The organism is Azospirillum sp. TSO5 (assembly GCF_003116065.1).
In the GTDB taxonomy this organism is placed as follows: Bacteria; Pseudomonadota; Alphaproteobacteria; order Azospirillales; family Azospirillaceae; genus Azospirillum.
Genome location: NZ_LGQY01000031.1, coordinates 1 through 55,949, shown reverse-complemented (window position 1 = coordinate 55,949; position 55,949 = coordinate 1). Strand labels below are relative to the sequence as shown.

53 protein-coding genes and 2 tRNA genes are annotated in these 55,949 nt (G+C 69.3%); 26 read left to right on the top strand and 29 right to left on the bottom strand.

Translation table 11 applies throughout. The annotated features are described in order from the left end of the window. Positions 1–39 precede the first annotated feature (39 nt). Entirely contained in the window at positions 40–642 is a 603-nt protein-coding gene (locus tag TSO5_RS09360) for a hypothetical protein (protein ID WP_109151325.1), read from the bottom strand. 159 nt (positions 643–801) lie between these two features. On the opposite strand from TSO5_RS09360, the gene TSO5_RS09355 reads away from it, so the two are divergent. Next, positions 802–1,545, top strand: a complete 744-nt coding sequence (locus tag TSO5_RS09355; RefSeq protein WP_247870668.1) for a YggS family pyridoxal phosphate-dependent enzyme — start codon at positions 802–804, stop codon at positions 1,543–1,545. Between the two features lie 26 nt (positions 1,546–1,571). On the opposite strand, the gene TSO5_RS09350 is transcribed toward TSO5_RS09355, so the two are convergent. The 3 genes from TSO5_RS09350 to ribA form a co-directional block, all read right to left on the bottom strand. Further along, positions 1,572–2,120, bottom strand: coding sequence for a L,D-transpeptidase family protein (locus TSO5_RS09350; protein WP_109151323.1), 549 nt, complete (start codon positions 2,118–2,120; stop codon positions 1,572–1,574). Next, entirely contained in the window at positions 2,117–3,082 is a 966-nt protein-coding gene (locus TSO5_RS09345; protein ID WP_109151322.1) for a hypothetical protein, read from the bottom strand. Before TSO5_RS09345 ends, TSO5_RS09350 begins: the two co-directional genes overlap by 4 nt. Before the next feature lie 234 nt (positions 3,083–3,316). Next, positions 3,317–4,567 (bottom strand): GTP cyclohydrolase II, encoded by a 1,251-nt coding sequence (gene ribA, locus TSO5_RS09340; RefSeq protein WP_109151321.1) that lies wholly within the window; start codon positions 4,565–4,567, stop codon positions 3,317–3,319. Positions 4,568–4,848: 281 nt separating this feature from the next. Between ribA and TSO5_RS09335 the strand changes: the two genes are divergently transcribed. Beyond that, complete coding sequence (locus TSO5_RS09335) at positions 4,849–5,367, top strand: glycosyl transferase (RefSeq protein ID WP_247870667.1); 519 nt, start codon at positions 4,849–4,851, stop codon at positions 5,365–5,367. A gap of 131 nt (positions 5,368–5,498) precedes the next feature. Further along, complete coding sequence (locus TSO5_RS09330; RefSeq protein ID WP_109151320.1) at positions 5,499–6,203, top strand: response regulator transcription factor; 705 nt, start codon at positions 5,499–5,501, stop codon at positions 6,201–6,203. 37 nt (positions 6,204–6,240) lie between these two features. Here TSO5_RS09330 and TSO5_RS09325 read toward each other — a convergent pair whose 3' ends face one another. Continuing rightward, positions 6,241–7,017 carry a hypothetical protein gene (locus TSO5_RS09325; RefSeq protein WP_109151319.1) on the bottom strand — a complete coding sequence of 259 codons (777 nt, stop codon included), beginning with the start codon at positions 7,015–7,017 and terminating at the stop codon, positions 6,241–6,243. Positions 7,018–7,267: 250 nt separating this feature from the next. Here TSO5_RS09325 and TSO5_RS09320 point away from each other — a divergent pair, with 250 nt between their 5' ends. The 3 genes from TSO5_RS09320 (at position 7,268) to TSO5_RS09310 (ending at position 9,827) form a co-directional block, all read left to right on the top strand. Beyond that, entirely contained in the window at positions 7,268–8,167 is a 900-nt protein-coding gene (locus tag TSO5_RS09320) for an MBL fold metallo-hydrolase (RefSeq protein WP_109151350.1), read from the top strand. 204 nt (positions 8,168–8,371) lie between these two features. Beyond that, positions 8,372–9,205 carry a DUF882 domain-containing protein gene (locus TSO5_RS09315; RefSeq protein ID WP_247870666.1) on the top strand — a complete coding sequence of 278 codons (834 nt, stop codon included), beginning with the start codon at positions 8,372–8,374 and terminating at the stop codon, positions 9,203–9,205. Positions 9,206–9,245: 40 nt separating this feature from the next. After that, positions 9,246–9,827, top strand: a complete 582-nt coding sequence (locus TSO5_RS09310) for a histidine phosphatase family protein (RefSeq protein ID WP_109151317.1) — start codon at positions 9,246–9,248, stop codon at positions 9,825–9,827. 55 nt (positions 9,828–9,882) lie between these two features. On the opposite strand, the gene xth is transcribed toward TSO5_RS09310, so the two are convergent. Beyond that, positions 9,883–10,677 carry an exodeoxyribonuclease III gene (gene xth / locus TSO5_RS09305; protein ID WP_109151316.1) on the bottom strand — a complete coding sequence of 265 codons (795 nt, stop codon included), beginning with the start codon at positions 10,675–10,677 and terminating at the stop codon, positions 9,883–9,885. A 10-nt stretch (positions 10,678–10,687) separates the two neighbouring features. Then, complete coding sequence (locus TSO5_RS09300) at positions 10,688–11,371, bottom strand: fumarylacetoacetate hydrolase family protein (protein WP_109151315.1); 684 nt, start codon at positions 11,369–11,371, stop codon at positions 10,688–10,690. A 401-nt stretch (positions 11,372–11,772) separates the two neighbouring features. Here TSO5_RS09300 and TSO5_RS09295 point away from each other — a divergent pair, with 401 nt between their 5' ends. Continuing rightward, a complete protein-coding gene (locus tag TSO5_RS09295; protein ID WP_244560711.1) occupies positions 11,773–12,267 on the top strand; it encodes a MarR family transcriptional regulator in 495 nt (164 codons plus the stop codon). A 169-nt stretch (positions 12,268–12,436) separates the two neighbouring features. Here TSO5_RS09295 and TSO5_RS09290 read toward each other — a convergent pair whose 3' ends face one another. The 7 genes from TSO5_RS09290 to TSO5_RS09260 form a co-directional block, all read right to left on the bottom strand. After that, a complete protein-coding gene (locus TSO5_RS09290) occupies positions 12,437–12,778 on the bottom strand; it encodes a hypothetical protein (RefSeq protein ID WP_247870665.1) in 342 nt (113 codons plus the stop codon). Positions 12,779–12,882: 104 nt separating this feature from the next. Continuing rightward, positions 12,883–13,437 (bottom strand): hypothetical protein, encoded by a 555-nt coding sequence (locus tag TSO5_RS09285; RefSeq protein ID WP_109151314.1) that lies wholly within the window; start codon positions 13,435–13,437, stop codon positions 12,883–12,885. Between the two features lie 13 nt (positions 13,438–13,450). Next, on the bottom strand, positions 13,451–13,918 hold the full coding sequence (locus TSO5_RS09280; RefSeq protein ID WP_109151313.1) for a hypothetical protein: 468 nt from the start codon (positions 13,916–13,918) through the stop codon (positions 13,451–13,453). A gap of 25 nt (positions 13,919–13,943) precedes the next feature. Then, positions 13,944–14,441: a hypothetical protein gene (locus tag TSO5_RS09275; protein ID WP_199230838.1), complete on the bottom strand. Its 498-nt coding sequence runs from the start codon at positions 14,439–14,441 to the stop codon at positions 13,944–13,946. Continuing rightward, complete coding sequence (locus TSO5_RS09270; protein ID WP_146203718.1) at positions 14,438–14,974, bottom strand: hypothetical protein; 537 nt, start codon at positions 14,972–14,974, stop codon at positions 14,438–14,440. Before TSO5_RS09270 ends, TSO5_RS09275 begins: the two co-directional genes overlap by 4 nt. Before the next feature lie 342 nt (positions 14,975–15,316). Beyond that, positions 15,317–15,407: transfer RNA gene (locus TSO5_RS09265), tRNA-Ser, on the bottom strand. A gap of 96 nt (positions 15,408–15,503) precedes the next feature. Next, entirely contained in the window at positions 15,504–16,298 is a 795-nt protein-coding gene (locus tag TSO5_RS09260; protein WP_109151311.1) for an alpha/beta hydrolase, read from the bottom strand. 116 nt (positions 16,299–16,414) lie between these two features. Between TSO5_RS09260 and TSO5_RS09255 the strand changes: the two genes are divergently transcribed. Together TSO5_RS09255 and TSO5_RS09250 are read left to right on the top strand one after the other, a co-directional pair. Beyond that, complete coding sequence (locus TSO5_RS09255; RefSeq protein ID WP_109151310.1) at positions 16,415–17,653, top strand: glycosyltransferase family 4 protein; 1,239 nt, start codon at positions 16,415–16,417, stop codon at positions 17,651–17,653. A gap of 86 nt (positions 17,654–17,739) precedes the next feature. Continuing rightward, the gene (locus TSO5_RS09250) at positions 17,740–18,618 is read left to right on the top strand and encodes a TIGR01459 family HAD-type hydrolase (RefSeq protein ID WP_109151309.1); all 879 of its coding nucleotides are present in this window, start codon (positions 17,740–17,742) and stop codon (positions 18,616–18,618) included. Positions 18,619–18,663: 45 nt separating this feature from the next. On the opposite strand, the gene TSO5_RS09245 is transcribed toward TSO5_RS09250, so the two are convergent. Continuing rightward, positions 18,664–18,987 carry a ribbon-helix-helix domain-containing protein gene (locus tag TSO5_RS09245; RefSeq protein ID WP_109076016.1) on the bottom strand — a complete coding sequence of 108 codons (324 nt, stop codon included), beginning with the start codon at positions 18,985–18,987 and terminating at the stop codon, positions 18,664–18,666. 257 nt (positions 18,988–19,244) lie between these two features. On the opposite strand from TSO5_RS09245, the gene TSO5_RS09240 reads away from it, so the two are divergent. From TSO5_RS09240 to tagF, 8 genes are all read left to right on the top strand, one after another. After that, positions 19,245–20,432, top strand: coding sequence for a hypothetical protein (locus TSO5_RS09240; RefSeq protein ID WP_109151308.1), 1,188 nt, complete (start codon positions 19,245–19,247; stop codon positions 20,430–20,432). Between the two features lie 11 nt (positions 20,433–20,443). Continuing rightward, complete coding sequence (locus TSO5_RS09235) at positions 20,444–21,499, top strand: SH3 domain-containing protein (RefSeq protein ID WP_109151307.1); 1,056 nt, start codon at positions 20,444–20,446, stop codon at positions 21,497–21,499. Positions 21,500–21,739: 240 nt separating this feature from the next. After that, complete coding sequence (locus TSO5_RS09230; protein WP_085087355.1) at positions 21,740–22,009, top strand: hypothetical protein; 270 nt, start codon at positions 21,740–21,742, stop codon at positions 22,007–22,009. A 109-nt stretch (positions 22,010–22,118) separates the two neighbouring features. Continuing rightward, positions 22,119–23,342, top strand: coding sequence for a TIGR03862 family flavoprotein (locus TSO5_RS09225; RefSeq protein ID WP_282183504.1), 1,224 nt, complete (start codon positions 22,119–22,121; stop codon positions 23,340–23,342). Between the two features lie 177 nt (positions 23,343–23,519). Beyond that, complete coding sequence (locus tag TSO5_RS09220) at positions 23,520–25,925, top strand: penicillin-binding protein 1A (protein ID WP_109151305.1); 2,406 nt, start codon at positions 23,520–23,522, stop codon at positions 25,923–25,925. Positions 25,926–26,145: 220 nt separating this feature from the next. Continuing rightward, a complete protein-coding gene (gene icmH, locus TSO5_RS09215; protein ID WP_109151304.1) occupies positions 26,146–27,390 on the top strand; it encodes a type IVB secretion system protein IcmH/DotU in 1,245 nt (414 codons plus the stop codon). A gap of 10 nt (positions 27,391–27,400) precedes the next feature. Continuing rightward, positions 27,401–29,485 (top strand): type VI secretion system membrane subunit TssM, encoded by a 2,085-nt coding sequence (gene tssM, locus TSO5_RS09210; RefSeq protein ID WP_109151303.1) that lies wholly within the window; start codon positions 27,401–27,403, stop codon positions 29,483–29,485. After that, positions 29,482–30,171, top strand: a complete 690-nt coding sequence (tagF, locus tag TSO5_RS09205; RefSeq protein ID WP_247870663.1) for a type VI secretion system-associated protein TagF — start codon at positions 29,482–29,484, stop codon at positions 30,169–30,171. The genes tssM and tagF overlap by 4 nt, the downstream gene beginning before the upstream one ends. A 7-nt stretch (positions 30,172–30,178) precedes the next feature. On the opposite strand, the gene TSO5_RS09200 is transcribed toward tagF, so the two are convergent. After that, the gene (locus TSO5_RS09200; RefSeq protein WP_146203717.1) at positions 30,179–31,756 is read right to left on the bottom strand and encodes an adenosine deaminase; all 1,578 of its coding nucleotides are present in this window, start codon (positions 31,754–31,756) and stop codon (positions 30,179–30,181) included. A 178-nt stretch (positions 31,757–31,934) separates the two neighbouring features. Between TSO5_RS09200 and TSO5_RS09195 the strand changes: the two genes are divergently transcribed. From TSO5_RS09195 to TSO5_RS09180, 4 genes are all read left to right on the top strand, one after another. After that, a complete protein-coding gene (locus TSO5_RS09195) occupies positions 31,935–33,593 on the top strand; it encodes a tetratricopeptide repeat protein (protein WP_109151301.1) in 1,659 nt (552 codons plus the stop codon). 6 nt (positions 33,594–33,599) lie between these two features. Then, positions 33,600–34,883: an MFS transporter gene (locus tag TSO5_RS09190; protein ID WP_109151300.1), complete on the top strand. Its 1,284-nt coding sequence runs from the start codon at positions 33,600–33,602 to the stop codon at positions 34,881–34,883. 105 nt (positions 34,884–34,988) lie between these two features. Next, a complete protein-coding gene (locus TSO5_RS09185) occupies positions 34,989–35,240 on the top strand; it encodes a hypothetical protein (RefSeq protein WP_109151299.1) in 252 nt (83 codons plus the stop codon). A 279-nt stretch (positions 35,241–35,519) separates the two neighbouring features. After that, positions 35,520–36,191: a hypothetical protein gene (locus TSO5_RS09180; protein WP_109151298.1), complete on the top strand. Its 672-nt coding sequence runs from the start codon at positions 35,520–35,522 to the stop codon at positions 36,189–36,191. Between the two features lie 56 nt (positions 36,192–36,247). Here the strand turns inward: TSO5_RS09180 and TSO5_RS09175 are convergent, their stop codons facing one another. Then, entirely contained in the window at positions 36,248–37,339 is a 1,092-nt protein-coding gene (locus TSO5_RS09175; protein WP_109151297.1) for a PA0069 family radical SAM protein, read from the bottom strand. A 241-nt stretch (positions 37,340–37,580) separates the two neighbouring features. On the opposite strand from TSO5_RS09175, the gene ahcY reads away from it, so the two are divergent. Beyond that, positions 37,581–38,879, top strand: a complete 1,299-nt coding sequence (gene ahcY, locus TSO5_RS09170; RefSeq protein WP_109151296.1) for an adenosylhomocysteinase — start codon at positions 37,581–37,583, stop codon at positions 38,877–38,879. A gap of 70 nt (positions 38,880–38,949) precedes the next feature. On the opposite strand, the gene TSO5_RS09165 is transcribed toward ahcY, so the two are convergent. Further along, positions 38,950–40,410, bottom strand: coding sequence for an ATP-binding protein (locus tag TSO5_RS09165; RefSeq protein WP_247870662.1), 1,461 nt, complete (start codon positions 40,408–40,410; stop codon positions 38,950–38,952). Then, on the bottom strand, positions 40,407–41,150 hold the full coding sequence (locus TSO5_RS09160) for a response regulator (RefSeq protein WP_109151295.1): 744 nt from the start codon (positions 41,148–41,150) through the stop codon (positions 40,407–40,409). The genes TSO5_RS09165 and TSO5_RS09160 overlap by 4 nt, the downstream gene beginning before the upstream one ends. Positions 41,151–41,405: 255 nt before the next feature. On the opposite strand from TSO5_RS09160, the gene TSO5_RS09155 reads away from it, so the two are divergent. The 4 genes from TSO5_RS09155 (at position 41,406) to TSO5_RS09140 (ending at position 46,410) form a co-directional block, all read left to right on the top strand. Beyond that, positions 41,406–42,044: a Spy/CpxP family protein refolding chaperone gene (locus TSO5_RS09155; protein ID WP_109151294.1), complete on the top strand. Its 639-nt coding sequence runs from the start codon at positions 41,406–41,408 to the stop codon at positions 42,042–42,044. Positions 42,045–42,233: 189 nt separating this feature from the next. After that, complete coding sequence (locus TSO5_RS09150; protein ID WP_247870661.1) at positions 42,234–44,774, top strand: helicase-related protein; 2,541 nt, start codon at positions 42,234–42,236, stop codon at positions 44,772–44,774. Positions 44,775–44,826: 52 nt separating this feature from the next. Further along, positions 44,827–45,222: an RNA-binding S4 domain-containing protein gene (locus TSO5_RS09145; RefSeq protein ID WP_109151292.1), complete on the top strand. Its 396-nt coding sequence runs from the start codon at positions 44,827–44,829 to the stop codon at positions 45,220–45,222. Between the two features lie 114 nt (positions 45,223–45,336). Then, on the top strand, positions 45,337–46,410 hold the full coding sequence (locus TSO5_RS09140; protein WP_109151291.1) for a TIM44-like domain-containing protein: 1,074 nt from the start codon (positions 45,337–45,339) through the stop codon (positions 46,408–46,410). A 72-nt stretch (positions 46,411–46,482) separates the two neighbouring features. Here TSO5_RS09140 and TSO5_RS09135 read toward each other — a convergent pair whose 3' ends face one another. The 10 genes from TSO5_RS09135 to TSO5_RS09090 form a co-directional block, all read right to left on the bottom strand. After that, entirely contained in the window at positions 46,483–47,535 is a 1,053-nt protein-coding gene (locus TSO5_RS09135; RefSeq protein ID WP_109151290.1) for an ABC transporter ATP-binding protein, read from the bottom strand. A 19-nt stretch (positions 47,536–47,554) separates the two neighbouring features. Beyond that, positions 47,555–48,754 (bottom strand): extracellular solute-binding protein, encoded by a 1,200-nt coding sequence (locus TSO5_RS09130; RefSeq protein ID WP_199230837.1) that lies wholly within the window; start codon positions 48,752–48,754, stop codon positions 47,555–47,557. Between the two features lie 151 nt (positions 48,755–48,905). After that, positions 48,906–49,832: a diguanylate cyclase gene (locus TSO5_RS09125; RefSeq protein WP_146203716.1), complete on the bottom strand. Its 927-nt coding sequence runs from the start codon at positions 49,830–49,832 to the stop codon at positions 48,906–48,908. 152 nt (positions 49,833–49,984) lie between these two features. Further along, a complete protein-coding gene (gene dnaA / locus TSO5_RS09120) occupies positions 49,985–51,520 on the bottom strand; it encodes a chromosomal replication initiator protein DnaA (RefSeq protein ID WP_109151288.1) in 1,536 nt (511 codons plus the stop codon). Between the two features lie 579 nt (positions 51,521–52,099). Next, positions 52,100–52,360 carry a 30S ribosomal protein S20 gene (rpsT, locus tag TSO5_RS09115; RefSeq protein ID WP_109076035.1) on the bottom strand — a complete coding sequence of 87 codons (261 nt, stop codon included), beginning with the start codon at positions 52,358–52,360 and terminating at the stop codon, positions 52,100–52,102. A 206-nt stretch (positions 52,361–52,566) separates the two neighbouring features. Continuing rightward, positions 52,567–53,343 carry an enoyl-CoA hydratase gene (locus tag TSO5_RS09110; protein ID WP_109151287.1) on the bottom strand — a complete coding sequence of 259 codons (777 nt, stop codon included), beginning with the start codon at positions 53,341–53,343 and terminating at the stop codon, positions 52,567–52,569. A 105-nt stretch (positions 53,344–53,448) separates the two neighbouring features. After that, a complete protein-coding gene (locus TSO5_RS33295) occupies positions 53,449–53,721 on the bottom strand; it encodes a hypothetical protein (protein ID WP_247870660.1) in 273 nt (90 codons plus the stop codon). 183 nt (positions 53,722–53,904) lie between these two features. Continuing rightward, the gene (mutM, locus tag TSO5_RS09100; protein WP_109151285.1) at positions 53,905–54,747 is read right to left on the bottom strand and encodes a bifunctional DNA-formamidopyrimidine glycosylase/DNA-(apurinic or apyrimidinic site) lyase; all 843 of its coding nucleotides are present in this window, start codon (positions 54,745–54,747) and stop codon (positions 53,905–53,907) included. A gap of 39 nt (positions 54,748–54,786) precedes the next feature. Then, on the bottom strand, positions 54,787–55,737 hold the full coding sequence (gene pip / locus TSO5_RS09095; RefSeq protein WP_085090567.1) for a prolyl aminopeptidase: 951 nt from the start codon (positions 55,735–55,737) through the stop codon (positions 54,787–54,789). Between the two features lie 133 nt (positions 55,738–55,870). Then, positions 55,871–55,947: transfer RNA gene (locus TSO5_RS09090), tRNA-Arg, on the bottom strand. Between the last annotated feature and the right edge of the window lie 2 nt (positions 55,948–55,949).

Below are 55,949 nucleotides of genomic sequence, written 5' to 3'. Positions count from 1 at the left end.
CGGAGACATCCGCCGCCTTTTCCGTCATTCCGGACCGCCCTATTTCTTCGGAGCGGATTTCGGCTGGTCGGCCTTGGCATCCTTGGCCGCGGTGTCGCACATCATGAACAGCACCGACGACTCCAACGGCGTCCAGACCAGCAGGTAGCGCTCCTTGTTGTGGTCGGCGAGGAAGGCGATGGTTTCCGGATCGGTCACGGACTTGGGATGGATTTCCCCCAGCAGAAAGCCGAGACGGCCGTAATTCGCCATCGTCCCCTGGAAGATGAAGTCCAGCCGTTCCTGATCATCCTTCGCGATTTCCCAGCCGAACTGCTCCTGCCGCACGCAGCGACGGCCGTATTCGTCCAGAATCTTGTCCATGAAGCTGCGATAGGTGCCGTCGTCCGTCAGCGGAAAGGCGGGCTCGCTGAAGCGCACCTTGGTCATCGGCGAGCCGAGCATCAGCTTGGCCTTGTCGTTCTTGGCGCCGGGCTTCGCCTTGGTCTCAGCCTTGGGCGTTGCGGTTTTGGGAGCCGGCTTCGCATGGTCTTCGGCGTGGGCGGGAGTGGCGACGGACCAGATGGCGACCGCGGCAGCAAGGAGGCCGGCAGGGGCCACCGACGTCAGGACGGAGAGCAGGGAACGATACGGACTCCGCATGCGGAGGTCTCCTCGATGTGCAAAAACGATGACGATCCCCCGCACCGGCGATCCGGACGCAAAGGGCATGGTCGCTTGGGGCGCTTGCGTTTCCGCGGACCGTCCGCTAACACGCCGCGGAAGCGCTGTACACCCGCAGCGACCGGATTGGGGGCGGCCATGACGACGACGCAGGGCACTGGCAGAGATACGCAAACCGGCGCCGAAGCAGGCGGTTCCGCCCACGCGGACAGCGTGGCGGGACGGCTCGACTCGGTGCGCCGCGCCATTGCGGAAACGGCATCGGCCTGCGGGCGCGGCGACGGCGCGGTGACGCTGGTCGCCGTGTCGAAGACCCATCCGGCCGAAGCGGTGGAGGAGGCGCTTGCCGCCGGCCAGCGCGTGTTCGGCGAGAACCGGGTGCAGGAGGCCAAGGCCAAGTTCCCGGCGCTGAAGGAGCGCTTCCCCGAGTTGGAACTGCACCTGATCGGTCCTCTGCAGACCAACAAGGTCAAGGACGCCGTCGCCCTGTTCGACGTGATCCAGACGCTGGACCGCCCGAAGCTGGCGGAGGCCCTGGCGGAGGAGATGGCGAAATCCGGCCGCCGCCCGCGCTGCCTGATCGAGGTCAACACAGGCGAGGAACCGCAGAAGGCCGGCCTCGCCCCGGCGGAGGTGGAGGCCTTCCTGGCCGACTGCCGCGACCGGCTGGGGCTGCCCGTCACCGGGCTGATGTGCATCCCGCCGGTGGACGAGGAGCCGGCGATGCATTTCGCCCTGCTGGCGGAGATGGCCCGCCGGCTGGGTCTGTCGGAAATCAGCATGGGCATGAGCGGCGATTACGAGACAGCGGTCCGCTTCGGTGCCACCCATGTGCGGGTCGGCACGGCGATTTTCGGCGCCCGCCCTTATCCGGCCCAATAATCGGCCCGGCCCCGTAAACAGCGGCTTCATCGGCCGTTCGGGCCGGCGACGCTCAGCGCGCTTCCCGGCCCGCAGTCCTTCAGCAGGCGCAGCATGTCGTCGGGAGCCAGCGCGACGCAGCCGGCGGTCGGCGCGCGGTCCGGGCGGACGAGGTGCAGGAACACGGCACTGCCCATCCCCGGCACCACCGGGTCGTCATTGTGCCCCATCACCACCACGACGTCGTAGACGTGATCGTCCCGCCACATCTCCTCGTGGCTGGCGGGATAGGGCCGGATGACCGGACGGTTGTAGGCGGGATCCTCCGGCGCGTCGCACCAGCCGTCCTGCTCGGCGATGGGATCGAGCGGCAGCCCGGTCTCCGGCGGAGCCAGCCGGTCGGCACGCCACAGCACGCGACGCAGCGGGAAGCGGCCGACGGGGGTGGCGCCGTCACCCTCCCGCTTGTCGGCACGCACGCCGCCGCGGCCCAGCACACAGGGCACCTCGCCGCCCGGCCAGCGCAGCCAGCCGGTGGTGACCGGTGCGCCGTCATTGCCGCCTTCATCCGGCGTCACGGTGATCTCGATGGTCATCCCGTCACCCGTGTGGTGCTGCCCGCGGCACCCTGCGCCGCCTTGCGCGACTGCTCATACTTGGCGAGGTTGCGCATCATCGTCTCCGACAGCATGTCCGGCGCGACTGGAGTCGGGCCGGCGGCATCGGCTGGCTGGTTGGCCGGTTGGCCGCCCGGTTGTCCGGCGGCGGGCTGGGCCTGGCCGCCATTGGCCGCAGTCGCCCCGGCGGTGCGCGCGTTGGCGGTCACCGCCCCGGGGACCGGCGTCGCATAGCGGGGCACGCTATGCTTCGCCAGCGCGGAGCTGGCCAGCGGCGTGTCGCGCGCCGGCATCTTGCTGGGGTGTGGAGCCGCCCCGGCCGCGAGCTGCGCCGTCAGAACCGGCGAGGCATCCGCGGATTTGGCGGCAGAGGTGGCGGCCGCAAGCCGGACCGGCTGCCCGGCAGCGGGCTGTGACGGCGCCGACCCCAGATCGGCCGGCTTGGCGGCGGCCAGCGCGGCGGCAAGTCCGGCTGCAGGGGCCTGCTGCGCGTTCTGTAACTCCGCGGGGCGCTCCGCGGGGGAGCCGGACGCCGCCGGCCCCCCCGAGGCGTCCGCGACGGCGGTGGAGGCGGCGGGATGGTCACCGCCCCCAAAGCCGAGCGAGGCCATGACCGTTTCGCCGACATCCTGACCCGTCGCCTGTTCGACCACCGCGTTGGCGATGGAGGCCATGCCACCGATCACGCCGCCATACAGCATGTCGCCCATGATCCGCATGGACGGCTGGATGGTGTCGCCGGTGATCTCGCGATAGATGGTGCTGACGATCGGGATGTGCTGCAGCGGGTTGATGATGTCCAGGAAGTCCCAGAAGGACATGTCGCCCTGGATTTCCACCGGGCCGCCATTGTGGCCGTCGCTGATGACCGGCGACGCCTTTTCGCGCGGCGCCGGACGCTGGACGGCGCTGCTGTCGATCGTGGTGGCGTCGATGGCCATGGGCGGTCTCCCGGCTCGGTGGTCACGACAGGTACAGCAAGCGGCGTGCCAAGCCGGGACGCCCGATCCGAAGCGGAATCGACCGATTCGGGAGGATCCGGACGGTCAGCACCCGGAATCCGATTCCCAGTGCGGCCCGGTCAGCAAAAAGCCGGCCAGAGACCGGCAAGAACTGCCGGGCCGGCATGGCGATTCCTGCCCCGCCGGCCCCGGCCTTTCGCCCCGGCCGTTCGGTCAGAACATATGGCCGCTGCGTTCCGCCTTGGTGCGCAGATAGGCCTCGTTGTGGCCGTTGGCCGGGAAGATGTGGGCCACCCGCTCCACCACCGCGATGCCGCAGCGGGCGAGCTGGCGCAGCTTTTCCGGGTTGTTGGTCATCAGCCGCACGGCCTCGAAGCCAAGCTGGCGCAGCATCTCCGCCGCCGGCAGATAGACGCGCTCGTCCGCTTCGAAGCCGAGGATCTCGTTGGCGTCCACCGTGTCGAAGCCACGATCCTGGATGCGGTAGGCGCGCAGCTTGTTGACCAGCCCGATGCCGCGCCCCTCCTGCGCCAGATACAGCAGCACGCCGCTGCCCTGCCGGGCGATCTCGGCGATGGCGCCGCGCAGCTGGTCGCCGCAGTCGCAGCGCAGCGACCCCAGCAGATCGCCGGTGAAGCATTCCGAATGCAGACGGGCCAGCACCGGCTGCTGCGGATCGGGGTCGCCGATGACGATGGCCAGATGCTCCGGTCCGCCGTCGGCCGGGCGGAAGGCGTAGATGCGCGTGTTTTCCGACCCGACCAGCGGCACCCGCGCGTCGGCGACGCGGCGCAGGGTCCGCACCACATGGACACGGTAATCGGCGACGTCCGACGCCCGCACCAGCAGCAGGTCATGCTCTGCCGCCCACTCCGCGGCGCTGATCCGGGCCGACGACGGAAGGTCGGCGGTGATGGCGGCGGGCAGCAGGCGGGCCAGCCGGGCGAGATCCACCGCCGCGGCCTCGCGGCTGCCGGGGCAAGCCTCGGCGGCGGCCAGACCGGCGGGCAGCGCATCCTGGGCCTGCGGATACTGTTCGGGATCGGCCAGCGCGTGAGCCTGGTCGGCGGTCAGCCCGCCGGGCCGGTCGAGCGTCATGGCGCCGAACGCCTCCGCCGCGGCGCCGGGCGCCTGATCGTCGGCGATGTCGCTGACCGGCTGCGCCACGGCGGCGGCGGCCAGCCCCAGCACCACGGCGCGGCGGCGGGTGACCACCAGCCGCGGGGTGCCGCCGGTCAGCGCCTTCAGCCGCTCCACGGCGTCGAGCGCCACCGACTCCACCGACACCGCGGCGCCGACCGTGCCGTCGGCGGTCTCGATCGCCACCACCTCGCCCCGGCGCAGGGCGGCCAGCGCCCGGTCGACGGCGCGCACGGCGGCCTCGTCGATGGGCGCCGCCGCGGCGGCTGCCGTGGGCGTGGACAGGGTGACCGTGGTGGTGGCGGAGGAGCGTTCGGCTTGCATCGTCAGCGGCTTTGCGTAGCGGGTGCGCCGAATAGGGCGCGTAAAACGGGACATGGTGCGTTCGGCGGGCGAAGCAAAGCGCAGGTGGCGCGCCCCTGTCCAGCAATTCCAGCGCGCCACACCGTTGCCGGGGACGCAACGATCCGGCTAGCCTGCCGACGCCGGGACCATCCCGGGCCACCGGCCGGGCGGAGTCGGCCCCTCCCACGGGCCGTTCCGCCGCCCTTGACCATGGGCGCCGGAATGGCGACCGCAGCCCTTCAACCGGGAGCCCGTTCCCCGTGACCACCCTTTCGACGACCCCTGATCCGACCATGTCCGTTCATCTGGTGATGCCGGCCGATCTTGCCGCCGATGCTTATGGCTGCCGCATGGTCGATGCCCTGCGCGCCGCCGGGGCCGGCATCATGCTCCACGCCCTGCCCGGCCCGCACCCGCGGGTCGATCCGTCGGCGATCCTGGCGGCCGACGTCGCGCTGTCGCGGCTGCCCGACGGCGCGCCGGTCCTGCTGGACGGCAACGCCCTGCCCAACCTCGCCGCCAGCCTGCCGGTCGACAGCCGGCGCCTGCGCTTCACCGCACTGATCGAACGCCTGCACTGGACCGAGCCGGGGCTGACCGCCGAAGAGGCCGCCGTGCGCCGCAATCTGGAACAGGGGGCGCTGTCGCTGATGCGCCATGTCGCGGTGCCGGACGAGACCGTCGCCGCCACCCTGCGGGACCTCGGCGTACGGCCCGAGCGGATCGTCCTCGCCGCGGCGGACGCCGGCGGGGCGGCGGCGCTGCTGGCGGTTCTGTAGTAAGGCCCATCTGGAAGGCCCACCCTCTTCGCCACAAGCCATCACGACAATCCACCGGCGCCATGCTACTAAGGCGCCGCCCCCGGCCCTGCCGGCGTCAATCTTCGACTTCCGACTTCGTGCCGCGGACCATGACCATCGCAAAGCGCATCCTCCTGGTCGACGACGACACCGCCCTGCGCCAGTCGCTGGCGGAGCAGCTTCGCCTGCTGGAGGAGCTTGAGACGGAGGAGGCCGGCGACGGCGCCGGCGCGCTGAACGCGGTCCGCAAGGCGGGCGAGGCCGGAACCGGCTTCTCCGCCATCCTGCTCGACGTCGGACTGCCGGACATGGACGGGCGCGACGTCTGCAAGCTGCTGCGGCGCGAGGGGGTGCGCTGCCCCATCATCATGCTGACCGCCTCGGCCAGCGATGCCGACACCATCCTGGGGCTGGAATCCGGCGCCAGCGATTATGTGACCAAGCCCTTCCGCCTGGGGGTGCTGATCGCCCGGCTGCGCGCCCAGCTGCGCCAGTTCGAGCAGACGGAGGACGCGGTCTTCGCCATCGGCCCCTACAGCTTCCGCCCCGGCGCCAAGCTGCTGCTGGACGAGGCTACCAACCGCAGGATCCGCCTGACCGAGAAGGAAACGGCGATCCTGAAATACCTGTACCGGGCCGGCGATCTGGTGGTCGGGCGCGAAACCCTGCTGGGCGAGGTCTGGGGCTACAACGCGGCGGTCACCACCCACACGCTGGAGACCCACGTCTATCGCCTGCGCCAGAAGATCGAGGCCGATCCGTCCAACGCCCGCATCCTGGTGACGGAACCCGGCGGCTACCGGCTGGTGCCCTGAGCCGCCTTCCGGGTCAGCCTCCTGGCCGTCTCCCCGATCAGCGCCGGCCGACCGAGGCCAGTTCGCGCCGGCTGCCCCGTTCGGCGATGGTGACCTCGCCGGCAAAGCCCAACCAGCGGCGACGCTCGCCCATCTGCGGCCCGCCCGAAAGCTTGCCCAGCCGGGCCACGCCGAGTCCGCAGGCCGAAGGGCCGCCCCACAGGCCGCGCCCGCGCGGCACCACCGGCAGCAGCCGCAGCTTGCGGCCGACGATGGCCATCCGGCGGCGCCAATGGGTGACGTCGTGCGGCGACACGCCGACGCGCCGGGCGATCTCGCGGTCGGACAGCAGGGCGCTGCCGGGGTCCTGCAGCAGGTCCAGCACCGCGCGGCGCTTGTCGCTGTCGGTATGGCGGGAGTGTTTGCGCTCCAGCGCCTTGCCCATGTCCCACAGCTTTTCCGCCGTCTCGCGCGCCAGGGTGCGCCAGCGGTCGGCCTCCTCGCGCTGGCGGTCGGCATCGCCCGCCGCCTTGTCGAGTTGCCGCCGCAGGGTGGCGAGTTCCAGTTCCAGGTCCTTCACCTGCCGGCGCAGGCCGCGGACCAGTTCGTCGGGCGGCGGCGGCGGGGCCGGCGCACCGGCGGGTTCGGCAGGTTGGGCGGTGGGCGGCGGCTCGGCGGCGGGCGGCACCGGCGTGCGGGCGCGCTCCGCCAGATCGCGGAAGGACAGCCCGGCGCGGGACAGCATGATGCGGGCGGCGCGCAGGGCGGACAGCGCCTCGCCCTGATGCTCCGACTCGGCCATGGCGAGGACTTTGGCGAGCTTGTCAGGATCCATCCGCGTCGGGTTCCGCCGGAGCCGGTCCCCACCCGCGCGGGGACCCTTTGGGAGTCATGCCGCGCAATGCGCGACGAGCCCCAACCTACCACATCTTATGGGTTTGGACAGATGCCCTTCGTAGGGTGTCGACTCGCGACACGGCCTGTTCGGAAGTCTTGTCCCCGATCCGTGGGATCCGCCCGGAAGAGATCAGCGGGGGAGAGATTTGCTAGACTTGGGCAAGCGGGGCCGCCACGATGGCGCCGTCATGACCGTTCGTTCCACCATCAATTCCGCGCAACCGCCCGCTCCTGAAGAGTCCGGCGGCGGGTCCCCCTTCATCGTACGCTTCTGGGGCGTGCGCGGCAGCATCGCGTCGCCCGGCCCGGCCACCGTGCGCTATGGCGGCAACACCGCCTGCATCGAGGTGCGCTGCGGCGGCGCCCACATCGTCTTCGACTGCGGCACCGGCATCCGGCCGCTGGGCGAGTCGCTGGTGCGCGACGGCGGGCCGGTGGACATCGACCTGCTGCTGACCCACAGCCATCTCGACCATATCAGCGGCCTGCCCTTTTTCGCGCCGGCCTTCGACCCGGCCGGCCGCCTGCGGCTGTGGTCCGGGCATCTGCCGCCGGAACGGCCGTTCCGCACCGTGCTGGCCGATATGATGACGGCGCCGCTGTTCCCGGTGCCGGTCGAGATCTTCCGTGCCGACTGCCAGTTCCGCGATTTCCAGGCCGGCCAGACGCTGGAGCTGGCGCCGGGTGTGCCAGCGGGAGTGGTGGTGCGCACCTGCCGCCTGAACCATCCCGACGGCGCCACCGGCTACCGGGTGGAGCATGGCGGCCGCAGCCTGTGCGTCCTGACCGACACCGAGCATCCGGCCGAAGGACGCGACCCGGTGATCCTGGAGTTGCTGCGCGGTGCCGACGTGATGGTGTATGACAGCACCTACACCGACGCCGAATACCCGTCGCGCGTCGGCTGGGGCCATTCGACCTGGCAGGAATGCCTGCGGCTGGCCGAGGCGGCCGGAGTCGGCCGCGCGGTGATCTTCCACCACGACCCGGCCCGCACCGACGACGCGCTGGACGCCATCGCAGCCGAGGCGGCGGCGATGCGCCCCGGATCCCTGGTGGCCTATGAAGGGATGGAACTGTGCCTGTAGGATCGGCGCTATCCGTACCAGTTGAATCCTGAACAATCGGTTCCACTGAGCAAAAGCGCTTGTGCGTGTTCATTACGCCACAGGTTGCTTTGTCACACTGGCCTCCTGTGACAATCTTGGTATTAGATCGGCGTGCAACCCCGCCACGATTGGGGCGGGCGGGGTCGTTGATGCGTGCAAAGCTTGGGGGGAAGAGCGATGCGCATGACCGGTCGTGCCTTGGGTATTCTCGCCGTGCTGACCGTCGCGACGCAGCTTGGCGGCTGCGCCACCGCGCCACCGCTGGAAAGCGCCAAGTTCGACGGCGAACCGCGCAGCGTGGTCCTGCAGCATCCCGCCAGCGGCGAGTCGGCGTCCGTCACCTACTGGCGCCCCGGCGACGGGTATGACCCGGCCGCGATGCGCGAGATCGCCGTCCTGTTCCGCGACCGCCGCAGCGACGAGGTGATCCCGGTCGATCCGGCCCTGGTCGATATGCTGGTGGAGCTGCGCCAGCGCGTCGGCGCGTCGGCGGAGTCGCCGATCCGCCTCACCTCCGGCTACCGGTCGAGCGCGACCAACGCCAGCCTCGCCCGGACGAACCCGAACGTCGCCGAGAACTCCTATCACATGCGCGGTCAGGCGGCGGACTTCTCCATCGCCGGCATCCCGCCCTCGCGGCTGGCGGAGGAAGCGGCGGCGATGCAGCGCGGCGGCTACGCCATGTACGCCCACACCGGCCATGTCCATGTCGATACCGGCCCCTTCCGCACCTGGACGCCGAAGACCGGCGAACCGCGCGCGCCGCAGATCCTGGAGGCGCAAGCCCGCGCCCGTGCCAGGGCCCAGGCGCTCGCCATGAAGCATGGCGGCGGCAAGGGCCGCGTGCAGGTGGCCGAGGCCACGGCCAAGGCGGTCAAACCGGGCAAGCCGCCGGCGAAACCCGCCAAGGCTCCGGCCAAGTCCGCCGTCCGGGCGGCGGCGCCCGATCTGTCGCGCGTCCGCGTGGCGCTGGCCCAGGTCAAGGAAATGCCGGTACAGAAGACGGCGAAACGCTAAACTCGGGGCGCAGTCCCGTCACCCGCGCACCGGTACCGTCATGACCACCCTGCTGATCCTCCGCCACGGCCCCACCGCCTGGAACGCCGAAGGGCGCATCCAGGGCAGCATCGACGAGCCGCTGTCCGACGCCGGCCGCGCGCGGGTCGCCCGCTATCGCCTGCCGCCCGAGTCGGCCGGTCTGCGCTGGGTCGCCAGCCCGAAGCGCCGGGCCTGGGAGACCGCGACCCTGCTCGGCCTCGATCCCACGCCGGAGCCGCGGATCGTCGAAATGGACTGGGGCGAGTGGGAAGGCCAGCGCACCGAGGAATTGCGCGCCGACGGCCGCATGCCGGCCCGCCACGACCGGCTGGGTCTGGACTTCAAGGCGCCCGGCGGCGAAAGCCCGCGCGAGGTGCAGGCCCGTCTGCGCTCCTGGCTGGCCGATCTGGCGGCGGAGGGCCGCCCCACCGGCGCCGTCGCCCACAACGGCATCCTGCGGGCGCTCTATTCGCTCGCCACCGGCTGGGACATGCGCGACGACCCGGCGGAGGAGTTGCGCAACGGCTGCGCCCACCTGTTCCGCATCGCCAAGGACGGCGCGCCGGAGTTGGTTCGGTTGAACATCAGCCTGCTGGAGTAAGGGGGCACGACAGCCCCCTCCCCCATCACACGTTCAGATCTCAGACGGCCAGATCTCAAACGTTCAGATCGACGATCACCGGCACATGGTCCGACGGCTTGGGCTCCCAGCCGCGGGCGTCGCGCAGCACCTTGATGCCCGCCAGCGCGCCTTCCAGCGGCGGGGTCACCCAGATGTGGTCCAGGCGCCGGCCGCGGTTGGAGGCGGCCCAGTCCTTCGCCCGGTAGCTCCACCAGGTGTAGAGCTTCTCCTCCGGCGGAACGAAGCGGCGCAGGGCATCGACCCAGCCGGCAGACGCCTGCATCGCCGCCAGCTTCTCCACCTCGATCGGCGTGTGGGAAACCACCGACAGCAATTCCCTATGGCTCCAGACGTCCTGTTCCAAGGGCGCGATGTTCAGGTCGCCGACCAGAACCATCGGCCGGTCGGACCTCCGCTCCGTGCCCAGCCAGTGGGTCATCTCGTCGAGGAACTGGAGCTTGTGGGCGAACTTGTCGTTCACCGCCGGGTCGGGGATGTCGCCGCCCGCGGGGATGTAGACGCAATGCAGCTCGATCCCGCCCGGCAGATGGGCCAGCGCGTGGCGGCAGTCCTGCTTGCCGCACCAGTGCTGGACGTTTTGCGACTCGAAGGGCAGACGGGACAGGATGGCGACGCCGTTGTAGCTCTTCATCCCGTGGATGTGGGCGTGGACATAGCCGCGCTCCGCCAGCGGGCCGAGCGGGAAGTCGGCGTCCACCACCTTGGTTTCCTGCAGACAGATCACGTCCGGCCGCTCCTCCTCCATCAGGCGGAGGAGGAGGTCCAGACGCATGCGGACCGAATTGATGTTCCAGGTCGCGATGCGCATTGCCGGCGGCTCAGGCGATGGTCAGGGTCAGGGTGCCGACGCCTTCGACCTCACCGGTCAGCACGTCGCCGGCCACCACCGGGCCGACGCCCTCCGGCGTGCCGGTATAGATCACGTCGCCCGGCTGCAGTTCGACGAACCCGGACAGGTAGGAGATCGTCTCCGCCACCGACCAGATCAGGTCGGACAGGTCGCCCTTCTGCCGCGGCTCGCCGTTCACCTGCAGGGTGACCGCCCCCTTGGCCGGATGGCCGATGTCGGCGACGGTGCGGATGGCGGAGCAGGGTGCCGACTGGTCGAACCCCTTGCCCATGTCCCAGGGCTTGCCTTCCTTCTTGGCGGCGCCCTGCAGATCACGCCGGGTCATGTCGAGCCCGACGGCATAGCCGAACACATGGTCCAGAGCCCGGTCGACCGGGATGTCGCGCCCGCCGGCGCCAATCGCCACCACCAGTTCGATCTCGTGATGCAGGTTGGCGGTCTTCGGCGGATAGTGGATGGTGGCGCCGTCGGCGACGATGGCGTCGGCCGGCTTCATGAAGAAGAAGGGCGGCTCGCGGTCGGGATCGGCGCCCATCTCGCGCGCATGGGCGGCATAGTTGCGGCCGACGCAATAGATGCGACGCACCGGAAACGGATCGCCGCCCACAACGGGGACGGCCGGCTGGGACCACAGGGGAATGGCGAAGGCCATGGCATCGGCTCTCTGGTTGGAACGCTTACCCACAGCTAACCCGAAAGCTGGCAACGGACCAAGCGCCCAACCATCCGCCCTGCCCTGCAAATCGGTTCGGCGCCCCGGACAGGAGGCGGCCAAAAACGAAGACGCCCGGTCTGGGGGGGACCGGGCGTCGGAAGCTCCGATTCGGGAACCCGCGCGCGGCAGGGGAAACCGCTGGGCGGGCGATCGGCGTCGAATCGGCGTCGATCACTTCTTGACTCTTCAAGATGGAATTTGTACGCGTTCCCACCAATACGCTTGGCGCATATCTGGTATGCATAGCCTGTTGTCTGTGCGGTTCTTGCTGACAAACGAAAGCCTTGCCCGCATTTTATCCGTTCATCCGATAATTCATCCAAAATATGGCATCCACGGTGACTGACAACGAGCGTTCCACCCCCGCCGACCGGCGGTCGCGTCTGCGGCCCGGCAAGAACGGCAAGCTCGCCCTTGGCCCCCTTCCGGAGCTGGTGGGTTACAACCTGCGCAAGGCTCAGGTCGCGGTGTTCCAGAGCTTTCAGAATGCGGTCGCTCCGCATGACATCACGCCCGGCCAGTTCGGCGTGCTGATCATGATCCGGGAGAACGAGGGGCTGTCGCAGTCCGACCTGGGCACGGCGGTCGGCATCGACCGGTCGACGATGGTCGCTGTGATCGACCGTCTCGAGTCGCGCGGCCTCGTCGTGCGCGCTCCCTCGCCCAACGACCGCCGCTCCTACGCCCTGCGCCTGTCGCCGGAAGGCCAGACGCTGATGGACGACCTGATCCCGCGCGTCCAGGCGCACGACCAGGGCATGGTCAAGGACCTGTCCCCGGAAGAGCAGGCACAGTTCATCGACTTCCTGCGCCGCGTGTCGCGGTCGAAGTAAGGGGCGCCGCCCCTTCCGTTCCAGGCACCGGAAACGACTGACAGCCCGCCCCGCACCGGCATGCGCCGATGTGGGGCGGGCTTTTCTATGGCGTGGCGAGTTGACCCAGAACGCCCTTTTGCCAAAACGATGAGATTGACTGAACCAATTAGGGTCCTGATTTCAGGCTTCAGTCGACTTCGTTGGCAGTCAGGAACATCGCTTTTGAAAGGGCGGCAAAGAACTGCTGGTAAGGCTCCGCATCAGATACCGCGACCAGATTGTATTGCGCGCTCGCGCGCACCGACATTTGGGTTTTGCCGCGCGGGCGAACGGTAACCGTCATGCGCATGGCATAGCCGGACAGCTTGGTTCCGCTGATGATCCCCAACTGCTCGTCGGCCTTATCGATGACGAAGCCCAGATCCTGAAGACTGCTGATTACCGTACGGATCGTCAGGTTGCGGTCACTTGTGTCAAATGCCCGCGTCTGGATCGCACGCAATTCGACCTGGCTCTTGTCGACAGCCATCACCTGTTGCTTCGAGTCCGTTTGACATCCGCCAAGCGGAAGAAATGCAAGTGCGAGTGCCATGGCCAAGCCGCGGACAGACAGAGTGCGGCAATTGGGCATGCTCATATCTGGTGCGCCTCAAGAAAAACGGATTGTGAAAGCTTTTCGAAGAATTGCTGATGGATTTCGGGCTTGTCGATCGTCTCGACGCGCGAGATTTGATTCTTCGTGTTCCAGATTACGCGCTGGAATGTCGCGCGGACGACGATGCCGCTCCGATCGGCCGTAGGGCGCGTCACAATGGAGATCCTGATTTTCTGATTGGCGTCCCACACCGGATCAGCACGTCCTCCCATGGCCGCGACCAGGAGAGCAAAAAAGACCTGTCCGGCAACCTGCCCCGATTCGACCGCATCGCGATCCTTGGACGCGACGATCAGCCCGGCCTTGAGGTTGGTCTCCTCGGTGGTAAACCCCAGGTCCTGCAACACGCCGGCAGATGCCGCGAGGATCGCTTGTTCATCGGCCGTGTCGAAACGCCGGGTTTGCATCTGACGCTGCCCAAGGCTCTCAGCCGCCAGGGTGAGCGCAGCGGCCTGCTGCTGCGCTCCCGGAGTCTGCTGGCAGCCTGCCAACGCCGTTAGGATCAGAGCGGATACGACAACCCGGCATTTCATGCTGCCGCTCCTGTCAGAAGCTGCTGGAGCGGTACGAGAAATCACGGACCCGGCTGTTCTCGTCGAACTTGACGATCACCGTCAACGTCCGCTGTGAGGTGCTGCGCGCGCCCGCGGCGCCGCTGACGCCGGCGCCGCCCAAGGCGCCGCCAATGCCGGCACCGATCGGGCCACCGCCCAGAATCAATGCGTTCACTCCGCCGCTGCTGGAAGAGTACGCGGTTTCCGTCGAGATCTTGTCATAGACCCAGTTCTCGCGCCGACGGTCATCCGTCGTCACCATGTTGGGCGAACCAAGCACCTCCACGACTTCGGCACTCGTCATGCCGATGCGGATCTCGCGCTGCACCTTGCCGACGGTCAGGCGATCGCCATCCTGTGCCTGACGGACGGCCGCCGCATGCTCTCCCGCCGTCTGGCAACCGGCGAGCAGCACCGAGGCAAGCCCCATCGCGGCCAATGAGAAATTCTTGAAGAGCATGGAAAGACCTCGATCTGAAGTAGGATTACGGCTTGGCAGTCGTTTTCGATGCAGCGTCCGGAACCGGCGGAACATCCTCTTCACTTCCCAGTTCCAGGGCGGTCAGGAACATTGCCTTGGACAGAGGTTCAAAGAACAAGTCCTTGTAAAATTCCGGATCGTCCACCTGACTTTCCATTCCAGGATTCATGACCAAGGCATTGGAGCGCACGATCATGCGCGAAGGACCGCGCGGATAAACCGTTGCGGTCATGCGGAGCTTGGCCAGCTTGGTTGCCGAAACTGTTCCGGCAGCCGGTTCGACCTTGTCGATCCCATAGCCAAGATCCTGGAAGGTGGCGATCACCGTTCGCAGGGTCTTGTTCTGATCGGAAGTTTCGAAGGCGCGCGCCTGCATGGCCCTCAACTCGACAGGGCTTTTCTTGCTGAGCACGACCTGCGACTGATTGTTGGTCTGGCAAGCTGCGACGGTAAGCGCCATAGCGCCGAAGATCGCAAAGCGGATGCTCTTGCTCAGTGTCATATCTTGTGAGCCTCAAGGAACGCGCTGGCGGAGAGCTTTTCAAAGAACTCCTGGTAGAGTTGCGGTTCCATCAGCAACTCCGCCTTCCAGGCGTGCCCATGATTATTGACGAGGATTCGGTCGAATGTGGTGCGCACTTCGGTCTGGCGGCCGCCCGACACCGGGTTGGCAATAAACGTCACACGAATGGTCTGTTCCTGGTCCCAGGTGGGATTGTTTGCCACGCCGAGGAGAGCCATTGCAATCGTCAGGCCGATCTGTGCCGCGACCTGCCCACCCTCTTCCGCATTCCGCTGCTTGGATGCGACCACCACGCCGACATCGCTCGACGCCTCGGAAATGGTGAAGCCAAGATCCTGAAGGGTCTGGGTTCCCGCCTCGAGCAGAAGCTTCTCGTTCTCACTGTCGAAACGGCGCGTCTGGAGCGCGCGCATTTCAAGCGCTTTCTCCGGCGGCTTGCCGACCGTTTTCGCCACATCATTCATTGTCTGGCATGCGGACAGCATACCAGCAGCAAGAATGGCCGCAGCCAATCCAATGTGTACACGCACACGAACCTCGACAGCACATCTAAACCATACATCCATAAAACCGAAAGTAGGGTTTTGTTGCAAGAGGAAACACATAAGGGTTAATTCGTCCGATTCCGAACCGTGTTGGTTGTTTCGGCGGCAGTCGGATTATTCGGCAAGACCGCAACTGCGTCATTGACGCATCCACTCACAACATTCGGGCGTAATTCTGCCGCCAGCCACGGATCTGGCGTGCTGCTCTCGGTGCCTCCGGCCAAAGAAACGCCAATAAGGCAAACTGTAGGGAAAAGAAGAAGGCCAGAGCGGATTTTCTGAGAAAATCAACGCTCTGGCCTGAATTCGTGGCGGAGGGAGAGGGATTCGAACCCTCGATACGCTTTTGACGTATACACACTTTCCAGGCGTGCGCCTTCAACCGCTCGGCCACCCCTCCGTAGAGGCCCGCGTTATAGCCAGAGGTTCGCGGCTATGCAAGCCTCCGTTTCACGCAAACGACGTTTTTTTGGCGGCGCGCTAAACCGATCCAGTTTCATCCGCCAATCTCATCCACCAGCGCGCCGACGGTGCGGCACAGCAGGTCCAGATCCTGGGGACGGGACAGGCGGTGGTCGCCGTCCTTCACCAGCGTGACGCGGACGTCGTCGCCGGTCAGCGCCTCGGCGATGCGCAGGCTGAGCTGCCAGGGCACGTCGGGGTCACGCTGGCCGTGCAGCAGGCGGACGGGGCCGTCGAAGGCGATGGGGCCGCGCAGCAGAAGGTGGGTGCGGCCGTCCTCGATCAGGGCGCGGGTGATCGGCTGCGGCTCCGGGCCGTACTCCGACGGGCGATTCCAGACGCCCTCCTCCATGATCTGCCGGCGGACATCGGCGTCGAAGATGTCCCACATCAGGTCTTCGGTGAAGTCGGGGGCCGGGGCGATACCGACCAGCCCGGCCACCCGCTCCGGCCGGCGCGTCGCCGCCAACAGCATCATCCATCCGCCCATCGAGGATCCGACCAGGATCTGCGGCCCCGTCGTCACCTGGTCCAGCACCGCCAGCGCGTCGTCGGCCCACAGGCCGATGGTGCCGTCGGCGAAGCGGCCGCTGGAGGCGCCGTGGCCCTGATAGTCGAAGCGGGTGAAGGACAGGCCGCGCTCCACTGCCCAGGCTTCCAAAGACGTCGCCTTGCCGCCGGTCATGTCGGACATGAAGCCGCCCAGAAACATGACGCCCGGCTTGCCCTGCCCGGACGGGCCAGCAGGGGTGTGGTGATAGGCTATGGTCGCGGCACCGCGCGTTAGGCTATGGTGCGCGCCGCCCGGATGGGCTGCGGTTTCGGTCATACGGTCACCTTCGACAAACGGACACCGGCACGCGGTCGGGCACCGGGCTCGACGGCGATCCGGCATGCCGGGGCCCGCGGCCGGTTCCGGGCCGCCCCTTGCGAGCAGCCGGCATCATGGATTTCGACCCCCACCTTACCACCGACCAGTCCCCGCGCAACGCGGACCCCCACCAAGCCCCTCCCGCACCCAACTGGCCGGGTGGCCGGGCGCCGACGGTGCTGCAGGTGGTGCCGACGCTGGTCACCGGCGGGGCGGAGCGCGGCTGCATCGACATGGCGCTCGCCCTGCAGGCCGCCGGCGGCAAGCCGCTGGTGGCGTCGGAGGGCGGGCCGATGGTGCGCGAGCTGGACCGCGCCCGCATCACCCACCTGACGCTGCCGCTGGCCTCCAAGAACCCGCTGGTCATCCGCCGCAATGCCCGCCGGCTGGCCGCCATCATCCGCGAGCACAAGGTGGACATCGTCCACGCCCGCTCCCGCGCGCCGGCCTGGAGCGCGTGGCTGGCCTGCCGGGAGACCGGCGCCCGCTACATGACCACCTTCCACGCCCCCTACAATTTCGGCACGGGTCCCGTCGGCGGCCGGCTGAAGCGCTGGTACAACTCGGTGATGGCGCGGGGCGAGCGGGTGATCGCCATCTCCGGCTTCATCCGCGACCATGTGCTGGGCAATTACCCGGTCGATCCGCAGCGGGTGCGCGTCATCCACCGCGGCATCGACCGCGGCGTCTTCGCCCCCGACCGGGTCAGCCCGACGCGGCTGGTGACGCTCGCCAAGCAATGGAACCTGCCGGACGACCGGCCGGTGATCCTGCTGCCCGGCCGGCTGACCCGCTGGAAGGGCCAGACCGTGCTGATCGACGCGCTGGCCAAGCTGGGGCGCAAGGACGTGCTGGCCCTGCTGGTCGGCTCCGACCAGGGCCGCACCGGCTACCGGGAGGAGCTGGAGAACCGCATCGCCAACGCCGGCCTGCGCGGCGTGGTGCGGATGACCGACCATTGCAGCGACATGGCCGCGGCCTACCTGTTGTCGACGGTGGTCGTCTCCGCTTCGCGCGAGCCGGAAGCCTTCGGGCGGGTGATCGTGGAGGCGCAGGCGATGGGCAAGCCGGTGATCGTCTCGGCCATCGGCGCCTATCAGGAGACCGTCGTCCCCGGTGAAACCGCCTGGGTGGTGCCGCCCGACGATCCCGACGCCCTTGCCCGGGCGCTGGACGAGGCGCTGTCGCTGACCCCGGAGCAGCGCGAGGCCATCGGCGCCCGCGCCATCGCCTTCGTCGCCGACCGCTACACCAAGGACCGCATGTGCGCCGACACGCTGGCGGTCTATGCGGAGTTGCTGCAACCACGCTGAGATCGGCCTGTCGATGCAATCCGATCGACGCAATCCGATCCCTGACCCACCCATCACAAACCCTTCCATCAAACCGACCGGACACCATGGCCGACATCCGACAGATTTCCGGCATCGCCGAAGTCATCGACCAGTATGACGGGTTCATCCTGGACCTGTGGGGCGTGCTGCATGACGGCGAACGGCCCTATCCCGGCGTGCCCGACTGCCTGGACCGCATGCGCGCCGCCGGCAAGACGATCTGCCTGCTGTCCAACGCGCCGCGCCGCACCACCGGCGTGATCGAGAAGCTGGACGGCATGGGGCTGGGGCGCGAGCGCTACGACCATGTCATGACCTCGGGCGAGGCGACCTACGAGGCGCTGCGCGACCGCGACGATCCCTGGCACGCAGCCCTTGGCCGCCGGCTCTACCACATCGGGCCGGAGCGGGACACCGACGTCTATGAAGGGCTCGGCTACCGGATCGCGGCAACCCCGGAGGAGGCGGATTTCGTCGTCAACACCGGCATCGTCACCTTCGGCGAGACGGTGGCGGATTATCAGCCGCAGCTGGATGCCTGCCTCGCCGCCGGGCTGCCGATGATCTGCGCAAACCCCGATCTGGTGGTGATGGTCGGGCCGATGCTGGTGATCTGCGCCGGCACGCTGGCCGCCCGCTACGAGGAGATGGGCGGCAATGTGCGCCAGCACGGCAAGCCCCATGCCCCGGTCTATGAACGCTGCTTCAAGCTGCTGGGGATCGACGACAGCAGCCGCATCCTGGCGGTCGGCGACAGCCTGCGCACCGATGTCGCCGGCGCCAATGCCGCCGGAATCGACGTGGCGCTGGTCACCGCCGGCATCCATCAGGAGGAACTGGGGGGCGCTGCCTGGGGGGCCGCGGTCGATCCGGTCAATCTGCGCGCTCTGGCCGATGCGTCGGGGCACATGCCCACCTACGCGGTGCCCAGCCTGCGCTGGTAATTCGTCAAGACGGGAGCGCGCAGGCGTCCTGCCCGCGTTCCCGTCTCAATCCAGCGGGACGGCGTCGTCCATCGCCTTGCCGAGCAGGGGTGACTGGCCGTCTTCGGCAAAGCCGCGATTGCCGATCGCGGTGCGGTAATAGCTGACGATGAAGACGCGGATGGAGGCGGTCAGATTGGCCTCGCCCCGCCGCTCGTCGATCTGGGTGCAGATTTCGTTCAGCGTCAGCCTTTCACGCTCGCAGATTTCCTTCAGCGAGTCCCAGATGTAAGGCTCCATCCTCAGGCTGGTACGGCGACCGCTTACCTTGACATTGCGGCAGAGCAGCCCCGGTCCTTCCTTACCCCTGCTCGCGCCCGTTCCCCCCATCGGAAACCCCGTTCCCCATCCGTTGCGTGCCCCGATCTCTCGTTGCGGGCAATACATCCATTTGTGTGACCATATTGCAAGCGGCGTGTGCCGTCCAAGCTCAATTCGACCCATGGCTGCGGATCGGCGCGACAATCGAGCGCAGGCGGGTATTGCATCCAACCGCAGATCGGCAGATTGCGGGGAAAAGCCGCTTCCTTTGGCCTGTACCTTCGCTATACCAGTGCCGGACGGCGGAAGAAGGGGAAGGATCGGCGATGACGCGACCGGAGAACGGACGATTCACGGCCCGCATCGCAGCCGGGTTCGCTATGGGGCTCCTGGTCCCCTGGGCCCCCTGGATCGCCCCGGCAACACCGAGCGCCTGGGCCGCCGATGCCACCGGGCCCGCCACGGCCGTTCCCGCCGAGACCATTCCGGATTCCCTTCTCCGCAGCCGGATCGAGGCGCTGCTGCCGGCTCCCTGGCGCATCGAAGCGCTGACCGTGGAGCCGCTGGCCGCCCCGCCATCTCCGGAAGCTCGGGTGGCGGCGCGGGTGACCGCGACGGTGGTGCTCGGCGGCCCGACCTATCTGGTGGACAGCCGCGAGGGGCCGGTGACCTTCCTGCGTCTGGCGGCCGAAGCCGGGCTGACCAAGAACTGGGTCGCGACGGCGCTCGCCAGCCACGGGCCCGGCGGCTGGACCGTCGCGCTGACGCCGCAGAGCCCCGGCCTGCTCGACGGGCTCGGCAAGCCGGCCGCCGAGCTGCCCGGCCGCACGGTGGTTCTCGGCACGCCGGAAGCAAAAAGCCTGCGCGAGCAGTTGGATCGCGACGCCGCGCAACGGCTGGCCGAGGACACCGAACGCCGCCGGCGCGAGGAGGAACGGCTGGCCCAGCAGACCGCCGCGGCCAAGGCCGAAACCGCCCGCGCGGAAACCGAACGGCGGGCGGTCGAGGCGCGCATCGCCCAGCTCGCCGACCTGCGCGGCAAGCTGTCTGGTCCGGACCGCGCCGCGCGGCTGGCCGCCTTCGAAGCGGCGTTGGGCGGCAACGATCCGGCATTGCGCCAGACGGCGATGGACGCGGCGCTGCAGAGCCGCGATCCGGTGGTCGCCAATCTGGCGCTGAAGGACTGGATCGCCCGCCACCGCGCCGTTCCGGTCCAGCTCTACGCCACCAAGGAGGATCCCAGTTCCGAGGTGGTGGTGCAGAATCTGGGGCCGATGACGCTGGAGATCGACGGCTTCAGCCCGGTCAACGGCGCGCTGGCCGGCAAGCTGGGGGCGCCCGGCTACAGCATCGCCCGGCCGTCCAGCATCGTCGGCACCCTGGCGCAGACCGAACTGGCGGTGAACTCCTTCGGCTGCGCGCTGACATTGCGGCTGGCCGAGCACCGGACGCTCGACGGGCTTCTGCGCTGCCAGACGCTGCCGACGCTGATCGCCCGCATCACGCTCGATTGAGGGGGGACGCGATGGGCCGAGTGCGGCGGAACTCCACCCTGCGGTTCGCGGCCTCCGCCCTGCTGCTGAGCGCCTGCACGGCCGGCTCCCTGGCCGGCGCGCTGGCCGAAACGCCGGCCAATACGCCGGCCGACCGGCTGACCCCTGCCGCCGCCCCCATCGTCGCCCTCCCCCGGCTGACGCCGACACAGACCCTTTCTCCACCGCTGACCCCGGCCGTGGTCTGGGAGCATCCGCCGGAAGCGCCGCCCCCGCTGTCGCCGCCGGGTCCACGCCCCGCGACGGCCGGGCCCACCGCCGGCCGGGCGCCGGCACCGCCCGCCGTGGTGAAACCGCCCGACGCCAGACCCGCCGAAGCGCTCCCGGCCGTCGCGGTTCCGCCCCTGCCGCCCGTGAAGCCGCCGATCAATCCGCCGGGCGATGTGGCGCTCCCGCCGGCCCCCGCAGCGACGGCTGAAAAGCCGATCACTGAAAAGCCGGGCGCTGAAAAGCCGATCACCCTGGAGCCGCCCGCAAAGCCAACCGCCAAGCCCCCTGCGGCCGCTCCGGCGCGGCGCAGCGTGACGGCCACCGCCGGCATCTACCTGCGGGCGACACCGGACGCCGATGGCCGGGTCCTCGATACGGTGGAGAAGGGCGAGCAGGTGACGGCCTTCGGCCCGCCCGTCGACGGCTGGCAGCGGGTCGGCCGGGACGGGAAGCCGCAGGGCTACGTCGCCGGCGATTATCTGGCGGAAGCCGCGCCGAGCCGCACCACCGCTACTACGGCGCCGCCCAAGCCCGGCCGCTATGCCAAGGCCGATCCGGAGGACCGTGGCTGCGCCCTGCCCGACGACCTGCCGGAGCGGGCGCAGCGCCCCCGCCTGCCCGGCGGGACCGTCGCCCGGCTGCGCGCCGCCGGCAACCTGCGTGTCGCCCCGGTCTGCGACGCCAAGGTGCTGGACGTGCTGGACGCCGGCGAGCGCGTCACCGTGCTGGAGGCCGTCGGCGGCTGGTACAAGGTCGGGCGGAACGGCAAGGCGCTGGGCTATGTCGGCGCCGCCCTGCTGGCGCCCCTCAAGCGCTGAACGGGCGAGACCGCGGAACCGGTACGAGGCTACCCGGAAGGACGCGGCCCGGCCCCCCGTGAAGGGGCTTGTTCGGCCGTGAAAAAGGATTCTACAACAAGGGGGAGGCCGAACTTTCGCGGACAAACGGAGCGCCCGACAAGCCCGCCCCGTCCGACGGTTCGACCACCCCCGCCGGCCATGCGGCGCCGGTCAGGCCGGGCGGGGGCGCGAAGCACGACCGGGACAAGGATCACCACGATGTCGACCCAACACAAACAAGCCATGGACGCGGTCCTGCAGGCCGCCGCGCACGACATCGTCGCCACCCTTCAGGAGCGGGACGTCGCCGACCGCCACAGCGAGGAAGGGGACCTCGTCGTCCTCGACGTCGCCATCCTGCACGCCTACCGCATCTTCATGCGCATCTGCGAGGAGAACGGCCTGGACGTCGACGCCGGCTATTTCGCCGACCTCGCCGCCGACCTGGCCGAGGAAGTATCGCAGGACCAGGACGACTACGAGGACTGACCCCAGGGGACTGTCCCTAGGACCTGAGATCGAGACGAGAATGCCCCCGCCCTTCCCCGCGCTGCATGGGAACGGCGGGGGCAAATCCTTTTTGTGAAAGCCCACATCCGTGCCCCATCCCACCCCAGACGTGGCGATCATCGGCGCCGGCCCCGCCGGGTTGATGGCGGCGGAGATCGCCGCGACCGCCGGCCTGCGGGTCGCCGTGTTCGACCACACGCCGACCCCGGCGCGCAAGCTGCTGCTGGCCGGGCGCGGCGGGCTGAACCTGACCCATTCGGAACCGCTCGACCGCTTCCTGCCCCGCTATGGCGCCGCCGAGCCGCTGTTCCGCCGCCTGCTGGCCGGCTTCTCGCCGGACGACATGCGCGGCTGGGCGGCCGGGCTGGGCATCGAGACCTTCGTCGGCAGCAGCGGCCGCGTCTTTCCGGTGCAGATGAAGGCCTCCACCCTGGTCCGCGCCTGGCTGCGGCGGCTGGACGGGCTGGGCGTCACCCTGCACAGCCGCCACCGCTGGACCGGCTGGGACGACACCGGCGCCCTGACCTTCCATGCGGCCTTCCGCACTGGAGAGGACGTCGTCACCGTCGCCCCGCGCGCCACGCTTCTGGCGCTGGGCGGGGCGAGCTGGCCGCGCACCGGGTCGGACGGCGGCTGGGTCCCGCTGCTGGAGGGGCTGGGGGTGGAGGTGGCGCCGCTGGTGCCGTCCAACATGGGCTTCGAGGTGCCCTGGTCCGATCACCTGCGCGACCGCTTCGCCGGCCAGCCGGTGAAGAGCGTCGGCCTCTCGGCTGCCGGCCGCCGGTTGAAGGGCGAATTCATCATCACCGAGACCGGGATCGAGGGCGGCGCCGTCTACGCCCTGAGCGCCCCCTTGCGCGACGCCATCACCAAGGAGGGCTGGGCGACCCTGACGCTGGACCTGCTGCCGGACATGGCCGAGGCCGAGCTGGTCAAGCGCCTGCGCCGCCGCGGTGCCGAGTCGCTGTCCACCTTCCTGAAGAAATCGCTGTCGCTGACCGGCCCACGCGCCGCCCTGCTGCGCGAGTTCGCCCCCGCCGCCGCCCTGACCGATCCGGTGGCGCTGGCTCGGCAGATCAAGGGGCTGTCGGTGGTGCTGACCGGCGTCCGCCCCATCGAGCGCGCGATCTCCAGCGCCGGCGGCGTCCGCCTGTCGGAACTGGACGAGCGGATGATGCTGACCCGCCGCCCCGGCCTGTTCCTGGCCGGCGAGATGCTGGACTGGGAGGCGCCGACCGGCGGCTATCTGCTGCAGGGCTGCTTCGCCATGGGCGTGGCGACCGGCAAGGGGATGGTGGAGTGGCTGCGGTGAGAGGGAGCCTCCCCCGCAATTTCGGATAGCGTCATCCTTTCGCCACGGTCGGGAGACAAATAATCGTCGGCCCGCCACCGGTCTTCCGGCGGCGGGGATGTAGGCGTATGAGGACCGAAGCGGGAACGTTTCCCGTACTCACCGCATCGACCCGATGGGGCTTCAGCGAGCGCGCCCGTGACCGCCGACCGACCCGACCACCAAAGGGACCAGAGGACGGGCCAGCTCTACGCCGGCCCCCGCCCGGTCCGCACCCGCGAAGACCCGTCGCCGCTCGACCGGCTGACGGCGGGCGAGGTCGCCCGTACGCTGGCCGCCAAGGCGTTCGAGATCGCCCGCGACCGGCTCTCCACACTCGGTCAGAGGCTCGGCCAGGGCAAGCCGCGCCGCAGGCAGCCGCCCCCCTCCGCCGCCCCGCCGCCAACGCCTTACAAGCAGCCCCGCCGGCCGCGCCGCCGCGGCTTGCCGTCCTTCACGCTGCCGTCCTTCACCTTGCCAAGGATCTCCTTGCCCAAAATAAGAGCGTCCAAGCCGTCCGCCCCCCGATCCGGCGGTTCCCAGCCGCCGCAGCCGCCATCCCCGCCCGCCGGGCGCCCCGGCCGGACGCCGCAGCCGCCCCGCAAGGCCGGCGGCGGCTGGATGAAGCGCCTGGTCCAGTGGGGCCTCGTCGCTGCCATCTGGTGCGGCATCGGGCTTGGCGCGGTGCTGGCCTGGTTCGCGCTCGACCTGCCGGACATCTCCAAGGTGGCGCAGTTCGAACGCCGCGCCTCGATCACCGTTCTTGCCGCCGACGGCAGCGAGTTCGCGCGCTTCGGCGACCTGCACGGCACGACGCTGAGCGTGAAGGATCTGCCGCCGCATCTGGTCGACGCCGTGCTGGCGATCGAGGACCGCCGCTTCTACAGCCATTTCGGCATCGACCCGCTCGGCCTTGCCCGCGCCGTCTATGTCAACTGGCGCTCCGGCCGGGCGGTGCAGGGTGGGTCCACCATCACCCAGCAGCTTGCCAAGAACCTGTTCCTGACGCCCGAGAAGTCGCTGAAGCGCAAGATTCAGGAGGCGATGCTGGCGCTGTGGCTGGAGAGCCGCTTCACCAAGGACCAGATCCTCACCGCCTATCTGAACCGCGTCTATCTCGGCGCCGGCACCTTCGGGGTGGACGCCGCCGCCCGCACCTATTTCGGCAAGCCGGCGACCGAGGTCGACATCCGCGAATCGGCCGTCCTCGCCGGCCTCTTGAAGGCGCCGTCGCGCTATGCCCCCAGTTCCAACCCCGATGAGTCGGCGGAGCGGGCGCGGGTGGTGATGGCGGCGATGCTGGATGCCGGATACCTCACCCAGGCGCAATATGATGCCGCCCGCACCGCCAAGCCCTCGCCCAGGCGCCGGCCCGGCGGCGACGGCCGCTATTTCGCCGACTGGGTGACCGATCTGGTGCCGGGCTTCGCCGGCCCCGACCATGGCGACGTCATCGTCCGCACCACGCTGGATCTGCGGATGCAGCGCGCCGCCGAACAGCGGATGGAGGCTCTGCTCGCCGGTCCCGGCGCCGCCGCCAACGTCCGCCAGGGCGCGCTGGTCGCCATGAGCCCCGATGGCGCCGTGCGCGCGCTGGTCGGCGGCCGCGATTACGACAGCAGCGAGTTCAACCGCGCCACCCAGGCGCTGCGCCAGCCGGGCTCGGCCTTCAAGCCCTTCGTCTATCTGGCGGCGCTGGAAACCGGCTGGACCCCCGACAGCCTGATCGACGACGCCCCGGTCCAGCTCGGCAACTGGAGCCCCGGCAATTACGACGGCAAGTACCGTGGCAGCATCACGCTGGCCTCGGCGCTGGCCCATTCGTCCAACACCGCGACGGCGCGGCTGATCGACCGGGTCGGCACCGACCGGGTGCGGCGGATCGCGTCCGACCTCGGCATCGCCTCGCCGCTGACCCGCGACCTGTCGCTGGCGCTCGGCACCAGCGAGGTGACGCCGCTGGAGCTGGTGCGCGCCTATGCCGGCATCGCCAACCGCGGCGTCCCCGTCTGGGCCTATGCCATCACCGAGATCAAAAGCCGCGACGGCACCGTTCTCTACCGGCGCCAGGGCGGCGGCGGCGCGCCGGTGGTCGACCCCGCCCATGCGGTCCAGCTCGCCCGGATGATGAGCGGCGTGCTCGACTACGGCACCGGCCGCAGCGCCCGGCTGAACCGCCCGGCGGCGGCCAAGTCCGGCACCACCCAGGACTATCACGACGCCTGGTTCGTCGGCTTCACCGCCGATCTGGTCGCCGGCGTCTGGCTCGGCAACGACAACAACGACGCCATGAAGAAGGTCACCGGCGGCACCCTGCCGGCCAAGCTGTGGCGCGAGTTCATGTTGGACGCCCATGCCGGCAAGCCCGCCCGCCCGCTCCCCGGCCTGGACGGCGCCCCCGCCTGGACCCCGCCGCCGGGAAGCGCGATGCCGAACGGCGTCCCGATGGCCTCGGCCGACGCGCCGCCGGGCGGCGCCATCGGTTCGCTGATCGAAAAGATCGCCGGCAGCTCCGGCGCCGCGCCGAAGGTGCAGCACGACTACAGCAACAGCGGGGTGCGGTAGGCTCCCTCTCCCGCCCCGGGAGAGGGAAGGGGCCCATGCGGAGCATGGGAAGGGTGAGGGTGATCCGGACATGGATTCCTGATCCTTGCTCACCCCTCACCCTCCCCACGCCTGACGGCGCGGGTCCCCTCCCTCTCCCGGGGCGGGAGAGGGCTTGAAGTTCCCCCCACCGCCCCGACCCTGCTATACCTCCCCCGACTTTCCCCACGGCGGACCACACATGCAGGCGGACGAGCAAACGGACGGAGCGGAACTGCTGGCGGAGGCCGCGCCCCCGCCGGCCGCCGACACCCCAACTCCGCCCGCCGCTCCGCCCGCCCGCCCCCGCGACGCCCTCAACCCGCTGCTCAGCGTCGCCGCCCCGGTGCTGGCGCTCGCCACCTCGCTGCGCGACCGCGCCCTGACCGACCCGCCGCGCGCCGCCGCCGCCGCCGCGCTGGAGCGGTTCGACCGCGCCGCCTTGACGGCCGGCCTCGACCCTGACGACATCCGCGCCGCCCGCATCGCGCTGGCCGCCACGCTGGACGACGTCGCCCGCGCCGCCGGCCATGGCGGAGCGGCGGTGGCCGAGCCCGGTGCCGGCGTGCGCTTCTTCGACCTGCTCGACGGCATGCTGGGCGACCCGCGCCGCCACCGCTACGCGCTGGAGTTGTTCTACGCCTGCCTGTCGCTCGGCTTCGAAGGCCGCTTCCGCGACAAGCCCGGCGGCGCCCACGACCTCGCCCGCCTGCGTGACGAGCTGTACCGCATCCTGCGCCGCGCCCGCGGCGACGTGCCGGCGGAGCTGTCTCCCGCCTGGACCGGGGTGGCGGAGCCGTTCCGGCCTATTGGCAACCGGCTGGGCGGCGGCTTGCCCGGCTGGCTCATCTGGGCGGCGGTGGCGCTGGGCCTGTCCGGCCTCTATGTCCATCTCGCCGGCACCCTCGACCGGCAAGCGGAGCCGGTGGCCGCCCGCATCGCCGCCTTGCTGCCCGACCGGCCGATCGAGATCGCCCGGCTGATCCCGCCGCCACCACCCACCGCCGGCCCGGCATTGATCGCCCGCATCACCGGCCGGCTCGCCCCGGAGATCCGCACCGGCTCCGTCGAGGTGCTGGCGGGGGAGGACGGTGCCCTGGTCATCCGCATCCCGGCGGCGGCGATGTTCGCCACCGGCAGCGACGCCGTGAAGGCCCGCCACCGCGCCATCGTCGAGCGGGTGGGCCAAACCCTGGCGACCGAATCCGGCAGCGTGCTGGTGGTCGCCCACACCGACGACCAGACCCCGCCCACCGGCCGCCTCGCCACCGCGCAATCCCTGACCGACGCCCGCGCCGAAGCCGTCCGCAAGCTGCTGGAGCACACGATCGTCCCCGCCCGCCTGTCGGCCGAGGGCCATGGCGACCAGGAGCCGGTCGCGCTGAACGACACGCCCGCCGGGCGCGACGCCAACCGGCGGATCGACATCCGCCTCTATCCGCAATAGGGCGCCCGCCATGGCCGATCCCCGTCCCAAGAAGGCTGGCGCCACTCCGGCAAAGAAGCCCGTGGCGAAGAAGGCGCCGAAGCAGACCGTCAGGCGCCGCAAGCCCGCCGCCACTCCCTCTCCCCACCGCTCCGCCCGCGCCCGCTGGGCGACCTCGCTGGCGGGCGCGCTGGCGCTGGGGCTGGCCGGTTGGCTGCTGCTGCCGCGTCTGGCGGCCTCCGCCGCCCCTCATCTGCTGCCGACCATCCAGGCCGACTGGAGCGTCCGCCTGCTGCCGCTGCTGCTGGCGCTGGTGGTGTGGATCGCCGTCAACCGCCGCATCGACGGCCGCGAGCGCGCCGCCAACGCCCGCCTGCTGGAGGCGCTGGCCGCCGGCCGCGACCCGGAACTGAAGGCCTCGCTGGAGGAGATCGGCGTGGTGCGCAAGCGCCTCGACGCCGTGCTGGCCCAGCTGCGCAAGCGGCGGGGCGGGCGCTATCTCTACCAGTTGCCCTGGTATCTGGTGATCGGCGCCCCCGGTTCGGGCAAGACGACGGCGCTGGCCAACACCGGCCTCGCCACCCCGCTGCTCAACGGCACCGTCACCGGGCCGCTGGCCGGTCTGGCCGGCACCCGCAACTGCGACTGGTGGTTCACCGACCGCGCCGTGCTGATCGACACCGCCGGCCGCTACACCACCCAGGACAGCCGGCGCGCGGTCGACGGCCGGGTGTGGTCCGGCCTGCTCGACCTGTTGAAGGAGCATCGCCCGCGCCAGCCCGCCAACGGCGTCCTTCTCACCATCAGCATCCCAGAGTTGACCGGCTGGACCGACGCCGAGCGGCGCAATCATGCCATCCTGATCCGCCAGCGCCTGAACGAGCTGCGGGTGCAGCTGGGCGTCCGCCTGCCGGTCTATCTGCTGCTGACCAAGGCCGACCTGCTGGGCGGCTTCGCCACCTTCTTCGATCCGCTGGACCGCGAGGCGCGCAGCCAGATCTGGGGCCTGACCCTGCCGGCCGCCGAACCGGAAAGCGGTCCACTTTCCGCCTTTCGCGACCTCTATGCCGGTCTGGTGCGGCGGCTGGACGAGCGGCTGCTCGACCGGCTGCACCAGGAGCCCGACATCCGCCGCCGCAGCGACGCCTTCACCCTGCCGCTGCGGGTGGCGGAGCTGGAGCCGGCGCTGGCCGACATCGTCGACACCGTCTTCGGCTCCGAACAGGGCGAGGAGACGCCGCGCCTGCGCGGCCTCTACCTGACCAGCGCCACCCAGACCGGCGGCCCGCTCGGCCTGCTGGAGCCGGAGGCCGACGGCCCGGCCTCCACCTATTTCCTCGACCGGCTGCTGCCCGAAATCGTCTTTCCGGAGGCCAACCTCGCCCAGGTCGACCGCGTGCTGGAGCGCACCCGCCGCCGCCGCAACGCCCTGTCCGCCGCCGCCGCCCTGCTGCTGGGCGCGGCGCTCGGCGGCTGGTGGCTGGTCAGCGCGCGGGGCAACGCCGCCCTGCTGGAGCGCGCCGACGCCGGGGCCATGGCGGTGGAGGCGGCGCTACGCCCGCTCGACACGCCGCCGCGCGCGCTGGCCCGGGTGGACGATGCCGACCCGGCGGCGATCCTGCCGGCGCTGGATGCCCTGCGCGCCCTGCCGCACGCCTTCGACGATGCTCAAAGCTGGGCCGAGCCGAAGCTGGCCGGCGGCCTCTACCAGGGTGCCCGCATCGCCGTCCCGGCGCGGGAGGCCTACAGCCGCGCCCTGCGCAGCCAGTTCCTCGCCCGCGTCGCCCTGCGGCTGGAGGAGCGGCTGCGCGCCGACTGGGCCTTGCCCGACCAGCTGCGCCGGACCCTGCGCCTTTACCGCATGGTCGGCGGGGCCGAACCGATGGATGCCGGCGCCCTGGCGGAATGGCTGGCGCTCGACTGGCAGCGCACGCTTCCCGGCCCGGCCAACGAGGCGGCGCGCCGCGCCCTCGGCGACCATCTGGCCGCGCTGTTCGCTGTCGGCTTCGCCCCGGTCCCGCACGACGAGGCGCTGGTCGCCCGCGTCGAGGAGGTGCTCGCCGAATCGCAGACGCCCCCACAGTCAGCCCAGCCCAGCCGGGCCGCCCTGCCATGATGGGATCCTTCGGCACGCCGCGCGGCCTTGCCGCCGGGGTGGGCGCCGATCCGGTGATGGGCTTCCACGGCAAGGTCCCGGTGCGCGGCGATTTCGTCGGCCACGGTCTGCCGCCGGCCGTGCTCGGCCCATGGGACCGCTGGCTGTCGGCGGCGCTGGGCGAGGCCGCCAGCCAGCTTGGCGCCGAGTGGGAGTCGCTGTTCGCCCAGGCCCCGGTCTGGCGCTTCGCCCTGTCGGCCGGGCTGTGCGGCGCCGCTCCGCTGATCGGCGTGTGGATGTCCAGCGCCGACCGCGTCGGCCGTCCCTATCCCTTCACCATCGCCGCCGGCCTTCCCGCCGGCTTCGACATCGCCGACGCCCCCGCCGCCTGCGCCGCGTGGCTGACCCGTGCCGAGGCGCTGGCCGCCGACGCCTGCCGCGCCGGTGCCGATGTGGAGGGCCTACCGGCCCGCCTCGCCATCCTCGGCCGTCCCGAGCCGGAGCGCGTCGGCGCCGCCACCCGCGCCTTGCTCGGCCGCCTGTCCGGCCCCTTGCGCGCGGATGCCAGCCTGTGGTGGACCCGCGGCGCCGGCCGCATCGCGCCGTCCCTGCTGTCCTGCCCCGGCCTCCCCGCCGCCCCCCGCCCGACCGCCTTCCTCGACGGCGCCTGGACCCGCTGGGGCTGGGAGAATACCGGGGAGGAGTAGGGGCCCGTCACCGCACCCCCGCCATCTCGCGATCGAAGCGGGCCAGCGCCTCTTCCAGCCCCCATTGCACCCGCGCCTTCTCGCTGCGCTCCGTCACCGCGCGGCAGGCGTCCTCGTGCATCGGTGGCGTGCAGCCGGGAGCCGACCACAGGCTGTCGCCGGGCAGGAAGCTGTGCTCCAGGCTGGCGCGCGCCAGCCCGACCAGATCGCCATAGCCCAGCCCGAACTCCTCGACCGCGCGCTGCAGCTCGTTGGTCAGGTCGATCCTGCTGACGCCTTCATCGTCGGTGGACAGCACCACCGGCACGCCTGCGGCGCGATAGACCGGCAGCGGGTGGTTCCGGCCGCTGACGCCCAGGATCTTGTCGTTGCTGGTCAGGTTGATCTCCACCGCCACCTTGCGCCCAGCCATCGTCCGCAGCAGGCCCTGGGGATCGTCCTCATACATCACGTCGACGCCATGGCCGATGCGCCGGGCGCCGGCAATCTCCACCGCCTTGCGGATATGGTCGCGCAGCCGCTCCGGCGGGACGAGGCCCAGCGTCAACTCGCCGGCATGGAGCGCAATGTTGGTGCCTGGATTGCGCCGTACCGCCTCCGCCACCATGCGCATGTGCAGGTCGTAGTCGTTCAGCGCCACCGGATTGTCCTCCGGCGCCACGAAGTTCAGGCCGACGATTCGCGGCTCCTGCGCTTCCAGCAGGGCGTTGAACAGGGTGGTGGCAAAGACCGGCCCCGGTCCTTGCGTGCGCGCCACCTGCTGGAGGTAGCGCACCGACACCGCGCAGCCCGGACGCGCCGCCGGCGTGCCGCAACCCAGGACGGAGCGCATCCGCGCCTCGGCCGCGTCGATCTCCTGCCGGGCCGGGGCGACCAGCGCCGGCAGCCCGGCGGCGATCAACGTGTCGGCGGTGCCCGTCAGGTCGGCCGCCGCCTGCGGCGTCCAGGGGAACGCCTTGCCGATGGCGGCGGCCGGGCCGGTGCCGAAGGACACCATCAGCTCGACATGGCGCTCGCCCTGGCGGCCGGCGCGGTCCACCACCTCGGCCAGCAGATCGCCGGTGGATGTGGGGGTCGAGGAGGCGGCGGCGCGGAACCGCCCGAAGGTGGCGAAGAACTGGTCATGCAGGCTGTAGCCGGAGACCGGCAGCGCGTCGCGCGTCGACAGCGCGTCCAGCGCCACCGGATACAGCACGCTGTCGGCGGTCACCGCCGCGGCACCCGGCCGCCCGGCCTCGGGCTCGCAGGGCGCCTGCGCCGTCGGTGCCACCAACGAGTTGGCCTTGACGTCGAAGCACAGGCCGGCATCCGCCGCCATCCGCATGTAGCTCTCGGCATAGACCGCACCGGTCAGGTGGCTGTGCAGGTCCGCCCCCTTGGGCATGCGATAGAGGAAGGCGCGCAGCTCCGGCGGGCTGGTCCGCACCGCCTCGAACCGCCGCGCCGCCGCCGATCCCGCGACATCGCTCCCCGTGGCGCCTCCGCCCGTCATCTCCGCCGTGGCGCAACCCGCCAGCAGCAGCGTCGCCGCCAGCGCACCCGTCACGCCGCCCTTCACGCGCCCGATCATTCCCGTGTCCGACATGCACCCGACTCCTTATTCTCCTTTTGCGGGTATGGATGCCGTGATAATCGCGCATGCGCAATGGTCCGGCCCGATGGAAGGTTGCGGATCGAAAGGCTGTAGCGGGGCGGCAATTCCCGGTATGGTGCGGCGATCTTTTCGTGTTCCCGCCGTACCCGCCGTCTTTGGAGCCGCCGCGATGACCGACACCCCCGCCCCGACCCTGCTCGACGCGGCCAAGCGTTTCCGCAGCAACGATCTGGCGGGGGCGGAACAGGACTGCCGGGCGATCCTGGCGACGGATCCGCACAACGCCCAGGCGCTGCATCTGCTGGGGCTGGTCGCCGCCCACACCGACCATCCGGAAAACGCGCTGGCCCTGTTCGCCCAGGCCATCGCGGAGAACGGCAACGACCCGTCCTTCCACAACAGCCGCGGCAGCCTGCTCTTCCAGCAGGCCCGCCCGGCCGAGGCGGAGGAGGCGTTCCGCGCCGGCCTCGCCATCAACCCGCGCCTGCCCGAACTGCACGGCAACCTCGGCAACGCGCTGAAGGCGCAAAGCCGGCTGGAGGAGGCGGCGGACTGCTTCCGTACCGCTCTGGACCTCCGTGCGGAAGCGCCGGAGATGCACCATTTCCTCGCCGCCACCCTGCGCGAGCTGGGCGAGCTTGAGGAGGCGGAAGAGCATTTCCGCACCGCGCTGGCGCAGGCCCCCGATTATCTCGACGTCCATTACAGCCTGGCGGAGCTTCTCTCCACCCGCGGCCGGCTGGCCGAGGCGGAGGCGGAGTTCCGCACCGTGCTCGCCGCCGCCCCGCGCTTCGTCCCCGCCCAGGTCGGCCTCGCCCATGTGCTGCAGAGCCTGGACCGCGCGGCGGAGGCCATCGAGGTGATCGAGGCGGCGCGCGAACAGGCCCCCGACCACCCGATGGTGAAGTTCACCCGCCGGCTGATCTATTCCAACGCGGTGCCCGGCTGGCACCTGCCGATGATCAACGATTTCGAGCGGAACGAGGCCTACAAGCAGTCGCTGGAACGGGCGGTGAAGCCCGATTCGCTGGTGCTGGAGATCGGTACCGGCTCCGGCATCGTCGCCATGATGGCGGCCCGCGCCGGCGCCAAGAAGGTGGTGACCTGCGAGGTCAACCCGATCCTCGCCCGCGTCGCCAAGGAAACCGTGGCGCGCAACGGCTTTGCCGGCCGCATCGACGTGGTGCCGCGCCTGTCCACCCAGCTGACGGTGGGCGACGGCGGCGACCTGCCGGAGAAGGCCGACGTCTTCGTTTCCGAACTCATCAACATCGGCATGCTGGCCCCGCGCATGCTGTCGGTGCTGCAGCATGCCCGCACCCATCTGGTGAAGCCGGGCGGCGCCATCATCCCGCGCGCCTCCACCGTCTACGCCATGCTGGTGGAGACCCCGGAGTTGGCCCGCATCAACCCGGTGGAGACCATCGACGGCTTCGACATGGGCAGCTTCGACGTCTTCCGCTCCCCCGGCTACCAGCAGATCGACCTCGGCGCCGACGCCCACACCCCGCTGTCCAAGCCCTTCACCGCGCTGGATTTCGACTTCACCCGCAACATGCCGGAAGAGGGCGAGCGGGTGATCGACGTGACCATCGTCACCGCCGGCACCTGCCACGGCGTCGCCTTCTGGTTCGACCTCTTCATGGACGACGAGGTGGTCTACAAGTCGGAAAGCCGCGCCCGCACCAACCATTGGAAGCAGGCGATGACCTTCCTGGAAAAGCCGATCGCGCTGTCGGCCGGCGACCGCCTGCGCATCGTCGCCCGCTACGACAACAACCAGATCTCCTTCGGGGTGGACGGGTTGGCGGGGGGCGTGCGGGGGTAAGCGGGCGTGACCGAAGCCACCCCTTCCCGCCGCGCCATCGCCTCCTGGTGTCTCTACGACTGGGCGAATTCGGCCTACAACACCATCATCACCACCTTCGTCTTCGCGGTCTATTTCGCCCGCGGCGTCGTCGGCGATCCCGTCGAGGGCACGGCGCGGTGGAGTGCCGCCATGACCGTGGCCGGTGTCGCCATCGCGGCGCTCAGCCCGGTGCTGGGCGCCATCGCCGACCGGGCCGGGCGGCGCAAGCCGTGGATGGCGCTGTTCACGCTGGTCACGGTCCTGTTCACCGCCGCCCTCTGGTGGGTGCGTCCCGATCCGGCCGACGCCGCCTTCGCGCTGGCCTGCGTGGTGGTCGCCACCGTGGCGTTCGAACTGGCCAACGTCTTCTACAACGCCACCCTGCCGGGGCTGGTGCCGGAGCGGCTGTTCGGCCGGGTGTCGGGCTGGGGCTGGGGCATCGGCTATTTCGGCGGGCTGGCCTGCCTCGTCCTGGCGCTGGTCGGCTTCGTCAACGCGCCGGCCCCGCTGTTCGGCCTGTTCGGGATGGAGTGGGCCGATTGGGGGCCGCAGGCCAATGTCCGCGCCACCGCCCTGCTGGCCGCCGCCTGGTACGGCATCTTCGCGCTGCCCTATTTCCTGTGGGTGCCCGACGAGCCGTCCACCGGCCACGGTCTGCTGCGGGCGGCGCGCGAGGGGGTGGCGACGCTGGTCGCCACGCTGCGGCAGGTCCGCCGCTACCGCGAGGTGGCGCGTTTCCTGGTCGCCAGCGCCTTCTACCGCGACGGCATCAACACCATCACCATGTTCGGCGGCATCTTCGCCGCCGGCAGCTTCGGCATGAGCTTCGAGGAAATCCTGGTCTTCGCCATCGCGCTCAACGTGGTGGCGGGGGCGGGGGCCATCGGCTTCGCTTGGATGGACGACTGGCTGGGTGCCAAGCCGGTGATCCTGATCGCGCTGGCCGGCATGGGTTTGTGCGGCCTGCCGCTGCTGTTGGCGACCGACCGGCTGTGGTTCTGGGTCTTCGCGCTGGGGCTGGGGCTGTTCTTCGGACCGGCGCAGGCGGCCGGGCGGTCGATGATGGCGCGGCTTGCCCCGCCCGGCATGTCGGGCGAGATGTTCGGGCTCTATGGCCTGACCGGCCGCTTCGTCGGTTTCTTCGGGCCGCTGCTGTTCGGGCTGGCGACCCAGGCGTTCGACAGCCAGCGCGCCGGCATGGCGACGGTTCTGGCTTTCTTCGTCATCGGCTTCGGGCTTATGCTGGCCGTTCGCGAACCGGCCCGTTAGAAAAAGGGCCGCGTCAAAGCGCCGCACGTGAGACCATTCGAGGGCAGAGCTGTTACCTTCGTTTTTGCTGCGACGCACAAATGTCGAAGCCGAGGGGCACGGACCATGCTGCACATCAAAGACATCGAAGCCTTCGCCCGCATCAACGAGGCGCTGAACGACGAGCCGGCGGAGACCGGGCAGACCGACCACGACTCTGCCGCCGCTGCTCCCACTCATCCGGCGCTGGTGATGGCGATGCTGGCGACCGGCCGTCTGCCGCTGTCGGCGCTGTCGAAACCCACAACAACGACCACGCCCACGCCGAAGGCCACTGACCCGCTGGCGCCCTGGAGCAAGACGATCCGCCGATCCTGACGTCATTCCGTCCGGGCGGGAGGCCGCGGAGATGGCGGGCAAGGTCAACACGGATTTCACGGATGCGGCGTCCCGGAGCCTAAGCTTCCGGGACAAGCCGGCGCATCCGCAAGACCAGAAAAATCCGTGACATCCGTGTCTAAATCCGTGACATCCGTGGAAATGTTGCTCCGGACGCCGCGATCTCCCCGGCCGGCGACGGCATTTGCGAAAATTCCTCGAAACCGGAAAAAATTCCCATAAGCTCTCCGCAGACTCACCCTTCTGCGGAGCCGCCCAATGCCCGTCGATCCTCGTACGCTGAAAGACGACCGTTTCCCCCGCTGGGCGGAGGAGCCGCCGACGCCATCCGAAGGCTCTCTGGTCCCCGGATCGCAGTTCCACGAGGAACAGTGGATCATGGCCGCCGGCATGCTGGCACGCGGCAACAGCTTTCTCCAGGTCGCCCGCGCCATGGGATGCAGCCGCACCACGCTGTGGCGGGCCTATTACGGCTCCAAGGATTTCCGAGTCCGAGTCTGGTGGGAACGCGAGGCGCTGAACCGCGAGGCCGAACTGCGGCTGTCCTCGCTGCGCGCCCTGGTGGCCGAGCAGATCGAACGGCTGGTCTCTGCCGGCGATCCCTCCACCGTGCGCTGGCTGGCCGAACGCCTTGGTCTCTTCGCCGGTCTCGATACCCCGAGAGATCTCCCGGACACCAAACCGCAATCGCCCCGTCCAGAAGATCCGCCCGCCGTCACCGTGCCCGAACTCGACGACGATGTCCCTGGCGCGTTGCGCGAGCGCACGCCGCCCGATCCGGCCATGATTGCCGCCATCCTGGCCCGGCCGGAAGCGGAGGGTCCCAAGGGCGTGTTCCCCTGGACCGTCAACGAGCATGAACCCTACCCCAACCTCAACCCTGGCCCGGTGAGCCGCCGCGCCGCCGGTCCCTTCTCCCGGCGCCGGTAGGCGGCGGATGAAACATCACCCGGCCCCCTGTTCCACGCTGTTCCATCCCCCGCCCCTCACAGCAGCGACAGCTGATCCCCCACGGCCGGCGGCACCCGGAAGCGGCTGCAGTCGAGCTGCCAGCTCCGGTCACCCAGCCCATGCTTGCGGCAGGCCAGCTTGAAGCGATGGCGCAGCAGCTCGGCGTAAGGGCCGGTGCCCTTCATCCGCGACCCGAATCCGGATCGGTAAAGCGCGCCGTCGCGGCTCTGCCGCATCAGGCTCAGCACGCGGTCGGCGCGGTTGGGGGCGTGGACGCGCAGCCATTCCTCGAACAGCCCGGCGATCTCCAGCGGCAGGCGCAGCAGGATATAGCTGGCGGCGCTCGCCCCGGCTCCGGACGCCGCCTCCAGGATCGCCTCCAGCTCATGGTCGTTCAGGGCCGGGATCATCGGGCTGGCGAGCACCGCCACCGGCACGCCGGCTTGCGTCAGGCTGCGGATCGCCTCCAGCCGGCGCGGCGGCGTGCTGGCCCGCGGCTCCATCACGCGGGCGAGGTCGCGGTCCAACGTGGTGACGGACAGCGCGACCGACGCCAGCCCTTCCGCCGCCATCGGCGCCAGGATGTCCAGATCGCGCAGCACCAGCGCCGATTTGGTGATGATGCTGACCGGTTGCTTGAAGTCGCGGCAGACCTCCAGCACCCGCCGGGTGATGCCCTCCGTCCGCTCGATGGGCTGGTAGGGATCGGTGTTGGCCCCCAGCGCCAGCGGCCGGCAGTCATAGGATTTCGCCCGCAGCTCCTTCGCCAGCAGCTCCGCCGCGTTGCGCTTGGCGAACAGCTTGGTCTCGAAATCCAATCCGGGCGACAGGCCGAGATAGGCATGGGTCGGCCGGGCGAAGCAGTAGATGCAGGCGTGCTCGCACCCCTGGTACGGATTCACCGACCGGTCGAAGGGGATGTCCGGCGACTGGTTGCTGGTGATGATCGACTTGGCCGAGGCCGGCGCGACACTGGTGCGGACCGGATCGGACAGCACCTCGTTCCCGCCCTCGGCATAGCCGGTCCAGCCGTCGTCGGTCAGGACGCGGGTCTCGCGCTCGAACCGCCCGGTGGCGTTGCTGACCGCGCCGCGGCCCTTGATCGGGGATCGCCGTATCTCGTCCATGCCCGCAGCTTAGCCGCGGCAGATAAGAACGTAAAGCGAACAGAAAGGGGTGCGGCCGGTCTTTCGATCACCGGTCTTTCCATCACCGGTCTTTCCATCACCCTACCCAACAAACATAAAGATATCTTTATGCTTGCATGGTTCCGATGCCGCTGATACATCCTTGGCCAATGACAGAGGCAAGGCCGGGAATTCGATCCGGCCGGCCCCAATCACCATTGCCCACCAGGAGTCATCCCTCATGGCCGCCGAATTCACGGACTACAAGGTCAAGGACATCAGCCTCGCGAACTGGGGCCGCAAGGAGATCACCATCGCCGAGACCGAGATGCCGGGCCTGATGGCCCTGCGGTCGGAGTTCGGCGACTCCAAGCCGCTGGCCGGTGCCCGCATCGTCGGCTGCCTGCACATGACCATCCAGACCGCCGTGCTGATCGAGACGCTGACCGCGCTCGGCGCCACCGTGCGCTGGTCCTCCTGCAACATCTTCTCGACCCAGGATCAGGCCGCCGCCGCCATCGCCGCCGCCGGCATCCCGGTCTTCGCCTGGAAGGGCGAGACGGAGGAGGAGTTCTGGTGGTGCATCGAGCAGAGCCTGCGCGGTCCGGACGGCTGGACCCCGAACATGATCCTGGACGATGGCGGCGACGTCACCCAGATCATGCACGACAAGTATCCGGAGATGCTGAACGACGTCCGCGGCCTGTCGGAAGAGACCACCACCGGCGTCCATCGTCTCTATGAGATGATGAAGAAGGGCACGCTGAAGGTTCCGGCCATCAACGTGAACGACAGCGTCACCAAGTCGAAGTTCGACAACCTCTATGGCTGCCGCGAGTCGCTGGTCGACGGCATCAAGCGCGCCACCGACGTGATGGTCGCCGGCAAGGTCGCCGTGGTCGCCGGCTATGGCGACGTCGGCAAGGGTTCGGCCGCCTCGCTGCGCTCGCAGGGCGCCCGCGTCATGGTGACGGAGATCGACCCGATCAACGCGCTCCAGGCCGCGATGGAAGGCTATCAGGTCATCACCATGGACGAGGCCGCTCCGCTGGGCGACATCTTCGTCACGGCGACCGGCAACGTCGACGTCATCACGATCGACCACATGCGCGCCATGAAGGACCGCGCCATCGTCTGCAACATCGGCCACTTCGACAGCGAGATCCAGATCGACGCCCTGCGCAATCTGGTCTGGGAAGAGGTCAAGCCGCAGGTCGACGAGGTCGTGTTCCCCGACGGCAAGCGCCTGATCGTCCTGGCCCAGGGCCGTCTGGTCAACCTGGGCTGCGCCACCGGCCACCCCAGCTTCGTGATGAGCGCCAGCTTCACCAACCAGGTGCTGGCCCAGATCGAGCTGTGGACCAACGCCGCCAACTACGAGAACAAGGTCTACGTCCTGCCCAAGCACCTGGACGAGAAGGTGGCCCGCCTGCATCTGGAAAAGATCGGCGCCAAGCTGACCGTCCTCAGCGACAAGCAGGCCGAATACATCGGCGTCAACGCCGCCGGCCCGTACAAGCCGGACCACTACCGCTACTAAGCGGTTGCTGGTTGATTGAGAAAGGGCCGTCCCGTCGGGGCGGCCCTTTTTCTTTGCGTTACCTGGGAGGTCAGAGCGGCAGCGTCACCGTGGCGCGCAGGCCGCCCTCGTCGCGGTTTGCCAGGGTCACGTCGCCGCCATGGCCGCGGATGATGCTGCGGGCGGTGGACAGGCCCAGGCCGACGCCGCCGGTATCGCGGGAGCGGGAGCGCTCCAGCCGGTAGAAGGGGGCAAAGACCTTCTCGAACTCCGCCTCCGGGATGCCGGGGCCGTCGTCGTCGATGTGGATCAGGGCTTGAGCGTTGGCACCGTCGGCGCTGGTCTCCAACCGGACGGTGAAGCCGCCGCCATACTTGATGGCGTTGTCCATCAGGTTGGCCAGCGCCCGGCGCAGCGCCACCGGGCGGCCTTCCGCCACCACATGGGCCGGGCCGTCATAGAGGGCGCGGTGGCCGGCATCGACGCGGTCGTCGCACAGGCTCTGCAGCAGGTCGGCGAGGTCGAAGCGGCCGCGCGGCTCGCGCTGGGCGTCGTCGCGGGCGAAGGCCAGCGTGGCGGAGATCATCGCCTCCATCTCGTCCAGGTCGGCCAGCATCCGGCGCTGCATCTCCGGATCGTCGACCAACTCGGCGCGCAGGCGCAGGCGGGTGATCGGCGTGCGCAGGTCGTGGCTGATCGCTGCCAGCATCTGGGTGCGGTCGGCGACGAAGCGGGCGAGCCGCGCCTGCATCCGGTTGAAGGCGCGGGTGGCGGCGCGCAACTCGCGCGGCCCCTCCTCGGTCAGCGGATCGGCCTGACCGTCGACGCTGAGCCGTTCGGCGGCGGCGGCGAAGCCGGCCAGCGGCGCCGTCACCCGGCGGGCGGCCAGCAGCGACACCAGGAGGATCACCGCGACGATCGCGCCCATCCACAACAGGAAGCGGACGATGCCGAAGGGACCGGCCAGCGGATCGCCGCCGGTGAAGCTGAGCCACGACCCGTCGCCGAGCCGCACCGACAGCCGGACATGCGGCCCCCAGCGTCGCGGCTCGTCACCGCCCATGAAGGGCGGGTGCGGGTGGTCGTCGCCACGGACATCGCCACGGGGCGGACGCTGGACCTCGACCATAAGGTTGCGGTCGGCGGTGTCGAGGGACTCGCTCAGCCGGCGCTTCAGCCCTTCGAACCGGCCGCTGGAAATGGCGTCGGGTGACAGCGGCGGCGGGCGGTCGGGACGCCATTCGACGCGCAGGACCGGGTCGTCGATGGCGCGCACCACCCGCTCGCGACCCGACGGCGGCGTGCTTTCCACCAGCTGGACGATGGCGGTGATGCGCTGGATCAGCACGTTGGGACCGTGGATCGGCGGCCCCTCGCTGCGGTCGGTCAGATAGACCAGCGCGCTGATCGCCTGGGTCAGCAGCAGCGCCAGCACCACCGTCAGGGCGATGCGCGCGGCGAGGCTGTCGGGGAAGCCGAGCCGCAGGCGGCGAAGGCTGCGGCGGCGGGCCAGCCGGGATTTCGCCGTCATCTCTTCCGGTTGCGCGGTCACGATGCCGATCCGCCGCTGCCGACCGTCGGGGTGAAGAGATAGCCGCCGCCGCGCACCGTCTTGATCAGCGCCGGCTCTGCCGGATCGGGTTCGATCTTGCGGCGCAGCCGGCTGACCTGCACGTCGATGGAGCGGTCGAAGGGCACCGCCGACCGTCCGCGCGCCAGATCGAGAAGCTGGTCGCGGGTCAGCACCCGCTGCGGATGCTCGACGAAGGCGACCAGCAGGTCGTACTCGCCGGCCGACAGCTGGACCAGCACGCCGTCGGGCGAGCGCAGTTCCCGCTTGGTCAGGTCGAGCGACCAGCCTTCGAAGCGCAGCACCGTGCCGGCCGCCGCCGGAGCGCCCGCCACCGGCGGGGCGGAGACGCGGCGCAGAACCGCCTTGATGCGGGCCAGCAGCTCGCGCGGGCTGAAGGGCTTCGCCAGGTAGTCGTCGGCGCCCATCTCCAGCCCGACGATGCGGTCGGTCTCCTCCCCCATGGCGGTCAGCATGATGACGGGGGTCTGCGCCGTCTGCGGTGTGGCGCGCAGGCGGCGGCAGAGCGACAGCCCGTCCTCTCCCGGCAGCATCAGGTCGAGGACGATCAGGTCGACGCGGGCGCCGTCGAGCGTGCGCATCATCTCCGCCCCGTCCCGGACCCCGGTGACCCGGAAGCCGTGCTTGGTCAGGAACTGGGCGACGAGGGAGCGGATTTCGCGGTCGTCGTCGACGACGAGGAGGTGGGGCGTGCGGTCCATGGCCCCATGATCGGGCGAGGCGCGTCGGGGGTGAAGGGGAAATGTGTAACGCCCGGTTACGGGGCGGCCGACGGTTACACTCTGTTACCAAATGACCGGTTTGCGGACATTCGACCGCAACGTTCGGCGCCCATTGTCTGGTCATCGGGACAGCGCCGGCGATGCGGCCGGCAAGGTCCCAACGGAATAAGCCCCCTCCAACCGGGGTTTAATCAGCACCGTGACCCACGGTCCAAACACTGAGGAGTTGTCACCATGAAACGCGCCCTTCTGACGTCCGCCCTGCTGGTCGCCGGTCTCGGCGTGGCCGTTCCGGTCTTCGCCCAGGGTGGCCCGCAGCCCGGCGGTCCCGGCATGGGTCCGGGCGCCGGCGGACCCGACCGCCACTTCGCCCGCATGTGCGAGGACCAGGAGGCCCGTCTGGCCGGCAAGCTGGCCTATGCGGAGAAGAAGCTGAACATCACCGAACAGCAGCGCGCCGCCTGGACCAAGTTCGCCGACGCCGCCCGCTCCAGCCTGAAGCCGACGCAGGACCTGTGCGTCAAGTTCAAGGACCAGCCGCGCCCTGCCGCCCTGCCCCAGCGCCTTGAGCGCGCCGAGCAGATGATGCAGGCCCACCTGCAGCAGATCCAGACCATCCGTCCGGCATTGACCGACCTCTATGGCCAGCTGACGCCCGACCAGCAGAAGCAGGCCGACCGCATGCTGAACCAGGGTCCGGGCGGCATGGGTGGCCGGATGGGCGGTCATCATGGCGGCCATATGGGTGGCCCGGGCGGCTGGGACCATGACGGCCCGCGCCATCACGGCATGGGACCGGGCGGTATGATGGGTCCGGGCGGCATGGCTCCGGGAAAGGGTCCGGCGCCGGCTCCGCAGGAGCAGCCCAAGTAAGGACGTAACAGACAGGCTCCCGGCGGCGACCCCAAGCCCCCCAACGCAGCCGCCGTGAGACCATGGGCCGCCGAATCCCCCTTCGGCGGCCCTTGTCGTTTTTGGGAGAGGGAGAGTAGGCCATAAAGACAAGCCGCCGCTTGCATTGCGGGCCTGCGCACCCCAAAGCTTAACCCCATGATTTCGTCGATGGCTTCGGCCTCTCACGCTTCGGCGGGCGGCGGTCTTGGGCGGGGGGGCCGTGTGGTCGCCGTGCTGGGGCCGACCAACACCGGCAAGACCTATCTGGCGATCGAGCGCATGCTCGGTCACCGGTCCGGAATGATCGGCTTTCCCCTGCGCCTGCTGGCGCGGGAGAACTATGACCGCATCGTTTCGATCAAGGGAAAGAACGCCGTCGCGCTGGTGACGGGGGAGGAGAAGATCCTGCCCCCCAACCCGTCATACTGGGTCTGCACCGTCGAATCGATGCCGCTGGACCGCGCCGTCGATTTCCTGGCGGTGGACGAAATCCAGCTCTGCGCCGATCCGGAGCGCGGCCACATCTTCACCGACCGGTTGCTGAACGCCCGCGGCATGGTCGAGACGATGGTGCTGGGGTCCGATTCGATGCAGCCGATGATCCGCCGGCTGGTGCCGAAGGCGGAGTTCATCAGCCGGCCGCGCTTCTCCCAGCTGACCTATGCGGGCTACAAGAAGCTGACGCGCCTGCCGCCGCGTTCCGCCGTCGTCGCCTTTTCCGCCACCGATGTCTATGCCATCGCCGAGATGATCCGGCGTCAGCGCGGCGGCACCGCCGTGGTGCTGGGCGCGCTCAGCCCGCGCACGCGCAACGCCCAGGTCGGGCTCTATCAGGCGGGCGAGGTCGATTATCTGGTGGCGACCGATGCCATCGGCATGGGGCTGAACATGGATGTCGACCATGTCGCCTTCGCCCGCATCGTCAAGTTCGACGGCTTCGCCCCGCGCCGCCTGCGCCCCGCCGAGGTGGCGCAGATCGCCGGCCGCGCCGGGCGCCACATGCGCGACGGCACCTTCGGCACCACCGACGAGGTGGGGGAGCTGGACGCCGATCTGGTCACCCGCGTCGAAAACCACGAGTTCGAGACGGTCAAGACCCTGTCCTGGCGCAACAGCGACCTGCGTTTCGACACGCCGGGCTTCCTGCTGAAATCGCTGGAGGAACGGGCGCCGATCCAGGAGCTGAGCCGCGTGCGCGAGGCCGACGACCATCTGGCCTTGCAGGCCCTGGTGCGCGATCCGGAGATCATGGACCTCGCCCGCGGCCGGGATGCCGTCAAGCTGCTGTGGGAGGTCTGTCAGGTCCCCGACTTCCGCAAGGTGCTGTCGGATGCCCACACCAAGCTGCTGGCCCAGGTCTTCCGCAGCCTGCGCGGGGCCATGCGCCGGCTGGACGACGATTGGGTGGCGAAGCAGATCGCCCGGCTCGACCGGACCGAGGGCGACATCGACGCGCTGGTCGCCCGCATCGCCCATATCCGCACCTGGACCTACATCTCCAACCGGCCGACCTGGCTGAAGGACCCGCTGCACTGGCAGGAACGCACCCGCTCCATCGAGGACCGGCTGTCCGACGCCCTGCACGAGCGGCTGACCCAGCGCTTCATCGACCGCCGCTCCGCCACGCTGTCGCGGACGCTGAAGGATGGCCGGTCGCTGCTGGGCGGCGTGCGCGCCGACGGCGAGGTGGTGGTGGAGGGGCATGTCGTCGGGCGGCTGGAGGGCTTCCGCTTCGTCCCCGACGCGCCCGACCGCTCCGACGAGGCGAAGTCGCTGCTGACTGCCGCCCGCCGCGCGCTGCGGGATGAACTTGCCAAGCGGCTGCGCGCCTTCGAGGCGGAGCCGGACGATGTCTTCACGCTGGGGCCGGACGGGGTGCTGAGCGCCGACAATCTGCCGGTGGCGCGGCTGGCGGCCGGGCCGTCGGTGCTGGCGCCGCTGGTGGTGCCGTTCGACGAAGGCATGCTGGATCAGGCCCAACGCGAACGGGTGCGGGCGCGGCTGGACCGCTGGCTGAAGGACCACATCGCCGCCCGGCTGAAGCCGCTGTTCGCGCTGTCCGCCGCCGAGGGACTGTCGGGCGCCGGGCGCGGGCTGGTCTTCCAACTGGTCGAGGGGCTGGGGGTGCTGCCGCGGGCGCCGGTCGCCGACATGGTGGAGCGGCTGGAGCGCGAGGACCGCAAGGCGCTGACCAAGCTGGGCGTCCGGCTGGGGGTGTCGCACCTCTATCTGACGGCGCTCGCCAAGCCGGCGGCGGTGAGTTTGCGCGGGCTGCTGTGGGCGGTGGCACAAGGTCATCCGCTGCCGGTGCCGATCCCGCCGCCCGGCCGCGTGTCGGTGGAGGCGCCGCCGGTCAGGGACGGCGGCGCGCCGCCGGCTTTCTGGGAAGCCATCGGCTATCCGCTGGCCGGCGGGCGGGCACTGCGCGTCGATATGCTCGACCGGCTGGAGACGGAGTTGCTGACCGCGTCCAAGGCCAACGCCCCGATCCGCGAAGTGGCGCTCGGCCAGCGCGTCGGCCTGTCGGCGGAGGAGCTGGGGGTGGTGCTGACCGGGCTGGGCTATGTGCGGATCGTCGCCGAGGATGGGGCGGTGACCTGGAAGCGGAAGCGGCCACCCAGGCAGCAGCAGGGGAACCGACAGCGGCGGGAGCGGCCGACGAACGAGGACCACCCATTCGCCAAGCTGCGGCAACTGTCGGGGATGTGAGGGGGTCTAACGCAGCGGACTGAACAACCTGAACCACCAACCGGAAACGCCCATGAGCAACACCGACACCGAAGACTCCACCCCCGGCCGGCTGCGGATCGACAAGTGGCTTTGGTATGCGCGCTTCTTCAAGACGCGCAGCCTTGCCGCCAAGCTGTGCAACGACGGGGGCGTGCGGCTGTCGGGGGCGGTAGTGACCAAGGCGCATGCGGCGGTGAAGCCGGGCGATGTGCTGACCTTCGCCCAAGGGCGGCACATCCGCGTCATCAAGGTGGTGGCGCTGGGAAGCCGGCGCGGGCCGGCGCCGGAAGCCCAGGCGCTGTACGAGGATCTCGCCCCGCCGGTTCCGGAAGAGCGCTTGCAGGACCCCTACCGCGCGCCGGGCGCTGGGCGGCCGACCAAGCGCGACCGCCGGGCGATCGATGCTCTGCAAAGTGAGACCGATTAAGCGGCCGTTCTGATTGTTGCTCGAAAAAAGTGAGACCGCCTCTTAAACGGAGGCGGGACCACCCCCATCTGGCAAAGCTGGACAACAGACCAGATGCGACAAGCGAGCACGATCATGAGCGAGAAGACCCGACCTTCGAGCCTTTCCGCCACCTCCACCGGAATGCGGGGCGCCCGCGCTGCCACGGCGGTGGCGGTTGCCCTGGTGATGGCGCTGGCCGCCGGCACCGCCGACGCCCGCGCCGGCAAGAGCAGCTCTTCGGGCAGCCGCGGCAGCCGCACCTATGATGCGCCGGCCGCCACCAGCACGGCGCCGAGCGCGGTGTCGCCGATGGAGCGCTCGGCCGCTCCGCAGGCCTCGCCGGGCATGCAGCGCCCCGGTTCCACCGCCCCGGCGGCGGCGCCCTCGCGCGGCTTCTTCGGCGGCGGCTTCATGTCGGGCCTGATGGGCGGCCTGATCGGCGCCGGCATCGGCGCGATGCTGTTCGGCGGCGGCTTCTTCGACGGTTTGGGCAGCTTCGGCGGCATCCTGGGCTTCATCCTGCAGATCCTGCTGGTCGTCTTCCTGGTCCGGCTCGCCATGCGCTTCTTCCGCAACCGCTCGCAGACTGCCAACACCGCGGCGTCCGGCGGTCCGCTGGGCGGGAACCGGCCGGCTTATGCCGGTGGTCCGCTAAATCGCGACTCGGCGGATGTCGGCTATAACCCGGTTGGTGGCCCGGTTGGTGGTGGTATGGGTGGCGGCAACGCCGGCCCGGCCCAGCGCCGTCAGGCAGCCGACGAGATCGGCATCCAGCCGGCCGACTTCGAGGCGTTCGAGCGGCTGCTCGTCACCGTCCAGACCGCCTACGGGCGCGAGGATGCCGACGCGCTGCGCGCGGCGACGACGCCGGAGATGTTCGCCTACTTCGGCGACGATCTGGCGGAGAACCGCAACCGCGGCGTGATCAACAAGGTCAGCGACGTCCGCCTGCTCCAGGGCGATCTGGCCGAGGGCTGGCGCGAAGGGGCGCAGGAATACGCCACCGTCGCCATGCGCTTCTCGCTGATCGACGTCACGGTGGACCGCGCCAGTGGCCGGGTGATCGAGGGCAACGCCTCGCAGCCGACCGAGGCGACGGAGCTGTGGACCTTCGTCCGCCCCCGCGGCGGCCAGTGGCAGCTGTCGGCGATCCAGCAGACGCACTGACGCTTGCGAGTTTGACAATGCGAAACGCCTCGGCCGGTTGGCCGGGGCGTTTTCGTTTGCGTTGAAGGCGGCTTATGCCGTCGGCAGCACCACCGCGTCCGCCGCGCGGAAGCCCAACCGCACGGTCTCGCCGGGAACGAAGGCGGGCTCCTGGCCCAGATGCGGCATCTGCACGGTCAGGCCGCCGTCGAGGAAGGCGTTGACGAAGGCGCCCTCGAAGTCACTGTGGCTGACGCGGGCGGTCAGGCTGTTGTCGCTGTCGCCCGGCGCCAGACGTTCCGGCCGGACATAGAGGGTGGCGCGGTCGCCGGGGCCAAGTCCGCGCGGGTTGCGGCCGCGCAGTGGGCCGAAGGCGGTGTCGAGGACCGCCCAGCCATCCGCCGCCTGGGTGACCGGACCGGAAAAGCGATTCGACTCGCCGACGAAGGACGCGACGAAGGCGGTTTCCGGGTGGTCGTAGATGGTCTTGCCGTCGCCCACCTGCTCCAGCACGCCGCGCGACATCACGCCGATGCGGTCGGACATGGTCAGGGCCTCGCCCTGGTCGTGGGTGATGTAGATGAAGGTGACGCCGGTGCGCTTCTGCAACTCGCGCAGCTCGGCGCGCATGTGCTGGCGCAGCTTGAGATCGAGCGCGGAGAGCGGTTCGTCGAGCAGCAGCACCGCCGGCTCCACCGCCAGCGCGCGGGCGATGGCGATGCGCTGGCGCTGGCCGCCGGACAGGTCGGTCACCCGCTTGTCCGCCGTGTCGGGCAGCGCCACCAGCTCCAGCAGTTCGCGGACGCGGCGGCGGCGGTCGGCCGACGGCACGCCGCGCACCTCCAGCCCGAAGCCGATGTTGTCCGCCACCGTCATCAGCGGGAACAGGGCCAGGTTCTGGAAGATCAGCGCGGTCGGCCGCTTGTTCGGCCCGATCCCGCGCATGTCCCGGCCGCCGATGCGGATGACGCCGTCGGTCGGCTCCATGAAGCCGGAGATCATGCGCAGGATGGTGGTCTTGCCGCAGCCGGAGGGCCCGAGGAAGCTGAAGAACTCCCCCGCCCCGATGGTCAGCGACACGTCGCGGACGGCGACGGTGTCGCCGAACCGCATGGTGACGTGGTCGAGTTGGACGTCTTGGCTCATGGCCTCTTCTGTCTGCGGGTCACGCCGCCAGGAAGCGGTCCTGGTACTCGTTGCGGATGGAGACGTACCACGCCTCCTGGATCGGCCACCACCACAGCTTCTGCAGCGCGTCGCCCGGATAGGCGTCGGCGAAGAACTGCTTGTTCAGGTCGGTCAGGTGGGCCTCGGCGCCGACTGCGGTGCTGGAGATGCCGGAATGGTTGGTGTAGAGCGCGCCGGCCTGGGGCGTGTAGAACCAGTTGATCCAGGCATAGGCGTTCTCCAGGTTCTCCGCCTTCTTCGGGATGGCGAAACCTTCCATCCAGGCGAGCGCGCCTTCCTTCGGCGCGACGAAGCGGACCGGCAGGCCTTCCTTGCGCAGGGCCACGGCGCTGCTGTCCCAGGTCTGGCCGATGATGCAGCCGTTGGTGCGGAAGGCGCCCTGGGCCTCGTTCTCGTTGGTCCAGAACTGGGCGACCGACTTCTTGTTGGCGGCGGCCACCTTCAGGATGGCGTCGAAGTTGGCACGCGCCTTAGTCTCGTCCTTGAACTGGTCGCGGACGGGGTGCGGCAGCTTGCCCTGGCTTTCCAGCCACAGCGCGATGCCGATCAGCGCCGAATGGCCGCGCACCGTCACCTTGCCGGCATTGGCCGGCGCCCACAGGTCGCCGTAGCTGGCGGTGCCGTAGGTCAGCGGCGCCTTCTTCATGTCATAGGCCAGCGCCTCCGTCCCCCAATCGGCCGGGGCGAAATAGCGCTTGCCGCCGACGACGCCGCCCATGCCGGCGGAACCCTCGACCGACGACTTCAGGCAGCCGTCCCACTTCACCTTCGATTCGTCGATCGGCTGCACCAGCTCGTATTCGACATAGTTCGGCACGCGGTCGACAGTGGGGTGGATGATGTCGAAGCCGGCGCCGCCGGTGGCCTTCAGCTGGTTCAGCAGCTCGTCGTTGGTGCCGTATTCGGTCAGGGTCGCCTGGACGCCGGTCTTCTTCTCGAAGTCGGCCAGCATGTCCGGGCTGATGTAGCCGGCCCAGGAGAAGATCTTCACCGAACCCGACGCCGCGCGGCCCTCGCGCAGGATGAAGGGGCCGACCGAGGCGACACCGGCGGCGGCAGCGGCACTTTGCAGCAGCAGGCGGCGGGTGAAGCTCTTGGCGGCGCGCTGGGTCTCGGCGCTGGACCGCTGGGACTCGGTCTGGGCGTGATCGATCCCCATTAGATCAGTCTGGGACATGACGTCCGGTCTCCCTGGCTCTTGGATGGCGTTTTGTCAGGTTCCCGCGGCGGCGGCTTCGCGCAGCCCCGTTTAAGGCGGAAAGTGTGCCTGAGACAAAAGCCGTCCGTCCATGGGGGAAGATGAAGCTCCGCCAAACTTCATAGAGCCGTCACATCACGTAGAAGCGCGCCTTCACCGTTACGCCTTCGGCGCCGCGCAGAACGGTGCGGTTGCGGCCGCTGCGCTTGGCGAAATAGAGCGCCTCGTCGGCCTGGGCCATCAGGTCGTTGACCGAGTCGGTGTCCTGGTCCAGGCACATGCCGATGCTGACGGTGAAGCCGAAGCTGGACCCGCTGCCGGTCTCCACCATCAACTCCGCGGTGGAGCGGCGGATCGCCTCCACCCGCGCCAGCCCTGCATCCAGGTCGGCGGCGGGCAGGCACAGGCAGAACTCCTCCCCGCCCAACCGGCCGAGGAAGCCGCCGTCGGGCAGCTGGGCGGCGCAATGGTCGGCGAAGCGTTTCAGCGCGAGGTCGCCGTTGCTGTGGCCGTGGGTGTCGTTGATCGTCTTGAAATGATCGATGTCGAACATCGCCACCGCCAGCGGTGAGCCGGTCTCCTTCGCGGCGCGGTAGGCCTGGTCCAGCCGCTCCATGAAATAACGGCGGTTCAGCACGCCGGTCAGGTAATCGGTGTGCAGCATCTCCACCATCACCCGGTGCATGCGGGTGATGCGCTCCCCGGCGCGAACGCGGGCGCGCAGCATCGACAGGTCGATCGGCTTGGCCAGGAATTCGTCGGCGCCGGAGTCGAAGGCCTCGATCCGCCGGGCCGTCTCGGTGTCGCCGGTCATCAGGATGGTGAAGGTGCGGTGCTGGTCGTCCTCCGCCCGGACATGCCAGCACAGCTCCAGTCCGGTCATCACCGGCATTTCCAGATCGGTGATGAGGATGTGGATGTCGTGGCTGCGGTAGAGCGACAGCGCCTGCGCCCCATCCTCCGCAAGCAACACACGGTAACCGTTGCTTTCCAGATCTGTCCGGATCAGGTCGCGAAAGAAATTGGAATCATCGACGACAAGAATATTCGTTTCCACCACAACACCCACGCCGTCCGCAAAGATTCCGTGCGCGCGGACCTTAGCAAACTTCCCATCGCGATGGGATAGCGGCGTGGCGACAAGTCGCGGTTGATTGAGCGGTTGCTTTGACGATTAATCGGGTATTTGATTGGTGGGCCGAACGAACTTCAGCTTTCGAGCATCCGCCGCAGCAGTTCGACATCCTCGGCGAAGGACGGATCGGTGGCGCGCAACTCGTCCACCTTCTTCACCGCATGCATGACCGTGGTGTGGTCACGACCGCCGAACTTGCGGCCGATTTCCGGCAGGGAGCGGGCGGTCAGCTGCTTGGCCAGATACATGGCGATCTGGCGCGGGCGGGCCACCGCGCGGGCGCGGCGGGCGGAATGCATGTCGGCGACGCGGATGTTGTAATGCTCCGCCACCCGCTTCTGGATCTCGTCGATGGTGACGCGGCGGTCGTTGGCGCGCAGCAGGTCGTGCAGAACCTCCTGCGTCGTCTCCAGCGAGATGGAACGGCCGACCAGCTCGGCATGGGCGACGATGCGGTTCAGCGCCCCTTCCAGCTCGCGCACGTTGGACGTGATCTTGTGGGCGAGGAACTCCAGCACCTTCAGCGGGATGCTGGCCTGGAGCGCGTCGGCCTTGGCCTGGAGGATGCCCAGCCGCAGCTCGTAGGTGGTCGGGTGGATGTCGGCAACCAGCCCCCAGCCGAGGCGGGAGCGCAGCCGCTCCTCCATGCCTTCCAGGTCGGACGGGCTCTTGTCGGCGGAGATGATGACCTGCCGGTTCTGGTCGACCAGCGCGTTGAAGGTGTGGAAGAACTCCTCCTGCGTGCTGTCCTTGCCGCTGATGAACTGCACGTCGTCGATCATCAGCACGTCGACCGAACGGAACTGCTGCTTGAAGGCCATCGTGTCCTTGAAGCGCAACGCCCGGATGAACTGGTACATGAACTTCTCGGCCGACAGGTACAGCACCTTGCGGTTCGGGTCGTTCTTGCGGATCTGCCAGGCCAGCGCGTGCATCAGGTGGGTCTTGCCCAACCCCACCCCGCCATAGAGGAACAGCGGGTTGAAGGTCACGGTGGTGGCGTCGGCGACGCGGCGGGCGGCGGCATGGGCCAGCTCGTTCGGCTTGCCGACGACGAAATTCTCGAAGGTGAATCGCGGGTCTAACGCCGCCGACAGGTCGGAGCGGTCCTCCAGAATCGCGGGGACGGCGTTCGGCGATTCGTCCGACGCCCCGCCATAGGAGGCGGAGGTGTAGACGGTCGACGGCGCCGGTTCGGCGGAGGACGGCGGCAGCGGACGGGGAGCCGGGCGGGAATCGCCGGCACGCGATTCGAAGCCGCGCTGGGGCGGAGTGGCGCGACCATCGTCGCGGCCCCCATCACGCCCATCATCACGGTCGTCGTTGTCGGCGACCAGCGCCGCCGGCGGGTTGGTGGAGGCGACGATGACGTCGATCGACTGGACTTCCGGATTCTCGCCGGACCAGAGGGCGCGGATGCGGTCGGCATAGTGGGTCAGCACCCAGTCGCGCATGAAGCGCGTGGGCACGACGATGCACACCTCGCCGCCGACCAGGCTGGCGACGGACAGCGGCTGAAGCCAGCTCCGGTAGGCGATCTCGCCCACCTCTTCCTTCAGGCGTCCGCGAATGCGCGCCCACTGCTGATCCAACGACACGCCGACCGACATGCTCCCTTACTCCCGCTCCTTCCGCCGGCCGGCCACACCGCCGTGGCGGCGCGGGATCACCCCGCAACCGGCCCCAAATCCGGTTCTGCAACCGGAATAGCCGCCCGTCTGGTCCAGCCCGGAAGACTCCGGGCAAGGATAACCCCGAACGGAACACCATACCCAAAAAGCACGCGCAAGAGTCGACGGGATCGTAAATCCCGCCCCAAGCACGACAGCTTGTAAGTAAAAGAAGATCGTGCGAACGACCGGGACTCAACAAGCCCTGATCCGGCGTAAGACCTTCAGTATTTCACTGCTGTGTTCAACCGGACACAGAGTGTTGCATCACCCCAATTCGTCCGGCCGAATGGATCAAAAGTCTAACGAGGCCGCGGAAATCTGGCAATGGGACAGATGGCGAACGGCCCAAAAAGATAAAAACGTTCGCTTTGACCACAAGACCGATCCCGAATCTCATACGCGACCCTAAGAACAATCTAAGACAATTGTCGAGCATCCGCATATTTACTTTAAACGCAAAAAGCCGCGCCCCGAGTCACGGGCGCGGCTTTTTGAAAGCAGCGGATGAAGACTCGATCAGAGAGCCTTGATCGCAGCCGACAGACGCGACAGCTTGCGCGACACGGTGTTCTTGTGCAGCACACCCTTGGACACGCCGCGCATCATTTCCGGCTGAGCGGACTTGAACGCCTCGGCGGCGGCGGACTTGTCGCCGCTCTGGATCGCGCCCTCGACCTTCTTCACGAAGGAACGGATGCGGCTGATGCGGGCACGGTTGACTTCCGTGCGACGCTCGGTCTGACGAATGCGCTTTTCAGCGGACTTATGATTGGCCATGGAAACCCTACTCCGAACGACACGGCTGTCGTGATGCGAGCGCGCCTTATACGCGGCAGCGCACCCCGAGTCAAGGCGTGGTCGCCCGTTGATTTTGACTAATCGTAACTAAACGACATCTTGATGGGATCTGGTCCGTCCCCCGCAAGATGCAGGGGACGGCTCAGCAGGCAGAGTCAACGCCGGGTTGGCGCTGTATCGGCGACTCAGCGATTCTTCCAGCCGGGCTGGCGCTTCTCGGCGAAGGCTGCCATGCCTTCCTTCTGGTCTTCGGTGGCGAAGGTCGAATGGAACAGGCGGCGTTCGAAGCGGACGCCCTCGGCCAGCGTCGTCTCGTAGGCGGCATTGACCGCCTCCTTGGCCATGGCGATGACCGGCTGCGACAGCGAGGCGATCTTGGTGGCGACCTTCACCGCCTCCTCCACCAGCTCGGCGGCCGGGACGACGCGGGAGACGAGGCCGCAGCGCTCGGCCTCGGCGGCGTCGATCATGCGGCCGGTCAGGACCATCTCCATCGCCTTGGACTTACCGACGAAGCGGGTCAGGCGCTGGGTGCCGCCGGCGCCGGGGATGGTGCCGATGGTGACTTCCGGCTGGCCGAACTTGGCGGTGTCGGCCGCCAGGATGAAGTCGGCCATCATCGCCAGCTCGCAGCCGCCGCCGAGCGCGAAGCCGGCGACCGCGGCGATGGTCGGCTTGCGGCACTTGGCCAGCCGCTCCCACTTCGCGGTGATGAAGTTGGAGTTGTAGACATCCATATAAGAGAAGCCGGCCATCTCCTTGATGTCGGCGCCGGCGGCGAAGGCGCGCTCCGACCCGGTGACGACGATGGCGCCGATGGCGGAATCGGCCTCGAAGGCGTCCAGCGCCTGGCCCAGCTCGGTCACCAGCTGGTCGCACAGCGCGTTCAGCGCCTTCGGACGGTTCAGCGTGATCAGGCCGACCGGGCCCCGGGTCTCGACGAGGATGGTTTCATAGGACATGGCTGCAGCACTCTCCCGATGGGGCGAGCCCGGTTGCCTCCGGGACTCGTGGTTGTTGAGATGTTCGATCCTGAACCGGCGCGAGTATGGCGGGTGTCCCCGCGATCAGCGCGGCGTCAAAGTGAAGCGGACGGCGGTCGCGGCCTTCTGACCAGTGCCTTGGCCGGCCGGCTTGGGGAACTCCAGCCGCAATTCCTCGCCCTCGCGGACGAAGACGCGGTCGGCGGTCCGGCGCCAGCCAAGCTGCGGCAGAGTCTGGTCGTAGAAGGCCAGCACCGCCTGACGCGGCACCTCGCCCGACAGCACGGCCTGGACGATCCGCCCGCCCGGCTTGTCGAAGACCAGCGGTTCCGATTCGGCGGTCGCCAGCCCGGGCATCACCGGAACGTCGGTGAAGCCGGGGACGAACGGCCCGGACTCGGCAAAAGCCGGTGGGGCCGCTTGAGCCGGAGGAATGGGAACGAGGAAGCTCCCCAGGCCCGCGACCGCGGGGCCGGCAAGGAGGAAAGCGGCGGACGCCGCCCGGAGCATGGCCGGTAGAGCCGTCATGCCCCAGCTATATCACCGTTGGCGCGCCGCACAAAAGAAAGTCGAGCGGCCTGACTGTACAATCCGCTGAACGCCCCCTGTCCGGGCACGGTCGCAGTCGCAATCGGGGCAGCCCTCCCCCTCCCGGTCATAGACGGCGAACTGGTGCTGGAAATAGCCCAGCTCCCCCGACGCCTGCCGGTAGTCGCGCAAGGAGGAGCCGCCGGCGGCGATCGCGCGCTCCAGCACCTCGCGCACCGCGGTGGCGAGCCGGTCGACCTCCGCGGCCGTCAGGCTGGCGGATGTCCGGGTCGGCAGAATGCCGGACTGGTACAGCGCCTCCGACACATAGATGTTGCCGAGCCCGACGACGATGCTCTGGTCGAGCAGGGCGGCCTTGATCGGCGTGATCTTGCCGGCCAGCCGGCGGGCCAGTTCGGGACCGGAGAACTCGTTGCCCAGCGGCTCCGGTCCCAGGTTGCGCAGCATCGGGTGGTCGCCCAGCGCGTCGGCCACCGTCAGGTCCATCAGCCCGAAGCGGCGGGCGTCGTTGAAGGTCACCACGGTTCCGGCGTCGGTCTCGAACACCACATGGTCGTGCTTGTCGAAGGCCTCGGGCCGCTCCGGCACGATGATCATGCGGCCGGACATGCCGAGATGGGCAATCAGCACACCGCCGTCGTCCAGATGCATCAGGATGTATTTGGCCCGCCGCCGCACCGACTCGACGCGCCGGCCGGTCAGCCGCTCGCAGAAGCGCGGTGGAAAGGGGGTGCGCAGGTTCGGCCGCCGCTGTTCCACACGGACCAGCCGCCGGCCTTCGAGATGCGGGGCGAGGCCCCGGCACACCGTCTCGACTTCGGGAAGTTCAGGCATCGGCAGAGTGTGGGGTGGGTGGGATGGAAGTTAAAGCCCTTACCGATACTCTTTGAACCGCTCGGTCGCCTGGATCAGGGCGGCGCGGATGCCGGGTTCCATGGCGGAGTGGCCGGCGTCGGGGACGATGCGGTAGTCGGCTTCCGGCCAGGCGCGGTGCAGCGCGTCGGCGGAGATCACCGGGCAGACGATGTCGTAGCGGCCCTGGACGATCACCCCCGGCAGATGGCGGATGCGGGAGACGTCGCGCAGCAGCTTGTCTTCCGGCGTGAAGCGGTTGGAGCGGAAATAATGCGCCTCGATCCGCGCCAGCCCCAGGGCGTGGCGGTCCTCGCCGCTCGCCGCGATCAGGTCGGGCGACGGCAGCAGGGAGGAGCAGCTGCCCTCATAGACGCTCCACACCCGCGCCGCGGCCATGCGCACCATCGGGTCGGCCGAATCGAGCCGCTTCCAGTAGGCCTCCAGCAGATCGTCGCGCTCGTCCTCCGGGATGTGGCCGGCGAAGGCGGCCCAGGCCTCGGGGAAGAGGATGCGCATGGAATAGAGGAACCAGTCGATCTCCGCCTTCCGCATCAGGAAGATGCCGCGCAGGATCAGGCCCAGGCAGCGGTCGGGATGGGTCTGGGCATAGGCGAGCGCCAGCGTCGAGCCCCAGGAGCCGCCGAACAGGTGCCAGCGCTCGATGCCCAAATGCCGGCGCAGCGTCTCGATGTCCTCGACCAGCCGTTCGGTGGTGTTCTCGCGCGTTTCGCCCAGCGGCGTGGAGCGGCCTGCGCCGCGCTGGTCCATCACGACGATGCGGTAATGGGCGGGGTCGAAGAAGCGGCGGTGGGTGGGCGAGGCGCCGGCCCCCGGCCCGCCATGCAGGAACATCACCGGCACGCCGCGCGGGTTGCCCGCCTGCTCCCAATAGACCGTGTGGATCCCGTCGACGGCGAGGGTGCCGGTCTGGAACGGGTCGATGGGCGGATAGAAGTCGCTGCGGGGCATGGCCATGCATCCAGTGGTCCGGGCCACAAGTGTAGAGGAGCCACCGGGGCTTGCGCCAGCGTGACGAAGTCGCGAAACGACAAAGGCCGCCCGGAGGCGGCCTTGCGTGTCGATCATATCTTTCTGGAGAAGATGGCGCGCCCGAAGAGATTCGAACTCCTGACCCTCAGATTCGTAGTCTGATGCTCTATCCAGCTGAGCTACGGGCGCGC

What these genes read in the sequence shown, in the direction of transcription:
- TSO5_RS09360 (WP_109151325.1), bottom strand. Translation starts at nt 642, where the DNA reads ATGCGGAGTCCGTATCGTTCCCTGCTCTCCGTCCTGACGTCGGTGGCC.
- TSO5_RS09355 (WP_247870668.1), top strand. Translation starts at nt 802, where the DNA reads ATGACGACGACGCAGGGCACTGGCAGAGATACGCAAACCGGCGCCGAA.
- TSO5_RS09350 (WP_109151323.1), bottom strand. Translation starts at nt 2,120, where the DNA reads ATGACCATCGAGATCACCGTGACGCCGGATGAAGGCGGCAATGACGGC.
- TSO5_RS09345 (WP_109151322.1), bottom strand. Translation starts at nt 3,082, where the DNA reads ATGGCCATCGACGCCACCACGATCGACAGCAGCGCCGTCCAGCGTCCG.
- ribA (WP_109151321.1), bottom strand. Translation starts at nt 4,567, where the DNA reads ATGCAAGCCGAACGCTCCTCCGCCACCACCACGGTCACCCTGTCCACG.
- TSO5_RS09330 (WP_109151320.1), top strand. Translation starts at nt 5,499, where the DNA reads ATGACCATCGCAAAGCGCATCCTCCTGGTCGACGACGACACCGCCCTG.
- TSO5_RS09325 (WP_109151319.1), bottom strand. Translation starts at nt 7,017, where the DNA reads ATGGATCCTGACAAGCTCGCCAAAGTCCTCGCCATGGCCGAGTCGGAG.
- TSO5_RS09320 (WP_109151350.1), top strand. Translation starts at nt 7,268, where the DNA reads ATGACCGTTCGTTCCACCATCAATTCCGCGCAACCGCCCGCTCCTGAA.
- TSO5_RS09315 (WP_247870666.1), top strand. Translation starts at nt 8,372, where the DNA reads ATGACCGGTCGTGCCTTGGGTATTCTCGCCGTGCTGACCGTCGCGACG.
- TSO5_RS09310 (WP_109151317.1), top strand. Translation starts at nt 9,246, where the DNA reads ATGACCACCCTGCTGATCCTCCGCCACGGCCCCACCGCCTGGAACGCC.
- xth (WP_109151316.1), bottom strand. Translation starts at nt 10,677, where the DNA reads ATGCGCATCGCGACCTGGAACATCAATTCGGTCCGCATGCGTCTGGAC.
- TSO5_RS09300 (WP_109151315.1), bottom strand. Translation starts at nt 11,371, where the DNA reads ATGGCCTTCGCCATTCCCCTGTGGTCCCAGCCGGCCGTCCCCGTTGTG.
- TSO5_RS09290 (WP_247870665.1), bottom strand. Translation starts at nt 12,778, where the DNA reads ATGGCTGTCGACAAGAGCCAGGTCGAATTGCGTGCGATCCAGACGCGG.
- TSO5_RS09285 (WP_109151314.1), bottom strand. Translation starts at nt 13,437, where the DNA reads ATGAAATGCCGGGTTGTCGTATCCGCTCTGATCCTAACGGCGTTGGCA.
- TSO5_RS09280 (WP_109151313.1), bottom strand. Translation starts at nt 13,918, where the DNA reads ATGCTCTTCAAGAATTTCTCATTGGCCGCGATGGGGCTTGCCTCGGTG.
- TSO5_RS09275 (WP_199230838.1), bottom strand. Translation starts at nt 14,441, where the DNA reads ATGACACTGAGCAAGAGCATCCGCTTTGCGATCTTCGGCGCTATGGCG.
- TSO5_RS09260 (WP_109151311.1), bottom strand. Translation starts at nt 16,298, where the DNA reads ATGACCGAAACCGCAGCCCATCCGGGCGGCGCGCACCATAGCCTAACG.
- TSO5_RS09255 (WP_109151310.1), top strand. Translation starts at nt 16,415, where the DNA reads ATGGATTTCGACCCCCACCTTACCACCGACCAGTCCCCGCGCAACGCG.
- TSO5_RS09250 (WP_109151309.1), top strand. Translation starts at nt 17,740, where the DNA reads ATGGCCGACATCCGACAGATTTCCGGCATCGCCGAAGTCATCGACCAG.
- TSO5_RS09245 (WP_109076016.1), bottom strand. Translation starts at nt 18,987, where the DNA reads ATGGGGGGAACGGGCGCGAGCAGGGGTAAGGAAGGACCGGGGCTGCTC.
- TSO5_RS09240 (WP_109151308.1), top strand. Translation starts at nt 19,245, where the DNA reads ATGACGCGACCGGAGAACGGACGATTCACGGCCCGCATCGCAGCCGGG.
- TSO5_RS09235 (WP_109151307.1), top strand. Translation starts at nt 20,444, where the DNA reads ATGGGCCGAGTGCGGCGGAACTCCACCCTGCGGTTCGCGGCCTCCGCC.
- TSO5_RS09230 (WP_085087355.1), top strand. Translation starts at nt 21,740, where the DNA reads ATGTCGACCCAACACAAACAAGCCATGGACGCGGTCCTGCAGGCCGCC.
- icmH (WP_109151304.1), top strand. Translation starts at nt 26,146, where the DNA reads ATGCAGGCGGACGAGCAAACGGACGGAGCGGAACTGCTGGCGGAGGCC.
- tssM (WP_109151303.1), top strand. Translation starts at nt 27,401, where the DNA reads ATGGCCGATCCCCGTCCCAAGAAGGCTGGCGCCACTCCGGCAAAGAAG.
- tagF (WP_247870663.1), top strand. Translation starts at nt 29,482, where the DNA reads ATGATGGGATCCTTCGGCACGCCGCGCGGCCTTGCCGCCGGGGTGGGC.
- TSO5_RS09200 (WP_146203717.1), bottom strand. Translation starts at nt 31,756, where the DNA reads ATGTCGGACACGGGAATGATCGGGCGCGTGAAGGGCGGCGTGACGGGT.
- TSO5_RS09195 (WP_109151301.1), top strand. Translation starts at nt 31,935, where the DNA reads ATGACCGACACCCCCGCCCCGACCCTGCTCGACGCGGCCAAGCGTTTC.
- TSO5_RS09185 (WP_109151299.1), top strand. Translation starts at nt 34,989, where the DNA reads ATGCTGCACATCAAAGACATCGAAGCCTTCGCCCGCATCAACGAGGCG.
- TSO5_RS09180 (WP_109151298.1), top strand. Translation starts at nt 35,520, where the DNA reads ATGCCCGTCGATCCTCGTACGCTGAAAGACGACCGTTTCCCCCGCTGG.
- TSO5_RS09175 (WP_109151297.1), bottom strand. Translation starts at nt 37,339, where the DNA reads ATGGACGAGATACGGCGATCCCCGATCAAGGGCCGCGGCGCGGTCAGC.
- ahcY (WP_109151296.1), top strand. Translation starts at nt 37,581, where the DNA reads ATGGCCGCCGAATTCACGGACTACAAGGTCAAGGACATCAGCCTCGCG.
- TSO5_RS09160 (WP_109151295.1), bottom strand. Translation starts at nt 41,150, where the DNA reads ATGGACCGCACGCCCCACCTCCTCGTCGTCGACGACGACCGCGAAATC.
- TSO5_RS09155 (WP_109151294.1), top strand. Translation starts at nt 41,406, where the DNA reads ATGAAACGCGCCCTTCTGACGTCCGCCCTGCTGGTCGCCGGTCTCGGC.
- TSO5_RS09150 (WP_247870661.1), top strand. Translation starts at nt 42,234, where the DNA reads ATGGCTTCGGCCTCTCACGCTTCGGCGGGCGGCGGTCTTGGGCGGGGG.
- TSO5_RS09145 (WP_109151292.1), top strand. Translation starts at nt 44,827, where the DNA reads ATGAGCAACACCGACACCGAAGACTCCACCCCCGGCCGGCTGCGGATC.
- TSO5_RS09140 (WP_109151291.1), top strand. Translation starts at nt 45,337, where the DNA reads ATGAGCGAGAAGACCCGACCTTCGAGCCTTTCCGCCACCTCCACCGGA.
- TSO5_RS09135 (WP_109151290.1), bottom strand. Translation starts at nt 47,535, where the DNA reads ATGAGCCAAGACGTCCAACTCGACCACGTCACCATGCGGTTCGGCGAC.
- TSO5_RS09130 (WP_199230837.1), bottom strand. Translation starts at nt 48,754, where the DNA reads ATGTCCCAGACTGATCTAATGGGGATCGATCACGCCCAGACCGAGTCC.
- dnaA (WP_109151288.1), bottom strand. Translation starts at nt 51,520, where the DNA reads ATGTCGGTCGGCGTGTCGTTGGATCAGCAGTGGGCGCGCATTCGCGGA.
- rpsT (WP_109076035.1), bottom strand. Translation starts at nt 52,360, where the DNA reads ATGGCCAATCATAAGTCCGCTGAAAAGCGCATTCGTCAGACCGAGCGT.
- TSO5_RS09110 (WP_109151287.1), bottom strand. Translation starts at nt 53,343, where the DNA reads ATGTCCTATGAAACCATCCTCGTCGAGACCCGGGGCCCGGTCGGCCTG.
- TSO5_RS33295 (WP_247870660.1), bottom strand. Translation starts at nt 53,721, where the DNA reads ATGCCCGGGCTGGCGACCGCCGAATCGGAACCGCTGGTCTTCGACAAG.
- mutM (WP_109151285.1), bottom strand. Translation starts at nt 54,747, where the DNA reads ATGCCTGAACTTCCCGAAGTCGAGACGGTGTGCCGGGGCCTCGCCCCG.
- pip (WP_085090567.1), bottom strand. Translation starts at nt 55,737, where the DNA reads ATGCCCCGCAGCGACTTCTATCCGCCCATCGACCCGTTCCAGACCGGC.